The organism is Jejudonia soesokkakensis (assembly GCF_042664795.1).
GTDB lineage: Bacteria > Bacteroidota > Bacteroidia > Flavobacteriales > Flavobacteriaceae > Jejudonia > Jejudonia soesokkakensis.
Map to the genome: position 1 here is coordinate 556,965 of NZ_JBHTBN010000001.1, position 57,671 is coordinate 614,635.

At 37.0% G+C, this 57,671-nt stretch carries 48 protein-coding genes and 2 tRNA genes (2 of these 50 cut by a window edge); 30 read left to right on the top strand and 20 right to left on the bottom strand.

What is annotated here, in order from left to right:
• The 12 genes from ACFQO1_RS02555 to ACFQO1_RS02610 all read left to right on the top strand — a co-directional run.
• Positions 1-352, top strand: partial view of an enoyl-CoA hydratase-related protein gene (locus ACFQO1_RS02555; protein WP_380216403.1) — the end only. The gene continues 431 nt to the left of window position 1, outside the view; only the last 352 of its 783 coding nucleotides appear in the window; the start codon falls outside the window, past its left edge; the stop codon is at positions 350-352.
• A gap of 51 nt (positions 353-403) precedes the next feature.
• Positions 404-754, top strand: a complete 351-nt coding sequence (locus ACFQO1_RS02560) for a four helix bundle protein (RefSeq protein WP_380216404.1) — start codon at positions 404-406, stop codon at positions 752-754.
• A gap of 10 nt (positions 755-764) precedes the next feature.
• On the top strand, positions 765-1,994 hold the full coding sequence (locus ACFQO1_RS02565) for a 3-hydroxyacyl-CoA dehydrogenase NAD-binding domain-containing protein (protein WP_380216405.1): 1,230 nt from the start codon (positions 765-767) through the stop codon (positions 1,992-1,994).
• A gap of 34 nt (positions 1,995-2,028) precedes the next feature.
• On the top strand, positions 2,029-2,409 hold the full coding sequence (locus tag ACFQO1_RS02570; RefSeq protein ID WP_380216406.1) for a four helix bundle protein: 381 nt from the start codon (positions 2,029-2,031) through the stop codon (positions 2,407-2,409).
• Positions 2,409-2,849, top strand: coding sequence for a PaaI family thioesterase (locus tag ACFQO1_RS02575; protein ID WP_380216407.1), 441 nt, complete (start codon positions 2,409-2,411; stop codon positions 2,847-2,849). Before ACFQO1_RS02570 ends, ACFQO1_RS02575 begins: the two co-directional genes overlap by 1 nt.
• An 81-nt stretch (positions 2,850-2,930) precedes the next feature.
• Positions 2,931-4,142, top strand: coding sequence for a 3-oxoadipyl-CoA thiolase (gene pcaF / locus ACFQO1_RS02580; protein ID WP_380216408.1), 1,212 nt, complete (start codon positions 2,931-2,933; stop codon positions 4,140-4,142).
• Between the two features lie 10 nt (positions 4,143-4,152).
• The gene (gene paaZ / locus ACFQO1_RS02585) at positions 4,153-6,678 is read left to right on the top strand and encodes a phenylacetic acid degradation bifunctional protein PaaZ (protein WP_380216409.1); all 2,526 of its coding nucleotides are present in this window, start codon (positions 4,153-4,155) and stop codon (positions 6,676-6,678) included.
• 151 nt (positions 6,679-6,829) lie between these two features.
• Positions 6,830-7,582, top strand: coding sequence for an enoyl-CoA hydratase/isomerase family protein (locus tag ACFQO1_RS02590; RefSeq protein ID WP_380216410.1), 753 nt, complete (start codon positions 6,830-6,832; stop codon positions 7,580-7,582).
• A 2-nt stretch (positions 7,583-7,584) separates the two neighbouring features.
• Positions 7,585-8,193: an acyltransferase gene (locus ACFQO1_RS02595; RefSeq protein WP_380216411.1), complete on the top strand. Its 609-nt coding sequence runs from the start codon at positions 7,585-7,587 to the stop codon at positions 8,191-8,193.
• A gap of 72 nt (positions 8,194-8,265) precedes the next feature.
• Positions 8,266-9,549 carry a dihydrolipoamide acetyltransferase family protein gene (locus ACFQO1_RS02600; protein ID WP_380216412.1) on the top strand — a complete coding sequence of 428 codons (1,284 nt, stop codon included), beginning with the start codon at positions 8,266-8,268 and terminating at the stop codon, positions 9,547-9,549.
• Between the two features lie 6 nt (positions 9,550-9,555).
• The gene (locus ACFQO1_RS02605; RefSeq protein WP_380216413.1) at positions 9,556-10,626 is read left to right on the top strand and encodes a branched-chain amino acid aminotransferase; all 1,071 of its coding nucleotides are present in this window, start codon (positions 9,556-9,558) and stop codon (positions 10,624-10,626) included.
• The gene (locus ACFQO1_RS02610) at positions 10,619-12,703 is read left to right on the top strand and encodes an alpha-ketoacid dehydrogenase subunit alpha/beta (RefSeq protein ID WP_380216414.1); all 2,085 of its coding nucleotides are present in this window, start codon (positions 10,619-10,621) and stop codon (positions 12,701-12,703) included. Before ACFQO1_RS02605 ends, ACFQO1_RS02610 begins: the two co-directional genes overlap by 8 nt.
• 92 nt (positions 12,704-12,795) lie before the next feature.
• Here the strand turns inward: ACFQO1_RS02610 and ACFQO1_RS02615 are convergent, their stop codons facing one another.
• The 9 genes from ACFQO1_RS02615 to ACFQO1_RS02655 form a co-directional block, all read right to left on the bottom strand.
• Positions 12,796-13,923 (bottom strand): outer membrane beta-barrel protein, encoded by a 1,128-nt coding sequence (locus ACFQO1_RS02615; RefSeq protein ID WP_380216415.1) that lies wholly within the window; start codon positions 13,921-13,923, stop codon positions 12,796-12,798.
• A 2-nt stretch (positions 13,924-13,925) separates the two neighbouring features.
• Entirely contained in the window at positions 13,926-14,459 is a 534-nt protein-coding gene (locus tag ACFQO1_RS02620) for a DUF4136 domain-containing protein (RefSeq protein ID WP_380216416.1), read from the bottom strand.
• A 13-nt stretch (positions 14,460-14,472) separates the two neighbouring features.
• Positions 14,473-16,455: a urocanate hydratase gene (locus tag ACFQO1_RS02625; protein WP_380216417.1), complete on the bottom strand. Its 1,983-nt coding sequence runs from the start codon at positions 16,453-16,455 to the stop codon at positions 14,473-14,475.
• The gene (locus ACFQO1_RS02630) at positions 16,455-16,619 is read right to left on the bottom strand and encodes a DUF5522 domain-containing protein (RefSeq protein WP_380216418.1); all 165 of its coding nucleotides are present in this window, start codon (positions 16,617-16,619) and stop codon (positions 16,455-16,457) included. Before ACFQO1_RS02630 ends, ACFQO1_RS02625 begins: the two co-directional genes overlap by 1 nt.
• 390 nt (positions 16,620-17,009) lie before the next feature.
• Positions 17,010-18,455 carry a hypothetical protein gene (locus tag ACFQO1_RS02635; RefSeq protein WP_380216419.1) on the bottom strand — a complete coding sequence of 482 codons (1,446 nt, stop codon included), beginning with the start codon at positions 18,453-18,455 and terminating at the stop codon, positions 17,010-17,012.
• A 204-nt stretch (positions 18,456-18,659) separates the two neighbouring features.
• Complete coding sequence (locus ACFQO1_RS02640) at positions 18,660-21,983, bottom strand: choice-of-anchor B family protein (protein ID WP_380216420.1); 3,324 nt, start codon at positions 21,981-21,983, stop codon at positions 18,660-18,662.
• 43 nt (positions 21,984-22,026) lie between these two features.
• On the bottom strand, positions 22,027-22,863 hold the full coding sequence (locus ACFQO1_RS02645) for a hypothetical protein (protein ID WP_380216421.1): 837 nt from the start codon (positions 22,861-22,863) through the stop codon (positions 22,027-22,029).
• A gap of 26 nt (positions 22,864-22,889) precedes the next feature.
• Positions 22,890-24,242 carry a hypothetical protein gene (locus tag ACFQO1_RS02650; RefSeq protein ID WP_380216422.1) on the bottom strand — a complete coding sequence of 451 codons (1,353 nt, stop codon included), beginning with the start codon at positions 24,240-24,242 and terminating at the stop codon, positions 22,890-22,892.
• A gap of 11 nt (positions 24,243-24,253) precedes the next feature.
• On the bottom strand, positions 24,254-25,057 hold the full coding sequence (locus ACFQO1_RS02655; RefSeq protein ID WP_380216423.1) for a hypothetical protein: 804 nt from the start codon (positions 25,055-25,057) through the stop codon (positions 24,254-24,256).
• Positions 25,058-25,303: 246 nt separating this feature from the next.
• Here ACFQO1_RS02655 and ACFQO1_RS02660 point away from each other — a divergent pair, with 246 nt between their 5' ends.
• From ACFQO1_RS02660 to hemL, 3 genes are read left to right on the top strand one after another with little or no spacing between them, the layout of a single operon-like run.
• Positions 25,304-26,236, top strand: coding sequence for a 1-aminocyclopropane-1-carboxylate deaminase/D-cysteine desulfhydrase (locus tag ACFQO1_RS02660; RefSeq protein ID WP_380216424.1), 933 nt, complete (start codon positions 25,304-25,306; stop codon positions 26,234-26,236).
• A gap of 1 nt (position 26,237) precedes the next feature.
• Positions 26,238-27,083: a glucosaminidase domain-containing protein gene (locus ACFQO1_RS02665; protein WP_380216425.1), complete on the top strand. Its 846-nt coding sequence runs from the start codon at positions 26,238-26,240 to the stop codon at positions 27,081-27,083.
• Positions 27,084-27,090: 7 nt separating this feature from the next.
• Positions 27,091-28,377 carry a glutamate-1-semialdehyde 2,1-aminomutase gene (hemL, locus tag ACFQO1_RS02670; RefSeq protein ID WP_380216426.1) on the top strand — a complete coding sequence of 429 codons (1,287 nt, stop codon included), beginning with the start codon at positions 27,091-27,093 and terminating at the stop codon, positions 28,375-28,377.
• A gap of 57 nt (positions 28,378-28,434) precedes the next feature.
• Here the strand turns inward: hemL and ACFQO1_RS02675 are convergent, their stop codons facing one another.
• The 3 genes from ACFQO1_RS02675 to ACFQO1_RS02685 form a co-directional block, all read right to left on the bottom strand.
• Positions 28,435-28,779: a hypothetical protein gene (locus ACFQO1_RS02675; protein WP_380216427.1), complete on the bottom strand. Its 345-nt coding sequence runs from the start codon at positions 28,777-28,779 to the stop codon at positions 28,435-28,437.
• Between the two features lie 67 nt (positions 28,780-28,846).
• Positions 28,847-29,287, bottom strand: coding sequence for a hypothetical protein (locus tag ACFQO1_RS02680; RefSeq protein ID WP_380216428.1), 441 nt, complete (start codon positions 29,285-29,287; stop codon positions 28,847-28,849).
• A 117-nt stretch (positions 29,288-29,404) separates the two neighbouring features.
• A complete protein-coding gene (locus tag ACFQO1_RS02685; RefSeq protein WP_380216429.1) occupies positions 29,405-30,682 on the bottom strand; it encodes a fibronectin type III domain-containing protein in 1,278 nt (425 codons plus the stop codon).
• A 175-nt stretch (positions 30,683-30,857) separates the two neighbouring features.
• On the opposite strand from ACFQO1_RS02685, the gene ACFQO1_RS02690 reads away from it, so the two are divergent.
• On the top strand, positions 30,858-32,156 hold the full coding sequence (locus ACFQO1_RS02690; protein WP_380216430.1) for a prenyltransferase/squalene oxidase repeat-containing protein: 1,299 nt from the start codon (positions 30,858-30,860) through the stop codon (positions 32,154-32,156).
• Positions 32,157-32,290: 134 nt separating this feature from the next.
• Here ACFQO1_RS02690 and lysS read toward each other — a convergent pair whose 3' ends face one another.
• Complete coding sequence (gene lysS, locus ACFQO1_RS02695; RefSeq protein WP_380216431.1) at positions 32,291-33,979, bottom strand: lysine--tRNA ligase; 1,689 nt, start codon at positions 33,977-33,979, stop codon at positions 32,291-32,293.
• 115 nt (positions 33,980-34,094) lie between these two features.
• Between lysS and ACFQO1_RS02700 the strand changes: the two genes are divergently transcribed.
• Positions 34,095-34,253 (top strand): YqaE/Pmp3 family membrane protein, encoded by a 159-nt coding sequence (locus ACFQO1_RS02700; protein ID WP_380216432.1) that lies wholly within the window; start codon positions 34,095-34,097, stop codon positions 34,251-34,253.
• Between the two features lie 15 nt (positions 34,254-34,268).
• Entirely contained in the window at positions 34,269-34,793 is a 525-nt protein-coding gene (locus ACFQO1_RS02705; protein ID WP_380216433.1) for a hypothetical protein, read from the top strand.
• Between the two features lie 65 nt (positions 34,794-34,858).
• On the opposite strand, the gene ACFQO1_RS02710 is transcribed toward ACFQO1_RS02705, so the two are convergent.
• A complete protein-coding gene (locus ACFQO1_RS02710) occupies positions 34,859-37,132 on the bottom strand; it encodes a zinc-dependent metalloprotease (RefSeq protein ID WP_380216434.1) in 2,274 nt (757 codons plus the stop codon).
• A gap of 156 nt (positions 37,133-37,288) precedes the next feature.
• On the opposite strand from ACFQO1_RS02710, the gene lipB reads away from it, so the two are divergent.
• Positions 37,289-37,993 (top strand): lipoyl(octanoyl) transferase LipB, encoded by a 705-nt coding sequence (gene lipB / locus ACFQO1_RS02715; RefSeq protein ID WP_380216435.1) that lies wholly within the window; start codon positions 37,289-37,291, stop codon positions 37,991-37,993.
• On the opposite strand, the gene ACFQO1_RS02720 is transcribed toward lipB, so the two are convergent.
• Together ACFQO1_RS02720 and ACFQO1_RS02725 are read right to left on the bottom strand one after the other, a co-directional pair.
• Positions 37,990-40,422, bottom strand: a complete 2,433-nt coding sequence (locus tag ACFQO1_RS02720) for a hypothetical protein (RefSeq protein ID WP_380216436.1) — start codon at positions 40,420-40,422, stop codon at positions 37,990-37,992. The two genes, lipB and ACFQO1_RS02720, sit on opposite strands and share 4 nt — an antisense overlap.
• A 129-nt stretch (positions 40,423-40,551) precedes the next feature.
• A complete protein-coding gene (locus ACFQO1_RS02725) occupies positions 40,552-41,151 on the bottom strand; it encodes a ribonuclease HII (protein ID WP_380216437.1) in 600 nt (199 codons plus the stop codon).
• Positions 41,152-41,273: 122 nt separating this feature from the next.
• On the opposite strand from ACFQO1_RS02725, the gene ACFQO1_RS02730 reads away from it, so the two are divergent.
• The gene (locus ACFQO1_RS02730) at positions 41,274-43,244 is read left to right on the top strand and encodes a putative porin (protein WP_380216438.1); all 1,971 of its coding nucleotides are present in this window, start codon (positions 41,274-41,276) and stop codon (positions 43,242-43,244) included.
• A 72-nt stretch (positions 43,245-43,316) separates the two neighbouring features.
• Here ACFQO1_RS02730 and ACFQO1_RS02735 read toward each other — a convergent pair whose 3' ends face one another.
• A complete protein-coding gene (locus ACFQO1_RS02735; protein ID WP_380216439.1) occupies positions 43,317-44,459 on the bottom strand; it encodes an acyl-CoA dehydrogenase in 1,143 nt (380 codons plus the stop codon).
• Between the two features lie 196 nt (positions 44,460-44,655).
• Between ACFQO1_RS02735 and ACFQO1_RS02740 the strand changes: the two genes are divergently transcribed.
• From ACFQO1_RS02740 to ACFQO1_RS02780, 9 genes are all read left to right on the top strand, one after another.
• Positions 44,656-45,714, top strand: coding sequence for an anhydro-N-acetylmuramic acid kinase (locus ACFQO1_RS02740; protein WP_380216440.1), 1,059 nt, complete (start codon positions 44,656-44,658; stop codon positions 45,712-45,714).
• A 32-nt stretch (positions 45,715-45,746) separates the two neighbouring features.
• Complete coding sequence (locus ACFQO1_RS02745) at positions 45,747-46,157, top strand: DUF2452 domain-containing protein (RefSeq protein ID WP_380216441.1); 411 nt, start codon at positions 45,747-45,749, stop codon at positions 46,155-46,157.
• A 105-nt stretch (positions 46,158-46,262) separates the two neighbouring features.
• Positions 46,263-47,489: a Glu/Leu/Phe/Val dehydrogenase dimerization domain-containing protein gene (locus tag ACFQO1_RS02750; RefSeq protein ID WP_380216442.1), complete on the top strand. Its 1,227-nt coding sequence runs from the start codon at positions 46,263-46,265 to the stop codon at positions 47,487-47,489.
• Positions 47,490-47,513: 24 nt separating this feature from the next.
• Positions 47,514-48,896: a sodium:proton antiporter NhaD gene (gene nhaD / locus ACFQO1_RS02755; RefSeq protein ID WP_380216443.1), complete on the top strand. Its 1,383-nt coding sequence runs from the start codon at positions 47,514-47,516 to the stop codon at positions 48,894-48,896.
• 47 nt (positions 48,897-48,943) lie between these two features.
• Complete coding sequence (locus ACFQO1_RS02760) at positions 48,944-49,645, top strand: MotA/TolQ/ExbB proton channel family protein (protein WP_380216444.1); 702 nt, start codon at positions 48,944-48,946, stop codon at positions 49,643-49,645.
• Positions 49,645-50,037 carry an ExbD/TolR family protein gene (locus ACFQO1_RS02765; protein WP_380216445.1) on the top strand — a complete coding sequence of 131 codons (393 nt, stop codon included), beginning with the start codon at positions 49,645-49,647 and terminating at the stop codon, positions 50,035-50,037. Before ACFQO1_RS02760 ends, ACFQO1_RS02765 begins: the two co-directional genes overlap by 1 nt.
• A 167-nt stretch (positions 50,038-50,204) precedes the next feature.
• Positions 50,205-51,023: an energy transducer TonB gene (locus ACFQO1_RS02770; RefSeq protein ID WP_380216446.1), complete on the top strand. Its 819-nt coding sequence runs from the start codon at positions 50,205-50,207 to the stop codon at positions 51,021-51,023.
• A gap of 246 nt (positions 51,024-51,269) precedes the next feature.
• The gene (locus tag ACFQO1_RS02775) at positions 51,270-51,758 is read left to right on the top strand and encodes a hypothetical protein (RefSeq protein WP_380216447.1); all 489 of its coding nucleotides are present in this window, start codon (positions 51,270-51,272) and stop codon (positions 51,756-51,758) included.
• Positions 51,759-51,768: 10 nt separating this feature from the next.
• Positions 51,769-52,986, top strand: a complete 1,218-nt coding sequence (locus ACFQO1_RS02780) for a bifunctional folylpolyglutamate synthase/dihydrofolate synthase (protein ID WP_380216799.1) — start codon at positions 51,769-51,771, stop codon at positions 52,984-52,986.
• A 68-nt stretch (positions 52,987-53,054) separates the two neighbouring features.
• On the opposite strand, the gene ACFQO1_RS02785 is transcribed toward ACFQO1_RS02780, so the two are convergent.
• From ACFQO1_RS02785 to ACFQO1_RS02795, 3 genes are all read right to left on the bottom strand, one after another.
• Positions 53,055-53,129, bottom strand: a tRNA-Val gene (locus tag ACFQO1_RS02785).
• 44 nt (positions 53,130-53,173) lie between these two features.
• Positions 53,174-53,248 (bottom strand) — tRNA-Val (locus ACFQO1_RS02790).
• 73 nt (positions 53,249-53,321) lie between these two features.
• The gene (locus ACFQO1_RS02795) at positions 53,322-56,438 is read right to left on the bottom strand and encodes a CRTAC1 family protein (protein WP_380216448.1); all 3,117 of its coding nucleotides are present in this window, start codon (positions 56,436-56,438) and stop codon (positions 53,322-53,324) included.
• Positions 56,439-56,606: 168 nt separating this feature from the next.
• On the opposite strand from ACFQO1_RS02795, the gene ACFQO1_RS02800 reads away from it, so the two are divergent.
• A protein-coding gene (locus tag ACFQO1_RS02800; RefSeq protein ID WP_380216449.1) for an autotransporter outer membrane beta-barrel domain-containing protein crosses the window boundary here: on the top strand, positions 56,607-57,671 show its 5' end (the start). Its footprint extends 1,152 nt past the window's final position; the window shows 1,065 of its 2,217 coding nt (coding positions 1-1,065); its start codon is at positions 56,607-56,609; its stop codon lies beyond the right edge, outside the window.

A 57,671-nucleotide genomic window follows, 5' to 3' on the forward strand; every position in this document is an offset into this window, starting at 1 on the left:
AGGAACGTTTTTTTTGCCACGATTGATAGGCTTTCAGAAAGCATCTGCATTAATGATGCTGGGTGATAAAGTTTCAGCAATAGAAGCTGAGAAATTAGGAATGGTCTATAAGGTTTGTACTTCGGAAAGTTTTGAGGAAGAAGTCATCAAAACGGCTACAACTTTATCAAAAATGCCAACCAAAGCATTAGGATTGACAAAGAGGTTACTCAACGAATCCATGAGTAATGGTCTTGAAGAACAGTTGGCATTGGAAAGTAAATTGCAAATTGAATCTGCAGGAACTGAAGATTATGCCGAAGGAGTTGCCGCCTTTGTAGAAAAGAGAAGACCAGAATTTAAAGGGAAGTAATGATTAACGATTGGAGAATAACGATTGTTGATTTTTGAAGTTAAAAATAAAATGAAACCTAATCAGTTAGAAGAACGTTTAATCCTATTTGCAGTCGATGTCATATTGCTTTGCAAAAGCATGGACAAATCTTTTGCAGCTGAGCACTTAACAAAACAACTTATTAGATCAAGTACATCAGTGGCATTGAATTATGGAGAAGCAAGAAGTGGGGAGTCAAGCAAAGACTTTTTACATAAAATGAAGATTAGTTTAAAGGAATTACGTGAATCGTATGTAAATATGAAAATCCAAAAGGGTTCGAGGTTAATTACTGATGTTAAAAATTTAGAAAGGTTGTTAGATGAAAATAACCAACTGATTTCTATTTTCGTTGCAAGTATTAAAACAGCTTCTAAATAATCAAAGTTAAATGACTGAAACAAATCAAAAATCAAAAATCAAAAATCCACAATCTTCAATCAACAGAGTAGGAATTATAGGTGCAGGAACCATGGGTAGTGGCATTGCACAAGTAGCTGCGACAGCAGGCTGTGCTGTGAAATTATTTGATTTAAATCAGGAAGCACTTGAGAATGCTAAAGCTTCTTTAGAAAAAATATTGGCTCGTCTTATTGAAAAAGGCAGAATAGATTCCGAAGAAAAAAACAGGATTCAGGATAATATCCAATACGTTTCTACTTTAAAAGACTTGTCAGACAGTGACATGACGATCGAGGCAATTGTAGAAAATCTGGAAATTAAAAAGAAAGTCTTTCAGGAGTTGGAAAGTTATGTTTCTAACGAGTGTATCATTGCAAGTAATACTTCTTCCTTATCAATTGCATCCATTGCTTCTTCCTTAAAAAATCCAGAGCGTTGTGTGGGAATTCATTTTTTTAACCCCGCACCCTTAATGAAATTGGTTGAGGTAATTCCAGCGATACAGACTTCAGAAGAAGTTTTAAAAATTTCAGCAGAAACAATAAGAGACTGGGGTAAAACAGTTGCAATAGCAAAAGACACGCCTGGTTTTATTGTTAATAGAGTGGCGCGCCCTTTCTATGGTGAAGCGTTGCGAATTTACGAAGAAGGAATAGCTGATTTCCATACAATCGATACGGCTATGAAATCCAAAGGCGGATTTAGAATGGGCCCTTTCGAATTGATGGATTTTATAGGGAACGATGTGAATTATACGGTGACCGAAACTGTTTTCGAAGCATTTTACTACGATCCGCGTTATAAACCAGCATTTACCCAAAAACGTTTTGCTGAAGCTGGCTATTTAGGTAGAAAATCAGGAAAAGGCTATTATACCTACGAGAATGGACAGAAGATTGACGGTCATTCTGAACTTGTTTCAGAATCTCACAAGGAAGATTTACAAAACCAGATATTCGACCGTATTTTAGTAATGCTTATCAATGAAGCCGCCGACGCGCTGTTCTGGAATATTGCTTCTGCAGAAGATATAGATAACGCCATGACGAAGGGGGTAAATTATCCTAAAGGTTTACTGGCTTGGGCAGATGAAAAAGGAATCGACTGGTGTGTTAAAAAAATGGATACACTTTATGATGAATATCGAGAAGACAGATATCGTTGCTCACCGTTGCTTCGCAGAATGAACAGGGAAAAGACCCTCTTTTATGGGGATTAGGGATTAGGCAATTGGTATTAGAAAATTGTATAACATGAAAAGTAATTATCATTTTAAGTTTGAAGATTTACAAGTATATCAAAAAGCTATGGACTATGGAGAAACTATAAATGAACAGGTAAAGGGCTTTCCAAATCATGAATTATATGCACTGTCTTCTCAGTTTAGACGAGCGTCAGATTCTATTGCCTTAAATATTTCTGAAGGATATCCTGGCTCAGATAAACAATTTGTAAAACATATAAATTATGCTATTTATAGTGCTAATGAGTGTGTAAGTTGTAGTACAAAATCCAAAAGAAGAGGTTATATAACCTTTGAAGTTGATGAAGAAAATAGAAGGTTAGTTTCAGAACTTACCAAAATGTTATCATCATTAAGAAAGACAATTGTTAAAAGAATAAATAAAAACTAATGCCTAAAACCAAATCCCTAATACCATTGTCTGGAGAAAAAATTCCATATAAAATGCTGAGTCAGGATGCTTATAGTACGTGGCTGGGAATCGAAATTCTAGCATGTGAAATAGGACGAGTTAAGGTGGGAATGACGATACGTAAAGAAATGTTGAATAGTATGAATAAAGCCCATGGCGGAATTAGCTATTCGTTAGCAGACACAGCCTTTGGGTTTACGGCAAATACCCACGGAAAGTATGCCGTTTCTATTGAGACGAGTGTGAATCATATCGAAGCATTGGAAGAAGGAGATTATATTACCGCCGAAGCGACTTTGGATCTACAAAAAACAAAAGTGGGTTTTAATATCGTTGAAGTAAAACGAGGAGAAGATTTAGTAGCGCTTTTTAAAGGAGTGGTCTACAGAACAACTAAAGATTGGGAAGAAGATAATTAACGAATTAAGATTGCCGATTTTAGATTTCAGAACGAATACTTCAAAAATCTAAAATCGTTAATCTACAATCATAAATAGTACATGGAAGCATATATTATAGATGGCGTAAGAACGCCCATAGGAAATTATAAAGGGACACTAAGTGCGGTTCGCACAGACGATTTAGGAGCGCATGTGATCAAAGAAGTAGTGGCTAAAAATCCGAACATCCCAAAAGAAGCCTACGACGATGTAATTATGGGGTGCGCAAATCAGGCAGGGGAGGATAACCGAAATGTTGCTCGTATGTCGCTGCTGCTGGCAGGGCTGCCTTTCACCGTTCCCGGTGAAACAGTCAATAGACTGTGCAGCAGCGGGCTCTCCGCAATTATTCATGCAAATCGTGCGATTAAGGCTGGCGATGGCGACCTTTTTATTGCGGGTGGTGTGGAGAATATGACGCGTGGTCCATGGGTGATTAGTAAAAGTGCTTCTCCCTTCGGAAATGATTCTAAGATGTATGATTCCAGTTTCGGATGGCGATTTATCAATCCGAAAATGCAGGAATTATACGGAACAGAGGGTATGGGAAATACGGCTGAAAATCTGGTGGAGAAATACAATATTTCCCGCGAAGATCAGGATGCATTTGCATATCACAGTCAGATGAAAGCTGCAGCAGCTCAAAAGAGCGGTCGGCTAGCAAAAGAGATCGTTCCAGTGTCTATTCCGCAGCGAAAAAAAGATCCAATCATTTTTTCTGAGGATGAATTCATTCGTCCAGATACGACTAAAGAAATCTTGGCAAAATTACGACCAGCCTTTAAAAAAGAAGGAGGAAGTGTCACGGCAGGGAATGCTTCAGGTTTAAATGACGGAGCCGCTGCTACCATAATAGCTTCCGAAGATGCCGTAAAAAAATACAATTTAAAACCCTTAGCTCGAATCGTAAGTTCAGCCGTAGTGGGAGTGGAGCCCAGAATTATGGGTATCGGTCCCGTAGAAGCTTCCAATAAAGCACTACAAAAAGCTGGATTGACCATGGAAGATATGGATGTAATAGAATTGAATGAAGCTTTTGCTTCGCAAGCCCTGGCATGTATTCGTGAATGGGGATTGGAAGACGATGATCCACGCATCAATCCAAACGGAGGTTCCATTGCCATTGGTCATCCATTGGGTGTTACGGGAGCCAGAATTGCCTATTCGGCAGCATTAGAGCTTCAGGAGCAGAAAAAAAGATACGCATTGATTACCATGTGCATTGGTGTGGGACAAGGATATGCTGCGATTATTGAAAATGTGAATTTATAATTCAGAAAAAATGCAAAAAACACAACATTATTTACAGGGAAACTGGCACGATGGAGAGGGAAAAACCAGAACTATTCACGATTCGGTAACAGGGGAGGCCTTTACTTCTATCGCTATGGGCGGATTGGATATTCCTGCTGCCTTACAATACGGAAGAGAGAAAGGAAATGTGCTTCGTAAAATGACCTTTCAGGAACGTGGTTTAATGCTCAAAAAACTAGCATTCTATCTTGTAAAGAAAAAAGAAGCTTTTTATGAACTAAGTTATCGTTCTGGTGCAACCCGTGTGGATAGCTGGATCGATATTGAAGGAGGCTTCGGAAACTTATTTGCAAACGCCTCGCTTCGGAAACTGTTTCCAAATCAGAGTTACCACGTAGAAGGCGACCCAATCGATTTGTCCCGCGGTGGCCGATTTATGGCGCATCATATCATGGTGCCAAGAAAAGGAGTAGCGGTACATATCAACGCGTTTAATTTTCCAGTTTGGGGAATGCTTGAAAAGTGTGCCGTAAACTGGATGGCAGGAATGCCAGCAGTGGTTTTGCCAGCGCCACAAACTTCTTACCTTACTGAAGCTGTAGTTCGTGAAATCATCGCATCAGGAATTTTACCTGAAGGTGCTTTGCAACTCATTAGTGGTACCGCAAAAAATATATTAGATACCGTAAATTCTCAAGATGTTGTCACTTTTACAGGTTCGGCTCACACGGGTAGAATTTTAAAAAATCACCCAAGATTGACCGAAGAATCAGTACCCTTCACCATGGAAGCCGATTCGTTAAATGCTTCAATTCTTGGAGAAGATGCAACACCCGGCACTCCAGAGTTTGATTTATTTATCAAGGAAGTCCGTAAAGAAATGACGGTAAAAGCTGGTCAGAAATGTACCGCAATTCGTCGTGTGATCGTTCCTGAAAGTTTGATGGAAGACGTTCAAATCTCGTTAGGAAAACAACTTGACAGAGTAACGATTGGAGACCCTCGTTTAAAAGAAGTGCGTATGGGAGCGTTGGTGAGTGATGCGCAACGTACTTCAGTTAAAGAACAAATAGAAAAAATTGCTAAAACTGCCGAAATAGTCTACGGAAACTTTGACAGCTTTGATGCTGTGGGTGCCGATTCAGAAAAAGGAGCTTTTATAAAACCCATATTGTTACGAGAGGACAATCCATTTAAAAATGAAGCCTGTCACACCACTGAAGCTTTTGGACCAGTAAGTACATTAATGCCCTATAAAAACCTGGATGAAGCTATTGAACTTGCCCAGATGGGGAAAGGATCGCTAGTTTCTTCTATCGCAACGAATGACGATACCATTGCCACAAAATATGTGGTGGGAGCGGCATCACATCACGGACGGATTTTAGTATTAAACCGCGAAAGTGCAAAACAAAGTACAGGACATGGCTCCCCATTACCTTCATTGGTTCATGGGGGTCCGGGAAGAGCAGGAGGCGGAGAAGAAATGGGCGGTGTTCGCGGTATTAAACATTATCTACAACGATGTGCCGTACAAGGAAGTCCGACTACCTTAACAGCCGTTACAGGTATTTATCAGCCAAAAACAGATTATACCGAAGCTCCTAACCATCCCTTTACCTACCACTGGGAAGATATTGAACCTGGAATGTCCCTTAAAACGCATAACCGAACCATTACCGATACCGATATTGTCAACTTCGGAAACATTACTTGGGACCATTTTTATGCGCACACAGATATTACGTCCCTCGACGGAAGCATCTTCGAAAAGCGAACTGCTCATGGTTACTTTATTATATCTATGGCTGCCGGATTGTTTGTATATCCAAACAAAGGGCCTGTGGCCGCAAATTACGGATTGGAAGAAATTAGATTCTTACGGCCAATTTATCATAATGACACCTTGCATGTTCGATTAACTTGTAAGCAAAAAATTGACAGAGAACAAAAAGGAACCGAACATCCTAGCGGAATAGTAAAATGGTATGTTGAGGTGTTTGATAGTAATATAGATGCCCAGGATATTGAAAATGGCGAAGACCCATTGGTTGCCATTGCTACTATCCTGACCATGGTAGAAAAAAAGCAGGAGACATTTGTTGAAATGACTTCGGAAAGTATTCAGAAATATTTGAACAATTTAACTGAAGATGCAAAACCACAATGGGGCATTATGACTCCGCAGCATATGGTGGAGCATTTGGAACATACGTATCGAATTGCTTCAGGAGAACTACAGGATTTTGAAGTGGCTACTCCAGAGAAGTATTTAGAGAAGATATATCACAGTTTATACAATTATGAGAAGTTTCCGAAGAATACGAATTTCCCGTTACTAGAAAAAGACACATTAGACCCCTTAAAATACCCTGATCTAGCTACCGCAAAAGAAAAGTTTCTGGAAGCCAGAGCAGCCTATATTCAGTATTTTAAGGAAAACCCTGAAGCAGAATTAAAGAATATTGTCTTCGGAAACTTAAACAGATATGAGTGGTATCTCTTAGAAAGAAAACATTTGAACCATCATTTTGAACAATTTTGTTTGTTGTAAAAACCAAATTGTTCAAAATTCCCGCGAAGGCGTGAATCAGATAAATTAGTAAGAATATTTGAAAATATTTAGTGTATAAATTATAGAATGAGTTTTAAAAAGTAATTTAGTTTAACCCTTAAAAAGATACCCGCCTTCGCGGGTAATAAATATGACAGACCCTTACGTAAAAGAACATATAGAAAACGGAATTTCAACCATCGAATTTTTTCACCCTGCACACAATAGCTTGCCAAGGGATATTTTGGAAGAGTTACGTCAGACCATTGCCAAAGCCGGCGAGAATGATGCTGTAAAGGTGATAATCTTAAAAAGCGGCGGCGATAGAACTTTTTGTGCAGGCGCAAGTTTTAAAGAATTGATTAATATTAATGATGCTGAAACAGGACGGGTTTTCTTTAGCGGATTTGCAAACGTAATCAATGCCATGCGAAAATGCCCAAAGTTTATCATCGGTCGGGTACAAGGGAAAACAGTTGGTGGAGGCGTTGGAGTAGCAAGTGCGACAGATTATTGCATGGCGACAAAATTTGCTTCCATAAAATTAAGTGAATTGAACGTAGGGATTGGTCCTTTTGTAGTGGGACCAGCCGTAGAAAGAAAACTCGGCTTAACCGGAATGTCACAAATTGCCATAGATGCCAATAGTTTTTATGATGCCGAATGGGCGCGTCAAAAAGGACTATATGCGAGTGTTCACGAATCTACCGAAGCTTTAGATGAAGCAGTTCAATCGTTTGCTGAAAATCTTTGCAATTATAATCCAGAGGCGATGAAAGAAATGAAAAAAATTATGTGGGCAGACACCGAAAACTGGGATGAACTATTGGCTGAAAGAGCAGGAATTTCTGGAAGATTAGTACTTTCAGAATTTACAAAAGAGACCTTAAAACGTTTTAAGTAATAATGATATATTCCTTTAAAGGTCACATACCGGTTATACACAAATCAAGCTTTGTGCATCCATTGGCTGCGGTAACAGGCAATGTGATTATTGGAAAGGATTGTTATATAGGTCCGGGAGCTGCCATACGAGGAGATTGGGGAGAGATTATTTTGGAAGACGGAGTCAATGTGCAGGAGAATTGTACAATACATATGTTTCCGGGCAAAAGTATTGTGCTGAAAGAAGGAGCGCATGTGGGACATGGAGCTATCATTCATGGAGCAAATCTTGGGCGCAATTGTTTGATAGGAATGAACAGTGTGATTATGGACGATGCAGAGATTGGAGATGAATGTATTGTAGGTGCCATGGCATTTGTAAAAGCTGAAACCATTTTCCCAAAAAGACAGTTAATCGTTGGTAACCCGGCGAAAGCTATCAAAGAAGTTTCAGAAGAAATGATCGCCTGGAAAACTGCTGGAACTAAATTATATCAGCAATTGCCAGCAGACTGTTTTGAGAGTTTAAAAAAAGTGGAACCACTTCGTGAAATTCCGAAGGACAGACCTGTACAGGAAGACTTTTATAAGACACTTTCTGAAATTAAAAAAAATAAATTCCCCCTTTGAACTGTCTCCGACGATTGAGGCACGAATGAGAGGAAGACAAATAGGGGATGTTAATCCTCAAATTTTGATAAAATGAATAAAACAGAATTTAAAATGCCCAAAATGGGAGAGAGTATCACCGAAGGAACCATCATTAATTGGCTGGTTCAAGAAGGCGAATCTTTTGAAGAAGGTGATATTCTTGTGGAAGTTGCCACCGACAAAGTGGATAATGAGGTGCCAGCCCCTGCTGCAGGGAAAATGATTGCTCATAAAGTTAAGGCGAAAGATGTTGTGCCGGTTGGAGATATAATTGCGGTATTGGAACTTTCAGAAGAAGCTTCAAAGAAAACTCTGGGAAAAGTAGTCGAAAGAACTCCAAAAAAACTGGAAAATGCTTCGAAGAAACCATCGGCTTCAAAAATCACAGCATCTTCAAAATCATTTAAAGTCAACGAAAATCTTTTTATTTCTCCGCTGGTCGATAGCATTGCTAGAAAAAATCATATCAGCTATGAAGAATTAGCGCGTATTACCGGCACGGGTCAAGACGGAAGATTGCGTAAAAGTGATGTGACAAATTATTTGAAGGAAGGTAGGCCGTTTCAATTTGCACAGGTTGTTTCAGAAGACAACGGATTTAAAATTCCGGATTTAAAATTCGATAAAGGTACAGGGAAGATTATCGAAATGGACCGTATGCGCGAAATGATTGCAGATCATATGGTCTACAGCAGCCATACTTCACCTCACGTAACAGCTTATGTGGAAGCAGACATGACCGAGATGGTAAACTGGCGTAACCTAAATAAGGTTTCTTTTCAGAAAAAGTACAATGAAAAACTAACATTCACGCCTTTATTTATCGAGGCGGTAGCCAACGCCATCAAAGAATATCCTATGATTAATTCGTCTCTAGATGGAAAAAATATCATTGTAAAAGAAGAAATTAACATTGGAATGGCAACTGCTTTACCTAGCGGAAACCTGATTGTACCTGTAGTTAAAAATGCAGATAAAAAGAATTTACAGGAGTTAGCAACTGCTACAAATGAGTTGGTTGGAAAAGCCCGCGACGGAAAGTTAAAAGGTGACGACACTAAAGGAAGCACTTTTACCATTAGTAATGTTGGAACCTTTGACAGTCTGATGGGAACTCCTATTATCAATCAGCCAGAAGCTGCCATTCTCGCTACAGGAATTATAAAAAAGAGAGCAGAAGTCATCGAAAAACCAGAAGGCGATACGATTGAAATACGAAGCATGATGTACCTGTCTTTAAGTTTTGATCACCGTATTGTCGACGGATATCTTGCAGGATCTTTCTTAAAGCAGATCGCTGTGAATTTAGAAAATTTTGACACTTCAAGAACTTAATTAAAAATGTTATATTCTGAAACTATAAAAGTCACTAAAACAGGAACTTCAAAATTGAAAAAACTCGATTTTGAAAACATCCCTTTGGGGCGCACCTTTACAGATCATATGTTTATTTGCGATTATCACGATGGCACATGGAACAACCCAAGAGTGCAACCCTTAGAAGCTATTCCTACACATCCAGCTGCCATGGCGTTGCATTACGGACAAGCAATCTTTGAAGGAATGAAGGCGACAATCACAGATCAAAACATTCCGATGCTCTTTCGACCAGACAAAAATGCTGCTCGTCTCAATGAAAGCGCAAGACGAATGGGTATGCCAGATTTCCCTGAAGATCTTTTCGTGGAAGCATTGAAAACATTAGTTGAAGTAGAACATAAATGGATCCCGCCACAGGAGGGGAGTGCGCTCTATTTGCGACCTTTTATGTATGCAGATGAACCCTTTATTGGTATGAGAGCTGCGACAAGTTTCAAATTTATTGTGATCGCATCTCCTGCCGGACCTTTTTTTAGTAAAAGAATTAAACTATTTGCCGAAAAACAATACATCCGCGCGGCAACTGGTGGGACAGGTGAAGCAAAAGCTGCCGGGAACTATGCTGCTGCTATTCGCCCAACCGAAATTGCAAAAGGGAAAGGGTATGATCAAGTGTTGTGGTTAGATGCTGTAGAGCACAAATATATTCAGGAGGTTGGAACGATGAATATTTTCTTTAAGATCGACGGAAAATTTATTACGCCCAAACTAGATGGATCGGTATTGCACGGAATTACAAGAATGAGTGTTATTGAATTATTGAAGCACAAAGGATACGAGGTGACCGAGCGTTTAATTGCACTGGATGAAATTGCTGAAGCTTCAGAAAATGGAACGCTGGAAGAAGCCTTCGGAACCGGAACTGCTGTAGGTATTGCCTATATTCAGGAAATAGGAACCGAAAAGGGAACTATTTATGTAAGTGATGAAAGCCCTGTAGGTCTTGAGATAAACAACACCTTGAGTGCTATCAAAACAGGAAAACAAAAAGATATATTTAATTGGATGGTGAAAGTTGAAAGTAATGAGTAAAGTAAACATTGATAAAGACATTTTAGAAAAGGGCTTCAGGAATCTGGTCACAGCGAAAGCAATGACAGAGATCTATGAAGAGAATTTTAAACTAGTTTCAAAATATGTACACGCAACTTCAAGAGGACATGAAGTAATACAAACCGCTGTTGGGTTGCAAATGCTTCCGCAGGATTATATGTTCCCCTATTACAGGGATGACAGCATGTTACTCGCTATTGGAATGACTCCTTATGAGTTGATGTTGCAAGTGCTCGCTAAAAAAGACGATCCATTTTCGGCAGGAAGAACGTATTATTCACACCCCAGCTTAAAAGATATCGATAAACCTAAAATTCCCCATCAAAGTAGTGCTACAGGCATGCAAGCGATTCCGGCAACCGGAGTTGCTATGGGTTTTTGGTACAAGGAAACTTTATTGAATTCTGATGATGAGATGCTGAAACAAGTTCAGCATGACAGTGACGCTGTGGTTGTATGTTCCTTAGGAGATGCTTCGGTTACCGAAGGAGAAATTGCAGAAGCCTTTCAAATGGCAGCTTTAAAACAATTGCCAATTTTATATCTGGTACAGGATAATGGATGGGATATTTCGGCCAATGAAGCCGAAACCCGCGCCCAGAATGCAGCCGAATATGCCGCAGGATTTCACGGATTGGAAGCTATATCCATTGACGGAACCGATTTTGAAGAGAGTTACAGAACCATTCAGGAGGTAATTCAAAAAATACGAACCGAACGTCGCCCATTTTTGGTACATGCCAAAGTTCCGTTGCTGAATCACCATACTTCTGGAGTTCGCATGGAATTTTACAGGGATGATCTGGAAGAAGCCAGAAGCCGTGATCCGTATCCAAAGATGCTGAAGCTAATGACGGAAAATGGCTTTTCTGAAAAAGCATTAAAAAATATTGAAGCTACAGTTGAAAAAGAAGTGAAAGCAAGTTTGGAAAAAGCTCTTAAAGCAGAAGACCCAAAACCTGAAGACCTCTTTACCCATGATTTTGCGCCTACTCCCATCACTAAAGAAGCTGGAGAACGTGCTCCAAAAGGAGGTGAAAAAGTAGTCATGGTAGACTGTGCTCTATTTGCTATTGAAGAGTTGATGGCAAAACATCCAGAGTGCTTATTGTACGGACAAGATGTAGGAGGAAGACTCGGAGGCGTTTTTAGAGAAGCAGCCACTCTAGCTCAGAAATTTGGAGACAACCGGGTATTCAATACGCCTATACAGGAAGCCTTTATTGTGGGTTCTACGGTGGGAATGAGTGCGGTTGGTTTAAAGCCCATAGTTGAGGTTCAGTTTGCAGATTATATCTGGCCAGGCTTAAATCAGTTGTTTACCGAAGTAAGCCGTAGTTGTTATCTCTCTAATGGAAAATGGCCAGTTTCTATGATCTTACGGGTTCCTATTGGCGCGTATGGCAGCGGTGGGCCGTACCATTCTTCTTCGGTTGAAAGTGTAGTAACGAATATTAGAGGACTTAAAATTGCGTATCCGAGTAATGGAGCCGACCTAAAAGGATTGCTGAAAGCTGCCTATTACGATCCAAATCCTGTGGTCATCTTTGAACACAAAGGATTATATTGGAGTAAAGTAAAAGGAACTAAAGGAGCTACTTCCATCGAGCCTGCTGAAGATTATGTGCTTCCTTTTGGAAAAGCGTGGGTATTACAGGAAATATGGCCTCAGGAAGAAGACGAAACGTTGAGTATTATTACCTACGGAATGGGTGTTCATTGGGCGTATAATGCTTCTAGAGAACTAGAAATGACAGATAGGATAGAGATCGTTGATCTTCGAACGTTACATCCGTTGGATTATGAAACCGTATTTAACTCGGTTAAAAAATGTGGAAAATGTCTGGTGGTGACCGAAGAACCTTCAGAAAACGGATTTTCAAGAGGATTGCAGGGAAGAATTCAGGAAGAGTGCTTTCAGCAGTTGGATGCTCCTGTGATGCTCATAGGTTCAGAAAATATGCCAGCGATACCGTTAAATTCGGTTTTAGAGGAAACGATGATTCCTTCCGTAGAAAAGGTAAAGGAAAAGATTCGACAAATTTTAGATTATTAAAAAAAGCCCTCTTTCGAGGGCTTTAAAGTGAGAAAATTTTACTTTTTCATAGCACTGAATTGCTTCAGCTATATTCTTCCCACATATTTTATTTAGAAATAATAATTAATACCTAAAGTAAAGTTATGAGTGTCAATAATTATTGGGGCAATTGTATTGTTCCTTTCGTAATTTAGTTTGGCTTCATATTCAGTAATATAATTCGCCATCACTCCTATTTTCTTACCATTAGATAAATTAAACAATAGTCCTATCTTAGGTGCTAAGAAAATATGTCCTCCTGTGTCGTCTACGGCAAAACCATCATATTTTCCTTTATATGTATCTGCTCCAACTCCAAAACCAACACCTATAACTGGTTGAATGGTTTTATCAGTATTAAAATGGTACTCAGGGCCAATTATTGCTTTTAAGCTTGATTTTTTTAGACTTGCTGGAACTCCAGCATTTTCATAATCTCTATCTCCAGAGAATGATGCCAAAGCTTCTAGATAGAAAAATAATTTTCCTTGAAGGGAACCAACAAACCCAGGAGTTGCTAAAACACCAATTTGTATTTGAGGCTGTGTAAAGCTCTCATAATCATCAAAATTAAAAAAACTACTTCTATTTAATGTCGCTCCAATCCCTCCATAGAACAAAAATTCATCTCTTTGGTAATCACTAGACATGGAAATTTCTTGTTCCGTTGGGATATAACCAGTGTTGTTGTAATCACAATTATTATACGCTTTTACAGTTTCAACAACTGAATATTGAGTGTATCTCAGACCATTTTTTAGATCTTCTCTAATAGAATTACAATCATTAAAAATTAATGATAGAATTCCTGGAATTTTATTTTTTTCAGGATTGGTGCTATCCATATAAAGTACTTGACTTTCTTCTCCGCTTTTTCTTACTAATAAACGGTCATTTCCTATATCTAAAAGTGTCGCTTTTCCATCAACGAGTTCTTCAGCTAAAATTAGCTTGTTGTCATAGGTGATAGTTACATATTTTGTGTCTTCAATAGAGACTGATTTAATATTGGAATAAGAATAAGTCTGTGGCTCTGACGCACTATTTTCTTTAATTTTTAAAGCTTGCTCAGAGTTAATTAATCTAATTTCACCTGCAAGTGTAACTCCATTTTTTGTAGTTACTTCTCCTGCACCTTTTTTTTGAGCCTCTACTTGTAAGGTAAAACAAAGGGCTATTATTATATATATGTATTTCATGATTATTTAATTAAATTTGGGGGATACTCGGCTAAAATTTCATTTACAATTTCTCGAATGCGTTCGTCACGCTCATCAATATCGCTTCCCGTTACAAGTCTAGCGCTTCCTATTCCCTGCCAAACCAATTCATTTGTTTGTGCATCAATAAGATCTATATAAAGACTTCCTTCGGTACTTCTAGAAACGGTATTTCCAAAGTTTCCATACCACCAGGGATTCCATCCCCAGCCCCAGCCAAAATTATTATTATATACATCTACACGTTCTCGCTCTTTTGTGAAAATGCTTACTAAAAGGGTAGGGTTTTCACTCTTTAGCATACCTTTTGCAGATAGTTCACTATCAATAGCTCTGAGTATTCGTTTTTTATCTAAATCACTAATCTCTGCTTTATCAACGCCTGGTTTATAAAATGCATAAGATGTATAGGTATTAAAATTTGCTTTTCTATCATAATCGGTTGCCACCCTTACCGAAGAGCAGGAGGCAAACACAAAAAGCATGAGGAGAGGTAAAAATTTTACTGCTTTCATTTTGTTTTTCTTTTTAATTGAACAATTTTTCATCAACAAAATTGGGAAGCGTTACTTTAAGATTTGGATAACTATTCATAGCTCTCTTAATAGCAAAAATGGCTTCTTCATTTCGTGCCCAACTACGTCTTGCAATTCCATTATTGACATCCCAGAAAAGCATAGATTCTAATCGTTGTTGCGCTTCAGTACTACCATCAAGAACCATACCGAAACCACCATTAATCACCTCTCCCCAGCCAACACCGCCACCATTATGAATACTCACCCAAGTTGCTCCTCTAAAGCTATCACCAATTACATTGTGAATTGCCATGTCTGCTGTAAACCTACTTCCATCATAGATATTTGAGGTTTCTCTGTAAGGCGAATCGGTTCCTGAAACATCATGATGATCCCGTCCGAGAATTACCGTTCCAATTTTATTTTCTGAAATTGCTTTATTAAATGCTGAAGCAATTTTCATTCTACCTTCTGCATCTGCGTACAATATTCTCGCTTGTGATCCAACGACCAGCTTGTTTTCCTGCGCTCCTTTGATCCAGGTAATATTATCCTGCATCTGTTGTTTAATTTCATCCGGTGAATTTTTCATGATGTCTTCTAAGACATCGCAGGCAATCTGATCTGTTATGGCCAAATCTTCAGGTTTCCCGGAGGCACATACCCAGCGGAAGGGTCCAAAACCGTAATCGAAACACATAGGCCCCATGATATCTTGTACGTAACTAGGGTATTTAAATTCTTTGTTCTTTTCTTCGGAAAGAATATCAGCTCCCGCTCTAGAAGCTTCTAGAAGAAAGGCGTTTCCGTAGTCAAAAAAGTAAGTGCCTTTTGCAGTATGTTTATTGATAGCTTCCGTTTGACGACGAAGACTTTCTTGTACCTTTTGTTTAAATGCTAAAGGATTACTTGCCATTAATTCATTAGCTTCTTCGTAGCTTAAGCCAGCCGGATAATAGCCTCCTGCCCACGGATTATGAAGTGAAGTTTGATCACTTCCCAGATCAATATGTATATTTTCTGTATCAAACTTTTCCCAAACATCTACAATGTTTCCGTCGTAGGCAATTGAAACAGTTTCTTTATTGGCTACTGCTTTTTTAGTTCTTTCTACAAGCTTATCCAAATCACTAATGACTTCGTCCACCCAGCCCTGACTATGGCGAGTATGGGTTGCTTTTTTATTTACTTCGGCACACACCGTGACACATCCAGCAATTGTACCTGCTTTTGGTTGTGCACCGCTCATTCCGCCTAATCCTGAAGTTACAAAAAGCCCTCCTTTAGGTGACTTTTTAATTTTTCTGAAACCATTGAGTACTGTAATTGTCGTGCCATGTACAATTCCTTGTGGACCAATATACATATAGCTTCCTGCGGTCATTTGGCCATATTGAGTGACACCAAGTGCATTAAATCGTTCCCAATCGTCTGGATGTGAGTAATTAGGGATCATCATTCCGTTGGTCACTACCACTCTGGGAGCCTCTTTGTGAGAAGGGAATAATCCTAGGGGATGTCCAGAATACATTACGAGTGTTTGCTCGTCTGTCATTTGAGAAAGATAGTACATGACGAGGCGGTATTGAGCCCAGTTCTGAAAAACGGCACCATTTCCACCGTAGGTAATTAATTCGTGTGGGTGTTGTGCAACTGCATGATCCAGATTATTCTGAATCATTAACATAATGGCTTTGGCTTGTTCGCTTTTTCCAGGATATTCAGAAATAGGACGTGCAAAGATTTTATAATCCGGACGATACCGGTACATATAGATGCGTCCGTAAGTATCTAATTCCTCTTTAAATTCTGGTAGTAAAGTTGCGTGATGTTTTGGATCAAAATAGCGAAGTGCATTTTTTAAGGCGAGTTTGGTTTCTTCAGCAGTTAATATTTTTTTCCGTTTGGGCGCATGATTTACATCTGTGTCGTATGATTTTACTGAAGGTAATTCCGAAGGAATTCCTTGAATAATTTCTTCTTTAAAATTCATTACTTCTTTACTTTTTTGTTAAATCCGTAGGGGCAATGCCTGCATCCGCTTTCACAGCAATACCCTCTTTTTAGGTGATATTGTTCTGTAAAACATTTATACCCTTCTGGTGTGAGGTAAAAATCACCTTCTTCTAGCTCTATTTTTTTCTTCGGAAACAGCATCTTTCAAAAATACAAAATATGAACCTAGAAAGTAACGAACTAAAACGTACTTTTATAACGAATACTAGTTTGAATGATTTTAATAGTTTCTAAATATTTACTTCGGAAAGGCTTTCGGGGAATCACTTTGTGGCCATTTGTGGTACTCCATGATAAAAAACTTAAGAACGATTCTGTTTTTCTAAATCACGAGCGTATTCACTACAAGCAACAATTAGAATTGCTAGTAATTCCTTTTTATATTTGGTATAGTATTGAATTTTTAGTCCGTTGGCTTCAATTGAAAAATAGACACGCCGCTTATAGAAATATTAGTTTTGAACGCGAGGCTTATGCTAACGAAAAAGACCTTAATTATTTAAAATCAAGGTCTTTTTGGAAGTTTTTGCATTACCTGTGAACAATAGCTTGAATAGAATCATATGTTGTATCGCCAAATGTCATTTCGAATCCGAAAGATCCGCCAAAACCACGTGCAGTTAGAGTAAATGTGTGTGTTCCAGCAGGAAGTTCTACATAACCATTTCCGCTTAAGTAATAATAGCCTGATGCATAGGTTCCTCCAGTTGTAGTGGTTTCTGGGTTGTTTGTATAGGTGCCAGTATCATATCCATAATGATTTGTATTGTCACCGTTTACTGTGAACCAGGCTCTAAATAATCTGGATGCGCCATCGGTAATGGGTCCTCCTCCTAGAGCATTGATTGCAACGCTAAATTGATAGCTATAATTAACCAATGAGCGTTGTGTTAATGTGATGGTAGAGGTGTTTAAATTTGTGTCTACTGAAGCTCCTGAATTTGATGTAATTGTCACCGCATTCGTAAAGTTTCTTAAGTTTAGAGGCATAAAATTCTGAATTAAAGGAGGCTGGGTAGTGAGGTCCCCATTATTATCTACATACACAGGAACAGGGTCTGCAGCGATGTTGTTTACATTGTTTGCATTGTTGAGTCCATCAATTCGAATTGTAGAAGTGTTTCCAGCAACCTGAATTTCTTTTTGTGGATTTGTAGTTCCAACACCAGTATTACCATTTGGTTGTACAATAAAATTTCCACCAGTATACGTTCCATCTGTATTAGGTGTAACTCCTAGAACAATTCCACCTTCGGACCAATATTCACTATCTGTGATATCTATCCCCCAAAGAGGAGCTCCTTCATCTATTTTTCTTCCCGAAATCCAGTATTTGTTAGCTCCGGGATCTGTGCCCGAATTTGTAAGTTCTACGAGGCTAAAACCGTCATCACCACTATTAATTGACCCGCTTTTGTGAATTTTGAGAACAGAGCTTCCGTCTTGACCTCCACCTCCTATGTCTGCATCTTCAATGGTAAATACATCTTTTTCTGCAGTTAGATTATTGCCTTGATAAAAACTGAATGCATTTAGGTTAGAGTTGCTTATCGCTTCAAATATGGTATTGTTTGAGTTTGAATTAATTCCGAAGCTACCATTGGAAAAATTTAAAACTTCTCCATTCATATTATAGTTTCTAGTTTCTGAAGTTTGAACGAGGTTGTCTTTACTTAGATTTATGTCGGATAGTTTAACCCATTGTGTATCCTGCCAATAGTGAAAACCTTCACTTAGCAATGCATTGTTTGTCGTATTATATATTAAAGTTCCATTGGTTAGTGGGCCTGGTATTGTTACAATATCTGTAGGAGAAAGCATGGCAATACGTGGAATTAAAATACCGCTGTTAGCGCTATCAATTTCAAGTGCAACACCATTGTCAATACTAGTGGTGCCAATGCCTACCTGTCCGACTAGACAAATAGGGAATACTAAAAATAAACAGGTGAGGGGTCTAAGTAGTTTTAGTATCATAATCTGAGAATTAAAGAAATTTCCTACAAATTATACAAAATAATCGACAAAATACAAATAAAATAGATTAAAAGCAATAAAAATTAACATTACGATGTTCTAATGTTAATTTTATAATTATATAAATAAAAGAGTTTGCTTATTTTAATAAAAAAAGCTTCAACTTTTAAGTTGAAGCTTTTGGTGCAGATTTAAGAATATTAATTATTCTTTTATTATCTTTTTAGTTACAGTTCCGGCTTCTGAAACAATTTTGACAAAATAAATAGAAGTTTCTAATAGTGATATGTCCATGCTATAGCTATTTTGTTCTTCTTCTATATCTTGAGCCATTCTTCTTCCTCTCACATCAAATACCTCAATCTTTTCTAAATAGCCATTTGGAGAATGAATAGTGATAAAATTTTTGGAAGGGTTTGGATAAACTATAATTTCATTTTTAAGAGGGTTTTCGGTTGATAGAATTTGACTTGGTACAAATCGAAGTAAAAATCGATCGTCCAAAGTAGTTTTGCTACTTTGGAATGTATATGATTCATTTTCAGAAAGATTTATAGTTACATTATTATAGGTGTCAATAAGATAAATCGTAGCATCTTCTAATTCCAGGCCGTCAAACTCATCCATAGAAATAGTAAATTCAAGAGTTTCTTCTACTTGACTAGAAAAACCCAGTTTAATTTCGCGACTTTCATTGAATTCTGTAGTGGTTTGAATAGATAACCTATGTTGCTCGTCTTCTGTAAGTGTGTATAAAGAAACAATTGTAGCTAGTCTATTGGTATCATATCCATAATCAATTCCTTCTGTTCCTATAGGGTTAAAAGCTAGTAAAGTAGAGGATCCAATTCCATATCTTGACTCACGAAGGTCTAACCATATTCTATTAACTCCAATTGGTCTTGTCAATGTATTATTCTCACCGGTAATTCGCATGGCATTTGTAAATGATACCTCTGTTGCAGAACCATCTGCAAAAAATGAAAACCCTTGCGATGTGGATATCAAGTCATTTGGTTTTGTGTGGTTTGGGTCTGTAGGAAGTGTGGTGTCACTCGCAGCTTTTAGGCCTCCAGTACTATTGTATATAGAAACATCATCCATGTCAAATCGTAAACCTACATTTCCAGGGATACTAAAATTTGGAGGTGTAATATGTTCCCAAAAGTAAATAGCTTCGATTGAAGGATTTTCTGTTAAAAATGCAGTAGCTGAAATTGCTGAAGCATAAGGATTTGATACAACATTTGGTGTTCCATCAGGATTATTAATAGGTGGAGTATTGAATGCAATAGGTCTGGTGATGGTACCACTATTTAATGTCCCAAGAGAATGGGTCATATCATATGTCTGATTCCCGTCTGTATAACTTGCCTGAGGTCTTACAATAAAACCTTCGGTAGGATTGATAGGTCCGTTTTCATAAATGCTGAAATAATCTCCGTCTGCATCTGCAAAATTAGTCCCTTGAGCACTTAGATCTGGTGCTGGTTCGAAATTTCCAGGGTTAAATTCAAGAACTAAAAACGCATCTGTATAAACACCATCTCTGGTTTCAGCAGTCATAGGGCTACCCATGATCATAAAATCACGAGGTTTTAAAAAAGGTGTCGTATTTTTTACATTAATTACACCACTTGCTCCTTTAATAACTTGAGCACTTGGATCTGTTTGTACTATCGATCCTTCATGTTCTACAATTAAATTTCCATTGATAGTAATATCCTTTTCTGTTTTTAAATATGCATTTGCATTCACAGTTAGTGTTCGAGCATTATCAACGGTACAGGTGCAGGCATCGATACTTGTTGCTGTAGTAAGTGTTGCATCGTTTGTAATTCGTGCTTCAGATCCTAAACTAGGAAAACCATTTGTCCATGAAGCATCGTTCGAAATATCACCACCTGTATATTGAGTTTCTTCAGCTTCAACGGTTATGACTCTAGTGCATGAAGCCTTTAATCCATAATCATCCTCTACTTCTATAGTTACATTAAATGTATTTCCTACATCTGCACAGGTAAATGTTGTTTGACCACTTGTAATTGTTTTTTTAGTAATGCCTTTATTGTCTGTAGCTCCAACCGCAAGGTCATCTGCGGTTATAGTTACACTTCCTGTTGCTTTATTTAGCGTAGCTGTATAGTCTGTACAATTTACTACAGGGGGTTCGTTATCATAGTTCTGTTGTTTCAGAATAAATACACCGCCATCCAAATTAGTTACAAGGAGACTTCCACTTTCAAAGTAAGGATAGAGATTCCATGCACCTCCATTAAATGTATTACCATTGTCCGTAGTGTATGTGTCGAAATAGGATTCTTCTACCATATTGCCATTAATACCACTTCCATTTTCTTGAATAGTTGATCCAGGAGTAATTGGGTCATCGATACTATGGATTCTTTTAATAGTTATTCCGGCTGTATAGTTAGCCATATAGAATCTATTGTCTTTTACATATCCATTGTGATCAATAGCGGGAGTTCTTCCTTGATAATTAAATTGAACAACTGGATTATCAAGATCTTCAAGGTTAAACACAATCGTTTTTGTGTTTCCTACTCCAGAAAATGCCTCGTCATGCTCATCTCCTAAAATAAAGTATTTTTTATCTTTCGTAAACCACCCTTGATGTGTGTAATCAAAATTAGGATAGCTAAGCGTAGAAATAACATCTATTGTTCCTGCGCCATTGTTATTTATTTCATCTGTAAAATCAATAACTATAATTTCATCCTCATTACTTCCAATAAAAATTTCTCTTCCCTGATAATCTGGATCAGGCCCATCATAAATAACGACCTGTGCGTCATGTGTATATCCTCCGGTTGAATAATTGCCTTTAAAACTTAATGTGGGAGGGGAAGTTGAGGTATCTATCCCAATAAGAATTGGACCTCCCGCGCCTATATTGGCTCCTAATATATAAGCTATTCCAGAATCTTCATTTATAATTATGTTATGAGAATCTCCAATTGAAGAACTTGTGCCAGGTATGGTTGTCATTCTAGCGTACCTATTGGCATTTGCTTCTGTAGTAAGATTAAAAACCCGATTTGAATTAGTTGTAAGCGATTGTAAATGATTAAGATCAAATACTTGCATTCCAAAATTTGAAGATTCACTTACTATAAATGCCCAATTTTCATAAATCTTAACATCGCTCCATAAACTATTGCTTATACCTGAGGGTTTTGGAAGCCTGCCAAGTGCTCTAGGATTAATAGGGTCTGAAATATCCAAAAAATATAATCCATTTGTAAGTCCTACCAAGGCATATTCTTTTCCATCTCTTACATCAGTCCAACCCCAAGAATCATTCCCTTGAAATCCGCTAACTACAGCAGCTCCCATACTATTATAAGATACAAATGACAATAAGTCTATTCCTCTACAGTCATACCCTGCAGCAGTGCCCACTCCTCCAGATCCCTGTCCAATTTCTGGTCTTGTACATGGTGTTTGGGCTTCAGAAATAAATGTAGTAAATAAAATAAAAAGGGGGGTAAGTAGTATTTTTTTCATTGGGAATGGGTGTGAGTTGGGTATTGCAATTTAAAATATAAATTTAATTTATAAAAGAAAATTCAACAGAGCAAGGGGTTCCTATGCCTACATAGCCTCTACCGTCACCAGAATTTCCATTATTTTCGAGATGATCTGCAACAAAAACATCAATTTCAAGTGAGAAATTATAGGTCTGTCCTGCTGTTAAATGTACATATTGTATTACAGAAGTATCGTGTTTAAATTGGTCATAAAATACTCCGTTATTGTATAAAGAATAAGCGTGTGTATAAATAATTTGGCTTGTTCCATCAAATGTAAATCTAAAAAGTCCTTCCATAGTTGCCATTGTAATTACTGCAGAAGGAGTTGAGGTAAGATCTGGAAGAATCACTTTCCCAGCACCAAAATTAAAAGCCGTTTTAATTCGGTAAGTGCCAGTATATTTTGGAGTAAATGATGTAGTTTCCAATCCAGGAACAAATGCCCAATCTGAAGTTGGAGAATTATACGTTTCGTCACCTGTAACGGTTCTAAAATTTAAGGTAGACTGCTCAAAAAAAGCAGAATCTTCACGTAAATATTGTGGATTCCACTCGGAACCATCCCATGCGTAGATGCCAGGGGATACGTCATTGGCACCTGTAGTAGTTGTAGCAGTATTAAATACCACAGTTCCTATTTCTAATACACCTCCATTAGGATTTGTTACAGGTGCTGCAACAACGGAAGATGTAAGTGCTGTTTTTGGAAATACAAAACCGTAATTGTCACTATTTTGTAGATCTAGCATTCCTTCTGGTGCACTATGACCAATACTCACTTGTGCTAATCCAACAGTCGTAGACATCACCATTGAAACTAAAATGTAGAAAATTTTATTCTTAAAAGTTTTCATGATTTTTTTATTAAATGAAAATTTAATTAGTTTTCGTCTATATATGAAATTTCTATATAGCAAGGAACGTTGCCGCCTACATATCCTCGTCCTTCTGTTACTGTACTCGGAGGTGTTGTCGTTGTAACTGTCTCGCTGAGTATTAAGTGATCTACAACTCCGATTCCTGCCCCATTGACAGTATTTATATATTCAAATCTAAGTGTATATGTTGTTCCAGGAATCACAGTTGCTGAGCCACTATAAGATGTATTTGTATCAACAGTTCCTGAGTTGTTGATATTTATTAAATTTGGTCCCACCTGAGAGACTCCATTATGTAAATACACTCTAAAGGAGTCGCCCCTTCCTGACACTTCATAGAAGCGATAGTCAAAGTTTATATCTATATTGGTAGTAGTCGGAGTAAAAGCGAAGCGTGCTGTTGCATTTTGTCTACAAGTACTATTTAAAGAACTAAGATACATGACAATACCTGCACAATCTGCGCATCTGTTACCAGTACTGATTGATCGCCATCCATTCGTGAAGCAACTTCCGCTTAAGGTATTTGTTTGCGTTATTGTTGGTGATCCTTCAAAATCCTCATTAATTAATTCTGATGTAGAATCTACTGTAGTAGACTCAACTGCGGTAGAGCCATTTCCAATTAATTGTGCATCTTCATAAGCATCAAACTGAAGATAAAAGTTATAGGTTTGCTGAGCTACGAGATTTACGTAAATAACTTTAAATGTTTCTGCCCATATATTTTCGTAATTAGTTCCTGAACCAATATCTTGATTAAAACTTGATATTGCCTTCACTTTAAAATCATTGTTTGCGCCATTCCAATTAAACCGAAAATCACCTTCAGTCATTACTACATTGACATTATCATTATCACGAACCCTTCCACCACCATGGTTTACTTTTAACTCTATTCTGTATAAGCCAGAGTATTGTGCTGTGAACGATTGAAAATCTAGTTGTCCTAATCCAGGAACATTTTGAAAACCAGCATTAGCTTCAGTTCTTAGAGTACTCGATTGTTCATATAATTCTACCTGCCTTATAAAAAAATGGGTAACCCATTCAGAATTGGTAGCATCCCAAGAGTAAATTCCTGGTTCTACATCATTGGTGCCGGTATTGGTAGTATTTGTGTTATAAATTGTAGTACCATCTACTAATGTATGATCTCCTGTAGCAGGATTAATTACTGGAGCTGCAACCTGTGTAGAGGTTAAAGCAACACTAGGGTAAACAATTCCATAACTAGGGCTAGTAACGTCTAGAATTCCTTTTGGGCTTGTAGTGCCAATCCCAACTTGTGCAAATAATGTACTTATGCTTACGAACATAAATACGATAAAATTTATAAATGTATTTTTTTTCATGATTGTCATGTTTAGTTTCCGATATAGGTAAATTCAACTGAACATGGAACATGGTCTGGAATTCCTATATATCCTAAGCCATCTCCAGAAGCGCCATTGTTTTCAAAACCAGGCGAGTCAAATAAATCGAATGCTAAATTATAAGAGTAATTTGTGCCAGCGGTCAAATCAATATATTCAACTACAGAAAATTGTTCCCAAATAGCATAATATCTGGTGCCACTAGTGTTCAGTGATGCATTTGCTTTGGCAGGGATGTTGTAATCCGTCCCGTTAAACGTGAATCTAAAATTCCCTTCCTGTGCAGCCACATCTGCGTCGTCAGCATTATTATTTGCAACATAACCGCTTCCAAAATTAACACTAACTTCAATTTTATAAGTACCGCTATAGAGTGGTGTAAAGGTTTTTGATGTAAGGTTTGGAACATTTTCATAACCAGCTGTAGAAGAAGGCTGAAAAAATGAAGTTTGTTTCACAATTGTCGCATCTTTTTTGGTGAACTTATTGTACCACTCAGTTCCATTCCAAACATAAATACCTCTATTAACATCATTTGTCCCTGTAGAGGTTGTACTTGTATTATAAACAACTGTTCCTGGAGCTAGGTTTCCACCTTGCGGATTTTGTACAGGTAATGCTACGTTTGTAGCAGTTAAGGCTACTCTTGGTAATACGATTCCTTGGGTACTACTATTGACATCCAAAATACCATTAGGATTTGTTGTATTGATACCCACTTGAGCATTTACTCCCAAGACTACGAGAGAAAATAAAGCACAAAAGGCTAAGGTATTGATTAATAATCGTTTCATGATTATGATAATAATTGATTTGGGACTACAAGTATATTGATTAAATCGGTTTAAAAACAAAATAATTCGATGAAATACAATAAAATTTAAGATATATACGTAAATTCTTACAAAATAGTTTATAATATTAGATAATTGGTCCAAAGTTGAGTCCAATGTTAGTAGTAAGCTATTTATTTTCAATTTGATAAAAAAAGATTTTTTAAAAGTGAATTAGTACTTTTGAACCTGCAAAATATTCATCACATGAGTGTGTTTAAATTCCCCAAAATTCTCGCTACAAACCCTCAAATTGAATTTATTTCAAATGTGAATTTTAATGGTTATTCTCTTTCAGTTTTGAGAGAAGATACTATTCATCCAAAAGTATCTGGAAATAAATACAGGAAGTTAAAGTATAATCTCATCGAAGCCCGAAAACTTGAGCAGGACACGTTACTCACATTTGGAGGAGCCTACTCAAATCATATCGCTGCGGTTGCTTCAGCAGGTAAAATGCATGGATTTAAAACGGTAGGAATCATAAGAGGTGAAGAACTTTCAGAAAAAATAAACGAAAATCCTACACTTACATTTGCAAAATCCTGCGGAATGGAACTTCACTTTATTTCCAGAACTACCTACAAAATGAAAGACTCTCTAGAATTTAAAGCTACATTGAAATCAGATTTTGGTGATTTTTACTTACTGCCTGAAGGCGGCACGAATCAACTGGCAGTAAAAGGATGTGAAGAAATACTTTCCGAAGCAACTAAACGATATGACTATATTTGTGTGCCTGTGGGAACAGGCGGAACGATGGCGGGAATTGTTGAAGGAGCACAGCCACATCAATCAGTCATCGGGTACTCTGCTTTAAAAGGAACCTTTCAGAAAGAATTAGTGCAAAAATTTTCAGAAAAACAAAACTATAGTATCACAGATTCTTATTGTTTTGGAGGGTATGCTAAAATAGATTCGAGCTTAGTGCGTTTTATAAATGAATTCAATGACCAAACTGGTATGATACTGGATCCTGTGTATACTGGGAAAATGATGTACGGCATTGTAGCCATGATGAAAAATAAATATTTTGAAAAGAATAGTCATATTTTAGCCATTCATACTGGAGGCTTACAAGGAATCGAAGGAATGAACCAATATCTAAAAAAGAAAAATGCACCTCAAATTAACCTATAAAATGATTATAAGAATACTCTCAATTTGTATTATTTGTATCTCGCTCACGAGCTGCGGCTCTAAGAGGAAAGTTATTGCGAAAAAGAAACCAAGCACCGAGCGGGTGGTTAATGTAACTCCAGTAAAAGAAAATTCGCCAAGTAATGAAATTAAAAAAGAAGTAGAGCCTACGAAGGTAATTGTGCCAAAAAAGGATGCAACCTATGCAGAAATTGTAAGTGCCTATATAGATAGTTATGCGACTATTGCAAAGGAGGAAATGCTTCAGTACGGTATTCCGGCAAGTATCACATTATCTCAGGGAATTTTGGAAAGTGGAGCAGGACGGGGAGATCTTACTAAAAAAGCACAAAATCACTTCGGAATAAAATGCCATAAGGAATGGACAGGCGAACGGGTATATCATGATGATGATGAGTTACAGGAATGCTTCAGAAAATATAAAGATCCAAAGTATAGTTTTAGAGATCATTCGCTGTTCTTAACTTCCAGAAGCCGCTACCAAAATCTTTTTACATTAAAGAAAGACGACTATAAAGGGTGGGCAAAGGGCTTAAAAAAGGCAGGCTATGCTACAGACCCTAAGTATCCCGATAAGTTAATTAGTATTATTGAGCGATATGATCTTACCAAGTACGATGATGAGGTGTTGGGTAAGGAAATTAAAACTTCGGTGGCAGAGACTTCAGAAAAAATCAATACCTATACCGTTAGGCAAGGCGATACGCTCTATAATATTGGGCGAAGATTCAATGTTAGTGTTGACACCTTGAAGGAATACAATGGATTAAAATCTAACGCGATTTCTATAGGGCAAGTCTTATATTTGCATCCTGTAGAAAAATAAGCATGTTATGATATACAAAAGAAGCAGTCAGCTTTTTTCTGAAGCTCAAAAAGTGATTCCAGGAGGGGTAAATTCGCCCGTAAGAGCCTTTAAGGCAGTAGGGGGTGATCCTATTTTTGTTGAAAAAGCAAAAGGCGCTTATCTTTTTGATGTCGACGGAAACAGGTTAATAGATTATATAAATTCTTGGGGACCTATGATTTTGGGTCACGCACACGAACCAGTTGTTAAAGCAGTCATAGATAAAGCTGAAAAAGGAACCTCTTTTGGAATGCCTACAGCCATTGAAACTGATATTGCAGCGATGGCAGTGCGTATGGTACCTAACATTGATAAAATAAGATTTGTAAATAGTGGTACCGAAGCCTGTATGAGTGCAGTTCGTTTGGCCAGAGGATTTACTAGAAAAGATAAAATTATAAAATTTGCCGGATGTTATCACGGGCATAGTGATTCTTTTTTAATCGAAGCTGGGAGTGGTGCGGTTACCTTTGGGGTGCCAAACAGTCCAGGAGTGACAGAAGGAACTGCCAAAGACACACTGCTTGCAACGTATAATGACTTAAAAAGTGTTGCGCAGTTAATTGCTGAAAATGTTGACGAAATAGCCTGTGTCATTATTGAACCAGTTGCAGGAAATATGGGGTGTATCCCACCTACTGAAGGGTTTCTCGAAGGACTACGCAAATTATGTGACGAGAATGAAATATTACTAATCTTTGACGAAGTAATGACGGGCTTCAGACTTGCAAAAGGGGGTGTTCAAGAATTATACAGAGTAAATGCAGATATTGTTACCTTCGGAAAGGTAATTGGAGGAGGACTCCCAGTTGGAGCCTTTGCTGCTAGAGAAGAAATCATGAATCATTTGGCGCCCTTGGGGCCCGTATATCAGGCAGGGACGTTAAGTGGGAACCCTTTGGCTATGGCGGCTGGTTTAGCAATGCTAACCGAATTAAATGAGAACTCTAAGATTTTTGAGTCATTAGCAGCTAAAACCGAATACTTACATAAAGGGATAACAAAAGTACTTTCTGAAAATAATGTGATTCATACTGTTAATCGTGTAGGATCTATGATTTCTGTACATTTTTCTGAAACTCCTGTCACGGATTTTAAAACTGCAGCTCTTGCAAATAACGATACTTTTAAAAAATTTTTCCACGGAATGCTTGCAGAAGGCGTGTATATTGCTCCAAGTGCATTTGAAACCTGGTTTTTGTGTGACGCTTTAACCTATGATGACTTAGACCAAACTATACTTGCCTGTAAAAAAGTTGCATCAAATTTATAATATAAAAAAAGCCTTTCTTACAAAGAAAGGCTATTTAACTTATCGGTATTTTTGCTGTTATTGCAATTTTAACCAAGCTTTATATTTTTCTTCACCTAGTGCTTTTTTAACGGCTGCTTTATATCCATCTTCAATTTTAGCCTTATTTGTTTTTACTGTAGGATCATTTGCGTCTTTACCATCTACTAATTTACGGTCATTTACAATTTTACTTACAATGGCTCTAAACAATGCTCGCTCCTGATCACCGTTTAGATCTAGCTTTGCGTCTATCTCATTTACTTGGGTTTTAGCAATTACTTCTGGTCTATCCGCATCTTTTTTAAGCTCTTGAGCTTTGATGCCTTGAGTACCAGCAAAAACAACCAAAACAACAGTTATTATTTTTAATAAATTTTTCATGGTTTATAGTTTAAGTTACTAATGTAACAAATTTCTAAAAACTATATTCCAAAAAGCGAGCCAAAAACTATTTACTTCCTTTATTTTTCATCCTTCGCTTTGCCATTCCTCTTCTTTTTTTCATCCTTCCTTTTTCCCAGGTTGAGAATTGGGCTTCAGTAAGAATGGCTTTGAATTTCTTTTTTGTAGCAATTTGTTCATCCAGCATTTGTTCGCGCATTGCCACTCTCTCATCATTTGAAAGTTCTTCCATCTTCTTTCTCTTTTCTGCCATTGCTTTTCTATTTGTAGCTATTTCCAGATTTAGTTTCTCAACTTCTATTTGTTGCTTTTCTGTTAAATCAAGATGCAGTGTCATTTTCTTTGTTTGAAGACTTGCAATTTGTTGTGGAGTTAGGTCTTTTGCTCTTTCACGCATTTCCTTTCTAACTTCTTTCTTACTTTCACGGTCCTGTGCTGTTACCGTAATTCCTACAAGTAGCATGCAAATTATTACTAATTTTTTCATTTTTATTTTTTTAAAGTTATATGTTTCTATGACTTTTAATTTCCATAAAGGTTTAATTCAATAAAGAAAGCCATCTCTAGACAGAGATGGCTTTCTTTACATTCTTTTAAAGACAGTTTACGGTACTGTTACTTGCCCTAGATATTCCATTAGCATGGTAAAAGCTTCTTCATGAACCACAGTTCTCCCTAGTACAGGCATTCTGTATCCTTCGAGTGTGGATCCAAAACGAATTTGAATTCCGTCTCTTTTTTGATAAATATTCGTATCTGGATAGGGTGTTTCTAATCGCAAATCCATTCCTGAGACACCAGCCGAAGCACTGTTAGGGTTATGACAATGTGCACAATTCATATCGAGATAAGCTCTTCCACGATCATTGATATCTAAATTTGTATCGGTCCAATCTGCTAAAGTTCCAATACCGTTTGAACTCGCGAGTCCTTCTAAAAGACCATTTGAAATAAAAAAGTCTAATTGATTTTGTCCCACGTATGAAGGAGTAAAATTCATACTTCTTAATTTCATTCCTATTGGCATTGTAATAGTATTGTTATTATGACAAGTAAAACAGTCTTGTTTTGAAGGGATTAAATATTCAACATCTTGAGTAACACCTTCTGTATCTATATAACTGATATTTATTTCACTACCGTTTTCGGTATAGGTTGCTTCAGTTTGGGATTCGTTCCAGATATAATCTCCTACTTCCCAAATTCCATCAATCTTTAAAAAGATACGTGTTTCGATAATTTTTTTACCTAGACTTGGATCTCTGTCGTCAATATTATAATAAAACGTTTTTGCGATTAAGGTTTCATCTGGATAACTAGGTAGTAAGTCATCACCATTGTATTGTAGTTTCCCGTTTTCAGGCAACTTAATTAGACGCTGCTTTGTAGTGTAATCTGTAAACAATGTAGTATTAAGTTCGTAAAGTTGTACGCCACTTGCTGGTTCTAAATCTGCCATTGTAGTTGTAAATAGATTCATTTCTGAAAGATTCGTTCTAAACCCGAAAGGTTCTTCTATTGTCATGGCATCTATTGAATTACTTGCTTGCGACTGATTTCCAGCAGCATCAAAAGCTATGATATAATAGGTATAATTTGTTTCAGCAGAAAGCTCCGAAACACTATAGGAGGTGCCTGAAACATTTCCGTTGATTTCTAGACCGTCTTGAAAAACCTTATAACCAGTTACACCAACATTATCTGTTGCAGCATCCCAGGAAAGTTCCAGCGAAGTTTCAGTAATATTGGAAGCAATAACATTTATAACCTGTGAGGGTCTTTCTGTGTCTTCATTATCAGAAGGTGAATACTCGTCATCACTTCCGCAGGCAGTTGCTAATAATAGCAGTGTAGCAAATAAAAGGTATTGTGTTTTTTTCATAGCAAATGAAAATTAATGAGTTCAAAAATAGAAAATTCTATTGATTTGTCTCATTTCCAATCGTTAAAACTAAACAGTTTGTGTTGTTCGCTCATTGAGACAGTTCGTTCCCTAATCGAATGTTTTGAAAACTCTTTGTTTACAATAGTTTCACATAGAATTAAAAACACATATTATGAAAACGAAACTATTGCTATTTGCATTTCCAGTGCTCATCTTAGGGGCCTTATCGATTATCTTTTCTGAAAAATCAACTTATCTAGAAACAAAACGAACTTTACAACCTGAAGATGGTTGTGTGTTTATGACTGTAATGGGAGAACAATCATCCAAAGATTTTGATATTTTCAAAAACAATGAAAATTTACAATTATCGGTTCGCGACGGACTTTCATGGCTAGCTGAAGCTCAATTGCCAAATGGAGGGTATGGCGCAGGAAGCCATGCTCGGCAGGATGTTACAGATCCCCACGCTGTCCCAGCAGATCCAGCCACTACCGCTATGGTCGCCATGTCTTTTCTAAGAAGTGGAACAACGCTTACGAAAGGTGCCTATTCAGAAAATTTAAAGAAAACAATCACCTTTCTATTAGAAACAGTTGAGAACAATTCAAAGGACAGTCCATTTATTACGGACGTGCGAGGAACCCAGATTCAGCGTAAATTAGGTGAGAATATCGACGCAGTAATGACTGCGCAATTTCTTTCAAATTTACTGGATAGAAATTTAAAAGGTATCGACAAAAAGCGTGTAACCCGCTGTCTGGATATTTGTGTAACAAAAATTCAGCAGGGAACCGATGCTTCAGGTAAACAAAAAGGTGCTGGCTGGGCAGGTGTGCTGCAAAGTGGCTTGGCAAATAGCGCATTAGAGTCCGCTCAAGCAGTAGGTCTAAATATTAACGAAAAGGTGCTAAAAAGAAGCAGGGATTATCAGAAAGGAAATTTTAACGATAAATCAGGGGCTATAAAAACAGACGACGGAGCAGGCGTAATGCTGTATGCTGTTAGCGGGAGTGTTCGTGCGAGTGCAAAAGAAGCCAGAAAAGCTCAGGAACTTATAAATAAAGCGAAAGATGAAGGAAAGCTGGAAGAGGTTGTGGTGACTGCTCAGAATTTACAAAAAGCAGGGATGAGCGAGGCTGAAGCAATAGATTATGCTGCATCTTACAATGTGTATTCCAGTGCGAAACAAGTTGCACAACGGGAGGATGTTTTAAACGGATTCGGAAATAATGGAGGAGAAGAGTTTCTAAGTTTTTTGCAGACAGGAGAGTCTCTGGTTGTTAACAATGATCAAGACTGGAAAGGTTGGTATGATAATATGAGTGGTAGAATCTTAAAAATTCAGAATGAAGACGGTAGTTGGAATGGCCACCATTGTATTACAAGTCCGGTTTTCTGTACTGCGACAAGCCTTTTACTGCTAACTGTTGAAAACGATATTGAATTTTTAAGCAAAATAGGACAGTAGTCTTGTATTAGAATAATTTTATTTAGGTTGGTGGAACCCACAATTGGTGGGAAAAATGGCACCGTTTACAGTTTTGATAGGGATATCAAACCCCTAACGCCAAATAGGAGGTTAAGCTGTAAACGGTGTTTTATTTAATTTAAACCAACAATTAACCCATCATTGGTCTTCTCAACCTTGGCTAATTTATTTTTAGTAAGTCCTTTTATGGTTTTATCCCACTTTTTGTTACTCAATCCAGATTCCTCTTTCAACGTATTTAATTCTATAGGAGAGTTTTCTTTTAAGAGAGTAAAAACAGCTTTTTCATCCTCTGTTAATGAGATTGCTTTACGTTCAGGTTTCATTTGAGGGAAAAATAAAACCTCTTGAATTGACGGATTGTTAGTTAAAAACATAATAAGTCTGTCCATTCCAATGCCCATTCCGCTGGTTGGAGGCATTCCATATTCTAACGCTCTAATAAAGTCATTGTCAATAAACATGGCCTCATCATCACCTCGGTCTGCTAATTTTAATTGTGCTTCGAAGCGTTCGCGTTGGTCGATGGGATCATTTAATTCGCTATACGCATTTGCAATTTCTTTTCCGCAGACCATTAATTCAAAGCGCTCGGTCAACTCTGGATTATCTCGATGCTCTTTACAAAGTGGGCTCATTTCTTTTGGGTAATCTGTAATGAATGTAGGCTGAATGTAGTTTCCTTCACATTTTTCGCCAAACATTTCATCTATTAATTTTCCTTTGCCCATACTATTATCAACAGCAACTCCCATCTCTTTAGCAGCTGTTCTTAACTCATCTTCAGATTTTCCTGTGATGTCAAAACCTGTAAAATTTTTGATAGCTTCAGCCATGGTAACTCTTGGATACGGGGCCTTAAAGTCAACGGTATGCTCACCAAACGTAGCTTTTGTTGTTCCGTTAACTTCCGTAGCACAGTATTCAAGCAATTGCTCACAGAAATCCATCATCCAGTTGTAATCTTTATAAGCTACATAGATTTCCATAGCTGTAAATTCTGGATTGTGAGTTCTGTCCATTCCCTCATTTCGGAAATTTTTAGAGAACTCATATACGCCGTCAAATCCGCCTACTATTAGTCTTTTTAAGTATAGTTCATTTGCAATCCGCATATATAATGGAATATCCAAGCTATTGTGATGTGTTATAAATGGCTTTGCTGCTGCGCCACCAGGAATAGGTTGAAGAATAGGAGTTTCTACTTCAAAATAGCCACGTTCATTAAAAAATGTTCGCATGGCATTAAATAATTTGGTGCGTTTTACAAATACCTCTTTTACGTGCGGATTGACTACTAGATCTGCATACCGCTGTCTGTAACGTTGCTCGGGATCTGTAAATGCATCATGAACATTTCCATCTGCATCAACGCGGGGCTGTGGAAGTGGCTTTAGAGCTTTTGAAAGGAGTGTAAACTTTTTGACCATTACCGTTTTCTCACCAACTTGTGTGGTAAATAATTCACCTTCGATGCCTATAAAATCACCTATGTCAAGTAGCTTTTTATAGATTTCATTATATTGAGTTTTATCTTCGTTTGTGCAAATTTCATCACGATTAAAATAGACCTGAATACGCCCTTCGGAATCCTGTAATTCTGCAAAACTGGCTTTCCCTTGAATACGGCGAGACATTAATCTACCTGCGATCACAACGTTTTTCCCTTCAGAGAAATTTTCTTTAATTGTTTTTGAAGTGTGGTTTACGGGAAATAAATCTGCAGGATAGGGGTTAATTCCTAAGTTGCGTAATTGGGTTAACTTTTCTCTTCGAATAAGTTCCAGTTCAGAAAGCTGCATAGTGGCTATTTTAAATAAATTGCAAAGATAACAACATTGCGGTTGGTAATCAATAGCTGTAACAAAACGTTAAGAGCAAAGACTATTACTTAAATTATTAGTAAATTTATCTCATATGAGTATATGGCGCGTATTGCTTTCTATTCTTTTTCCACCACTTGCAGTTATCGATAAAGGGTGCGGGTCTATAATAATTGTTACAATTTTGACAGTTTGCGGATGGATTCCTGGTGTGATTGCAGCTTTAATAATTTTAAATAATCCTAATAATTAAATTAAAAACTCAATTATGAAAATAGCACTAGTTTTAGTTTCGGCTTTTATGTTAGCAAATGGATGTAAAACACAACAACAAGTTTCTAATGAAACTTCTGAAACTTCAGAAAATACAGAACAAGAAAATACTATGGAGGATAATGTCATTATTACTTTAAATAAAAATAGTAGTTACGAAATTATGAATGATGAATTTGGAAATTCATATATTAATAAAAAAGAGGGTGATATGTATGTTTTTGAATATAAAATAACTAAATCTGCTCCCGAAGGTGTTGCCGACGGAATTTATTCTGAGAGTATCATGTTTCAATTTAAAGAAGATATGTTGCCATTATCACTTACAAATGAAGACCTGTCAAATGTTAATTTAGTAACCTCAAAATTATGTAAGTGTAGAGATGGAGGATTTTTTAAAGTTACGAATGGAAATCTTTCTGCATCCAAAACAGGAAATGATTTGGTTGTAGCCATAAATTTCAACGTTGAAGGTCTTAATCAAGAATTAAATGTTATCAATACTAGCGTTGAATTCTAAAGAGTATTCATATAAAAAAAGGGCTTCAAATTGAAGCCCTTTTTTTATATGAATATTACTTATAGTTATTGTATAGTAATTTTCTTTGTAGTTTGTTGATCTCCATTTGTAATTGTAACAAAATACATACCTGAGTTCAAGTTACTATAGTCTATTCTTTCATTAAAATTAGAAGATGGATTGGTAAACACTTGCGTGTCGATAAGTCTTCCTCTAACATCGTACATTGAAATATTAACGTCTTTTCCGGTATTTGCAGAAAAAGAAACGTTAAATAATCCATCACTTGGATTAGGGTATATTGCTAAATCAGACATATTGAAATCATCTACTCCTAAAGACCCTGTCACAACAATATCTCTGTTGTTTACATCATAATAAATGTTTTCGCTTGCTCTAATCATAAAACGGCCTGTTGTTGTATTTACAGTAGGGACATTAATTTCTTCAGAACCATCATTTGGAGTTCCAGAAACAATCACCCTATCAAAATTTTGGCCTCCATCTTCAGAAAATAATATATCAACAGTTGAGGTGTTTACAGGTGCAGCATCTGTTCCGGCAACATTCCAAGTTATAGTTTCAGTTGTTTGGGTTGTCCATACTGTACCAGTAGCATTTTGAGAAGTGACAACAAATGGGCCAGAATTTCCATCAACGCTTATTGAATTAATATCGCTAGATAAAGCTCCTCCTCCAACTTCATTATCTCTTACAGTAAGTCTGAACCTCATAATTCGTGTCACAGAAGGTAAACGTTCCCAGGTTGACCCTGAAGAACCATTTAAAACAATATTAAGACTTGGCATATATCTATCTGGGGAGGTTTGAGGATCAAACGATCTAAAGTTAGGTCCTACAGTACTAGTTGATTGTGGTGGTGCTGGAGCTAACTGATTGTCGCGTTGTTCCCAGCAGTAGGTTAATGAGCTACTGTCTGAGTCTGTAGCACTACCTTCAAGAATAAATGGTGTAGAGCTCGGAATAGTATAATTAGGTCCTGCATCTGCAATAGGAGCTTCATTGTTTGTTGCGCTTGTAGTTGGGCATGAACTACTAGGTCCTGAAGAAACGTTGTTAAACATTTCAATCACGCTAATTCCAGTAAAGTAATCGTCACTAAAATTTTGAACATTCTCTGGTGGACAAATTCCTGCATAAGCCATTATGGTTGATCCACTCCCAGGCTCAAAAGCTGTTGATGCATTTCTATTTCCACCACCACAGCTACTTGCGTCTGAATTAAAGGTGTGGTTTGCTCCATATTGATGCCCCATTTCATGAGCAACAAAATCTACATAAAAACCATCATTAACTGGTTGAGGTAATCCTGTAACACCTCTTGCTTTACCAGAAGTACAAGGAGATCTTAACTGAGCTACACCTCCGCCACCAGTACTAAAAACGTGACCAATGTCATAATTTGCAAATCCAATAACAGAATTAATATTATTTTGATTTTCATCAAGCATAGTAAATCCACTGTTATTAGTATAAGGGTCTGTTCCTCCGTTTAAATAGATCAAATCGTCCGTGTTACTTATAAGCACCATGGTTATAGCTACATCTCTTTCAAACAAACCGTTTACACGTGTCATTGCTGTGTTATATTCAGATAATACAGCAGCTCTTTTTTCTGCGTCTGTTGCACTTGAAGGTATCATTTGTCTATTTAAGTGATATTGCGCGTATTCTCCTGTACATGCAAGCGCCAATCTAAACGTACGAAGTTGTCCATCATCTGCATTTCTTAAACTTTCTAATTCATCTAGATCTAATAATGATGTGTCAACAGCTTCAGTTATTTCACAAACAGCTCTATCTTCTGGTTCACCCATTTCTGAACGAGAATACTGAATGTATTGTCTGTTATTTATAGTGTAAGGCTCAACATATACTGTAGGGTGATTACCAGATAGTATCATGGCATGGACACCATTTGTACCTACACTTATGTGTGCGATTGCAGTAGGGTCTTTAATACCTTTTGCAACATAAGAGTTTATACCAGGATATCTAAGGCGTAAACCCTCACTTAATGTAGAAGTTTTAAATACTTTAAAGTCAGCTAAAGTACCATCAACTGAAGGTAAAGATATTGTTACATTTGAAGATCTATTTGTGCTTCGGTCAGGGGCATTTAAAAGAGTACGATTAAAAGCATCATGATTAAGTTCAAAAACATTAAAGTTTGTTGGTTCAGAATTTCGTGAGAGTAATTCTGAAGAAGATACACGGCTTTCAGAAACTTTTTTCCATGCCGTAGATTGTGCTTGTAAAGCAACAGTAGTTAAAAACACCGTAGCTAAAACACTAATTTTTTTTGCAATTGTATTCATATTCAATATTTTTTTGGGTTTAATATTACTATAGTTTTCAAATATAAAGGTTTATAATTATATTTTAATAAAAATTTAAGAAATTAAGTTTCAGAGGTCACATGTCTTCTTTTAAGCTACTTTAATGTAATTTTGCAGGTATTAAAATCATGCCACTTGAATACAAAAATTTTATTTGAAGACCTAGGAAATAAAGACTACAAAGAAACTTGGGACTATCAAGAACAGCTTTTTAAAAATATTCTCGACACCAAAATTAAAAATCGAAGAGAAGAAACGCATCTTGAAACAAAAAACCATTTTCTTTTTGTTGAGCACCCTCATGTTTACACATTAGGAAAAAGTGGTGATTTTAGTAATCTTTTAATTTCTGAAGAATCCCTTGCTTCAATTGGGGCCACATTCTATAAAATTAATCGGGGTGGAGATATAACATATCACGGACCAGGACAAATTGTAGGATATCCTATACTAGATCTAGAGAATTTTTTTACAGACATTCATAAATATCTTAGACTCTTAGAAGAAATGGTCATTCTTACATTAGCCGAATATGGCTTAAATGCAGAACGATCAAAAGGAGAAACGGGAGTTTGGTTAGATGTAGGTACTCCTTTTGCAAGAAAAATATGTGCTTTGGGCGTGCGTGCGAGTAGGTGGGTGACCATGCATGGCTTTGCCTTTAATGTAAATTCAGATTTGGGTTATTTTGATCATATGATTCCCTGCGGAATTAAAGGAAAATCTGTCACTTCTCTAAATGTTGAATTAGGTAAAACAAAAGTTTCAGAAGAGGAAGTAAAAGAAAAATTACTGAAACATTTTGCCAACCTGTTTAATGCTCAATTAGTCTCTGCCTAATTGATGCTATAAAGAATAATCTCTTTTTCACTTCCAGTTGTAAGTAGTAACAACTGCGATTTTTTTGTTCCATTTTCTACACGAGCGCCAGTACTGCCATATACTGGAAAACCTTCTAGAAGTTGGCCGCTTTTATTATATACAAATACTTTGTTTTCCTGAGTTTCAGTAACCGAAATATAACTAGTGCTATTCTCAATAAATATTCGTGGGTTGGTGTAAATTCCAAAAGGTAATTCAATAAGGTTCCCGTTGATACGTAAAAGATTATCATCAAGTGTTACTTTTAAACTTCCAGAGGTGGTAAACCAATAATTTGAGGACACATTCAATTTTTGAGACGCAACTTTTCCATTTTGGGAAATACTCTTCTTGCTGAAACCTTTCGTAATAACCACAAATGTATTACTCTCATTTGTTATAGGAACGTTTGAAAATTCAAATTTTTCAGAAACTGAAACTCTAGATTTTCCAACCCTGCTCAAAATATTTAATGTTCCATTTTCTTCGGGAACAATAATGTAATCCTTATTGCCCATCCTAATATGCTGCGGCGTTGCAACAATGGGAGAAGTTGCTTTTTTAAAGGTGAATCCGCTAACACTTTTTCCTTTACTGTCATACATATAGATTTCCTTGCCTTGAGTAATTACAAAACGATAATTTCGGTTGTTGTCGTAATCGAAAACAGCGAGGGGTTGAGTGACTTTATCCTTAAATTTAATTGGAAAGGGAGTTACTTCTTTTCCATTTCGATCGAGCACATAAAATGTGTTTGAGGTAGTAAAGGCTATTTGTTTTCTGCCATTTCGCAGTAAGTCAATTTCTTGCACAGTACCTAAAATTGGACTTTCAAGTTTCTTGGTCCACAATTTTTTTCCGCTTGCAGTATATAAATGCAAACTATTGGTCACATCTTGGACAATAATATCCTTTTCGTTTGTACGATGATTGCTGAAAAATATGGGTTCTCCTAGAATTTCGTGTTCTAGCTGGATTGTTGCCTTTTCTGAAACGGTTCCCGAAATTTGTTTTTCGCTGGAAGCTTCACCAGCATAGATATTTATATGGGCAAAATCACGGTCATACGTAAATTGAAGTATGCCTAACGGATAATCGGGTAGTGAAACCGAAGCTATTTCTTCTTTAGTAGTAGAATTAAAAAAAGAAGCGATGCCTTTCGATATTTCCCCTTTCATTTTATAAATCTGAAGCGAATACCCACTGCTCAAATTAACAGTAGCTTCATTATAATATGATGTTTTGTGGATGCAATCATTGTTTTTGTACGCAATGATCATTTGATTTGCAATTTCTTCGGAAGTTGTAAAAACAAAGAAATTATCCAGCTGGAAAGTAACAGGTGTTTCGGAAGTAATAAGTGGTGAAAAAATTGTTTTAAAAATACCAGGTTTTTCAAAATCATAGATAGTTGTTTCTCTAAAAGAGGTTCTTTCAGTTAAATACCTATTAACCCATTCCTGAGTCAACATAGGATCTATGCTTCGTAAAACAATAGCATTACCTTCTTTTAAAGAAATGTTTCCAATTTCCGAAATTGATTCAAGATCCAGTCTGGCAGTTTCCGAAGCACCATTAAATTGTTCAAAAGAAGACCGTATTTTTTCCCAATCACTAAACGTAAATGAAACTACACTTTTTGCGTCGGTTGGAATGATATTGGCCAACCCTGACTGTTGCGGATTTTGCCCTTTAAAAACATCAATGAATTGTGAAATTGTATCACTGGCCATAGAAACTCCTGTCGCTCGAATGGCATCGGGAACAATGGTTGCATCTAGCACGGTCCAGGAAGAAAAATTAATTGCTGTCGAATCTGAAAGTGGTACGTGGTTGCTTTTTAATAGTACCGAAACTTCCCCTTCTTTTTTTAAATCGAACGCTTTTTTTAAAGTTTCATCCTTTTCTGTGTTCCCTTTTAATATATCCTGAAGCACTTTCTGAGATGAAGACGCTATAAAAACACTGTCCTTAGTAGCAAAAAAAGCAATCTGATTAGCAGATGTAACCCGCTGAAGAGAAATATCATCGTATGCAAGAGTTTCTACTTTTAGATCCTGAATTGAATCTGCAACAAACATGCCTTCCGTTTCCCGACTTATAAACGTGTATGCAGTGACACTGTCATTTAAGGTATTGATGGCTAGCAAGCTCTTACTGTCTGGATGTAAATTATGTAGTAGAAGTGCATCTTCAGAGAAATACGAGTAAGGATTCGTAGTACTGAATTTAGAAAGTAATCCGTTGTTTTTTATATCAGATTTAAAATTTTCAAAATGGTTGATTCTAAGCACAACCAAGGCGCCCTCTGGGATATAGTCAATTAGTTCTCCTTTTTTAGTTTCCGAAGTACAACTCGAAACTAAAAAACTGATGATTAACAAATAGAGTAGATACACTGTTCTCATTAGAACAAAAATACTAAGGAAGCTTTACAATGTTAGTGCAAAATGTAGAACTTTATTGATAGGTTTTCAACAAAAATCTCCTTTATTTTTTTCCTGAACACTTCTCTTAGAAGGAGAAGAAAAATCTTATTATAAATTGAATTTAAGTTGACCAGGCAGCAGTCTAAAACTTTTTCGATGGTAAGGAGTCGGACCATATTTTTTAATAGCTGCACGATGCTCATGGGTGGGATATCCTTTGTTCTGTTTCCAGTTATATGCTGGAAATTCTTCGTGAAGGGAAGCCATATAGATATCGCGATGGGTTTTGGCAAGTATAGAAGCTGCTGCAATATGTTGGTATTTTCCATCTCCTTTTACCACACATTCGTACGGAATTTTATAGAAGGGTTTAAATCGGTTGCCGTCAATAGCGATAAATTCTGGTTGCGGCTCTAATTGTTCAATAGCACGATGCATCCCGAGGATCGAAGCATTTAAAATATTGATCTGATCAATTTCGTCCATCATAACGTGGACTACGGCAAAGCTCAAGGCTTCAGTCTCTATAATGTCTTTAAGCGCAAGCCGTTTTTTTTCTGAAAGTTGTTTGCTGTCATTGAGCAACGGATGACTAAAACCATCTGGTAAAAGTACCGCAGCAGCAGTGACTGGCCCTGAGAGACAACCGCGCCCGGCTTCGTCCGTTCCACATTCAAGTAAATCTGTATGTATTTTTAATGGAAGCATTTTCAGAAGTAATTGCGGCTAAAGGTACTTTTAAAAATTAGAATATTATGTCTTTAGCAACGTTAGAACTATCTAGTATCTTTAGCTATAAAAAAGTACCTTTGTAGCTACAGTTTGTTTTTATGAAAAAAACGTTTGCCTTATTTCTATTTCTTATTCTGGGAGCTGTTGCATTCGCCCAAGTTCCGTCAACGGTAAAAAAAGGAAATGAAGAATCTACAATAATTACACCCAATGAAAGGCGTGTTGATAGGAATGCGAGCACTTCAGTAACGAATAAAAGTGAAAAACCGCCCATTGAATTGTATAAGATAATATCTGCGGCAAGAGATACTACCTATCTGGATACAACGCTTTCAGTACAAAAAGAATACAAATTTAATTATCTTAGAAAAGATAATTTTGAACTACTCACCTTTAATAATGTTGGACATACGTACAACACACTCGCGTATACTTTTGATACTCATAATCTGATGCCACTATTTGGAGCACGAGCAAAGCATTTTAATTATGCGGAAGCAGAGGACATGCAGTATTTTAATGTGCCTACACCTCTTACCGAATTGTATTTTAAAACTGCATTTGAACAGGGGCAACAATTGGATGCTTTTTTTACAATCAACACTTCAGAGCGATTTAATTTTTCTCTGGCTTACAAAGGAGTTCGTTCGCTGGGTAACTACCAGAATAATTTGACGAGTTCTGGAAACCTTCGGTTTACAACAAATTACAACACCTTAAATAAAAGATATCGATTACGAGCACACCTTGCCGCACAGGATATGAGCAATGAAGAATATGGTGGTCTACAGGATAGTTCCATTCCATTATTTATCAGTGACAATACAGACTTTGAAGACAGAGGACGCCTGGAAGTCAACTTTGAAGATGCCGATAATAGATTGGAGGGCATACGATACTATCTGGATCAGGAGTATGATTTAATTTCAGCAATTAAAGATAGTACAAGCTATAATGTAGTAACCCTTGGAGCCGAATTGAGCTACCAGACGAAATTTTACGAGTACAACCAGACTAGTCCATTTGAAGGTTTTGGTGAATCGTATCAGGTTACGGGATTAAAAGATAAAGTGGAGCTCGATGATTTTGAGACTAAAGCCTATGCGCGCTTTAGCAATAATATTCTTGGAAGCATTTCTGGGTTTATAGGATATACCAATTATAATTATGGGTATAATTCGGTTTTAATTCTAGATGAAGGCAGAATAAATAATCGTTTAAAGGGTAGCCAGGTGCAGGCAGGAGCTACCTATCAAAAAAATTACAAAGGTTTTGAGCTTTTGGGCAAAGGAGCGATCAATGTTTCTGGTGATTTTGACGGCACCTATCTAAATGGTGCAGCATCTTATGCACTGGATGCCAATAACAGCGCTGAAGCTTCTATCACGGTACATTCTGTAGCGCCTCATTTCAATTTCTTACTCTACCAAAGTGATTATGTAAATTATAACTGGCAAAACAATCTCGACAATGTCAAAACTCAGGAGCTAAAATTTAAGCTCACTTCAAAGAAATTACTAAATGCCACGGTAAGTTATACAGGAATTGATGATTATGTTTTTTTTGGACTTGCAGAAAACGATTCGACCCCATCACCACAACAGTCTCGTGAGCGCGTAGACTATTTAAAAGTCAAGGCTGAAAAAGAATTTACCTACGGAAAGTTCTCGTTAGCTAATACAGTTCTGTTTCAGCAGGCTTTGAGTGGAGAGGATGTGTTTAAAGTACCTCAAATTATAACGAGAAACACTTTGTATTATACCGATGAGTTGTTTGACAAGGCGTTGTTTTTGCAGGCTGGGGTTAACTTTAAATATTTTACAAAATATGAAATGAATGCTTACGATCCTGTGTTGGCAGAGTTCTTTGTGCAGAATGAAACGGAGCTAGGCGGATTCCCTTTAGTAGATATTTTTCTTAATGCAAAAATCAAGCAAACCCGTATTTTCATAAAATACGAGCATATCAATTCGTTATTTGGGAATAGCAATCAATACTTTTCGGCTCCTGGCTATGCCTATAGAGATCCTGTGATACGCTTCGGGTTGGTTTGGAATTTCTTCCTATAAGATATAAGGTACCCACTAACAAAAAAACCGACCCTAAGGTCGGTTGCTATATTTGTATAATTTCGTATGCTCTTAGTCTCTTAATAAGCCTCTGGAAATAACGATTTTCTGAATTTCACTGGTTCCCTCATAAATCTGAGTAATCTTAGCATCACGCATTAAGCGTTCTACATGATATTCCTTAACAAAACCGTTGCCTCCATGCACTTGTACGGCTTCAACACTTACTTCCATAGCTACTTTTGAAGCATACAATTTTGCCATAGCACCGCTCATATCGTAATTATTCCCTTGGTCTTTATCCCATGCTGCTTTATGCACTAAATGACGTGCTGCTTCTATTTCAGTATGCATATCGGCTAATTTAAATGCAATGGCCTGGTGATTGCATATTTCTGTGCCAAATGCCTTCCGTACTTTAGAATACTCCCGTGCTAAATCATATGCTCCCGCTGCGATTCCTAGTGCTTGTGCAGCAATTCCAATACGACCACCAGCAAGGGTTTTCATAGCGAACTTAAAACCAAATCCGTCTTCACCAATTCTGTTTTCCTTGGGAACTTTTACATCATTAAAGATAAGTGAGTGAGTGTCACTTCCTCTAATCCCGAGTTTATCTTCTTTTGGACCAATTTCAAAACCTTCCCAGCCTTTTTCAACGATAAATGCATTGATTCCTTTGTGTTTTTTTTCACGATCTGTTTGAGCAATGACTAAATAATAGTCTGCTGTACCTCCGTTGGTGATCCAGTTTTTGGTTCCGTTGAGAACGTAGTGATCCCCTTTGTCAATTGCTGTTGTTTTTTGTGAAGTTGCATCACTACCAGCTTCGGGCTCACTCAAACAAAAGGCTCCTATAGATTGTCCGGTTGCTAATTTAGTTAAGTATTTTTCTTTTTGATCTTCGGTACCATACGCTTCAAGTCCATAACAAACTAAAGAGTTATTTACAGAGACAATCACCGAAGCTGATGCGTCAATTTTACTAAGCTCCTCCATTACGATTACATAAGACAACGTGTCCATGCCACTCCCGCCATATTTGGGGTCAACCATAAGTCCCATAAACCCAAGTTCTCCCATTTTTTTAACCTGTTCTGTTGGGAACTCTTGTTTATTATCGCGTTCTATCACTCCTGGAAGTAATTCGGTTTTCGCAAAATCACGAGCTGCATCGCGTATCATTAGGTGTTCTTCAGAAAGGCTAAAATCCATCGTCTTGTTGGGTGTTAATTTGATTTTAATAAGTGGTGCAAAGATACCGTAATAAAAATAAATCTCAAATTTGAAAAGCCAAATCTGAAAGCAAATCGAACAATTTTATTAATAACTATCTTTGATTATTCTAGAAAAGAAAATTAACGCTCCCCTTGAGGGGAGATTAAAGAGGGGTGTTTTAATGAATTTAGAGATGTCACAAAAAAACTATCACGTAATTGGCGTTATGTCTGGCACTTCACTGGATGGTATTGACATTGCAGAATGTTTTTTTAGTGTTTCTGAAAATTCCGAATGGACATTTAAAATTGGAAGTGCTACGACAATTCCTTATTCGGAAAGTTGGAAAACCAGACTTCAACACGCAATTACTTTTTCTGAAGCAGAATTAGAAAGCTTAAACAATGAATATACCCTATATCTTTCCGAAGTATTGAAAAAATTTATGGACACTCACTCCATGAAGCAACTGGACGCTATTTGTAGTCATGGGCATACCATTTTACATCAACCTCAAAAAGGAATTACATGGCAGATTGGAAACCTGCCACAGTTAGCAGAAAATGTACAGCAAACCCTAGTGTGTGATTTTAGAGTGCAGGATGTACAGTTGGGAGGGCAGGGTGCCCCTTTAGTTCCTGTTGGAGATAAACTGTTATTTGGCACGTATGATTATTGCCTTAATCTTGGCGGATTTGCAAACTGCTCTTTTGAAAAAAGCGGTATCCGAATTGCCTACGATATTTGTCCAGTCAATATTGTGTTGAACTTTTATGCTGAAAAATTAGGGGTGCCATACGATGATGGTGGTAATATTGCCAGAAAAGCTTCCGTTGATAAGAAATTGCTTCAGCAGTTAAACAAGTTGCAATTTTATAAAAAATCAGCTCCCAAGTCACTTGGATTGGAATGGGTAAGGACACATATTTTTTCAACACTGGAGGCTTCCTCTATTTCTTCCGAAGAAAAAATTGCGACGTTTACAGAGCATATTGCGATGCAGTTAGCCATGCAATTTGAAGAGCAATCTTCAGTGTTTATTACTGGAGGTGGGGCATATAATAATTTTTTAATAGAAAGACTTCAGTTTTACAAGGATGTGGATATAGTGATTCCTAGTTCAGAAATTATAGAATATAAGGAGGCGCTTATTTTTGGTTTGTTGGGTGTTTTAAAATTACGAAACGAAATCAATTGTCTTGCGAGTGTTACGGGAGCGCAAAGAGATCATAGTAGCGGTGTAATTTTCTAAGAAGCTAAAGTTGTTCGTATCTTTGTGTAGCTATGAAAAAAGAGAAATCAAAAAAACCAGATCAGGTCGTTTATAATGAAGAGACAAAAAAATATGATGCCTCTTTAAAACCGTATGCGACAAATTTAGGGGCACCTGCTATTGTGATGGAAGATCTTTCGAGTTGGAAAAAAACAAGTGTCACAAAGGCGAACCATCATTTTAAAACAAAGTTTGAAGCGATTAAAAAAGAATATGATGAAATGCTGGAAGCTTTTGAATACAATAATCTAATTTATCGGGCAACCTACAGCTTTGAGCCCATTCTTGGTCAGGTTTATCATTTATATCGAGATAAAAATGAACTTCTATTTTTATCTATTATTTCTCCTTTAGAGTGTTCGTGGGATTTTGTAGGGAGTTTTAGATTGAATAGTGATAAATTATGGGAGAAGGTGTATTAAAATTTACTCTAAATTAAACTTAAAATGTTACCTACACCTACTAAGTTTTTTATATTTGTCTTCGCACTACAAATCTTTTCAGTACGTGTAAAAATCAACTAATTAATGAAAGAATTACTCTCGAAGTACGAAAACAAGGAACCTGAAATAGTTTTTCACTGGAATGATCCCGAAACTGAAGCCGAAGGCTGGACCGTAATTAATTCACTACGTGGCGGTGCTGCGGGTGGAGGAACACGTATGCGGATTGGACTTAATGAAAATGAAGTGTTATCTCTGGCAAAAACCATGGAAGTGAAGTTTACAGTCTCTGGTCCTGCCATTGGAGGTGCTAAATCTGGAATTAATTTTGACCCACACGACCCTCGTAAAAAAGGGGTATTAGAGCGTTGGTATAAAGCAGTTTCACCTCTTTTAAAAGCTTATTATGGCACAGGAGGTGATCTCAATGTAGATGAAATCCATGAAGTAATTCCAATAACCGAAGAAAGCGGGGTGTGGCATCCACAGGAAGGTGTTTTTAACGGACACTTCACACCTACTGAAGCAGATAAGATTAATCGTATTGGGCAATTACGTCAGGGAGTTATTAAAGTGCTTGAAAATGCTACCTATTCGCCAGATGTAAACAGAAAATATACAGTGGCAGATATGATTACAGGCTATGGAGTTGCGGAAGCTGCACGTCATTTTTATGATATTTATGGCGGCAGTATCAAAGGAAAAAAGGTAGTAGTTCAAGGCTTCGGAAACGTAGGTGCTGCTGCTGCTTTTTACTTTGCACAAATGGAAGCAAAAGTAGTGGGGATCATCGATAGAGTAGGAGGCGTAATTAACAAGGATGGATTTTCTTTTGACTACATTAAAAACCTATACTTAACCAAGGATGGAAACACCTTAGTGGCAGAAGATATGATCCCTTTTGACGAGATCAATAATAAAATATGGGAACTGGATTGTGAAGTATTTGCACCATGCGCTGCTTCACGCCTAATCACTAAAGAGCAGATCTCATCTATGATGAATACAGGTTTAGAGGTGATAAGCTGTGGTGCTAACGTGCCTTTTGCAGATAAAGAAATCTTCTTTGGACCCATTATGGAATATACAGATGAACGTGTAAGTTTAATTCCCGATTTTATAAGTAACTGCGGAATGGCACGTGTGTTTGCTTATTTTATGGAACGTAAAGTTCAGATGACAGATGAAGCTATTTTTAATGACACTTCAATGACCATTAAAAATGCCATTCAAAATACGTTTGATAATAATAGTACCAAAACAAATATTAGTAAAACAGCTTTTGAAATTGCCTTAAAACAATTAGTATAAAAAACATAAATTAACCTCATTGCTATGGAATCGATTATCATATTAATTTTTATCATCGGGTATTTATCAATTACCTTAGAACACCCTCTTAAGTTAGACAAAACGGTGCCAGCACTTATCATGGCAGCACTTATTTGGGCGGTATTGGCAGTTGGATTCCATGCAGGTTGGTTTGATGTGATTGATACGCACGAAAGAGCCTTTAACTTTTTGAGCGGAGGCGAAGCGGCCGAAGAAGGCTTTGAAAATACACTCTTACATCATTTAGGCAAAACAGCAGAGATACTTATCTTCTTAATCGGTGCCATGACTATTGTAGAAATTATTGATTTGCATCGTGGTTTTGAAATTTTAAAAGGGGCTGTTAGAACGAAGAGTAAGAAAAAACTACTTTGGATTATCGGTATTCTCGCTTTTATATTATCAGCAATTATCGATAACCTAACAGCAACCATTGTACTGGTAACCTTGCTACGTAAATTAATTACAGTAAGAGAAGAACGTCTTTGGTACGCTGCAATGGTTGTTATTGCAGCCAATGCTGGAGGTGCTTGGTCTCCAATTGGAGATGTAACTACTACCATGCTTTGGATAGCTGATAATGTAACTGCTGCTGGATTGATAGAATATGTAGTCATTCCATCGATTGTATGTTTTGTAATACCCTTTATTATTGCTACGTATTTACCTGCCTTTAGAGGAGAAATAGAAGTTGATACGACCGAAGATGTAGTTGCCGAACGTTTATTGAGCAGTAAAACTATGTTATTCTTAGGGTTAGGAATGATCGTTTCAGTACCCATCTTTAAAACAGTAACACACTTACCTCCGTATATCGGAATGATGCTGGCGCTAGGAGTTGTATGGTTGGTTTCAGAATATATTCATCCTGAAGAAGATTTCAGTAAAGAACGAAGACATTTGTATTCTGCTCATAAAGCCTTATCACGTATTGAAATTTCTAGTATTCTTTTCTTCCTCGGGATCTTAATGGCAGTAGGAGGATTAGAAAGTTTAGTCTTTGGTGTTGCCGAAAATGGGGATCCAGTAGGAACATTAAGATACCTCGCTGAAGTGCTTCAGGAAGCAATTCCTAATCAAGATGTTGTGGTGATCCTATTGGGTGTGTTGTCTGCAATCATTGACAATGTACCATTAGTAGCTGCCTCAATGGGAATGTACGACTCACCAACCGATTCGGTATTGTGGCATTTTATTGCTTACTCTGCCGGAACTGGTGGAAGTATGTTAATCATTGGTTCTGCAGCAGGGGTTGCAGCCATGGGAATGGAGCGTATCGATTTTATCTGGTACTTAAAGAAAATAACCTGGCTAGCATTTATAGGATTTATAGCCGGGGCAGGAGTCTTCTTGCTAATTGAAAGAGTTATTTTCCAACATACCTAACAATTTCTTATTACAATCGCCGTTAACAACTAAAACCAGATACATATATGCTTACCCTTTTAATTCAGGATGGTGCAGAAGAGATTGTACAAAATCTTGACGATGAACCTGTAGAAAAAACACTTTCTGTAATGGAACTCTTGATGAGTGGCGGACTTGCTGCTCAAATAATAATCGGAGTGTTATTTGTTTTACTTTTTGTAGCTGTCTATATTTATTTTGAACGTCTATTTGCTGTTAAGGCAGCTTCAAAAATGGACAGTAATTTTATGAATCAGATTCGAGATAATGTTGCTTCTGGAAATGTACAGGCAGCAAAAGTGTTATGTGCGCAACAAAATTCTCCAGTATCACGCCTTACCGAAAAAGGAATCTCCCGAATTGGGAGTCCTTTAGAAGATATTAATACTGCCATAGAAAATGCAGGAAGACTGGAAGTCTATAAACTCGAAAAAAACGTAAGTGTATTGGCAACTATTGCAGGTGCAGCTCCTATGATTGGTTTCTTAGGTACGGTAATAGGAATGGTTTTGGCATTTCACCAGTTGGCTACCAGCAGTGGGCAGGCAGAAATGGGAACTCTTGCCGAAGGTATCTACACAGCCATGACGACTACAGTTGCAGGTCTTATCGTTGGTATTATTGCATATATGGGGTACAACCATATTGTAGTTAAAACCGATAAAGTAGTGCATCAAATGGAAGCTACGGCAGTAGACTTTTTAGACATTTTAAACGAGCCTGCTTAATGAATTTAAGAGGACGAAATAAAGTAAGTGCAGAATTCAGTATGAGTTCAATGACAGACATTGTGTTTCTGTTATTGGTATTCTTTCTGTTAACCTCACCTGCCATTACACCCGATGCTTTGGACCTTATTTTGCCAAAAGCAAAAGGAAAAAGCACCAATACGCAAAAAGCTTCCGTAAGCATAACAAAAGACGGAGCGTATTATGTAAACAAAGAACGGGTAAGTGAATACGGAGTTGAGAAGGAATTAAAAAGTATTCTCGCTGGACAGGAAGAACCAACCATTATTTTACGAGCCGAAGAAGGTGTGCCTATCGAAGATGCTGTATTTGTAATGGATATCGCCAATAAAAATAACTTTAAAGTAGTGTTGGCCGTACGTCCTAATTAGTTGTTGGGCGTTCCCAAGACGGTCATTACATTTAGTCTTGGTCAGGCTTTCGCTGCTACACGCTTGCCCGCCGAAGCGAGCGAAGGCGGGGTAGCATAGCTCAATCCTTAACGCAGATACATGAAAGACTTTGGCATATTTTTAGTTTCAGAAAATAAAAAGATACAATGAGCCTGTTAGACACAGAACATAAAAAAAAGAGCATGACGATCACAGTGGTATTACACGTGATCATCCTCATTTTATTGTTTTATATAGGCTTTACCTATCTGGATCCGCCACCCGAAAACGGCATTGCAGTCAACTTCGGAACTACTGAAACAGGGAGTGGAAACATTCAGCCGCTCGAAAAAATTAAATCAGCACCCAAACAGGAAACACCGCCACCCGTTGAACAACCCAAATCTGAAATTAAAGAAGAGGTTGTGACACAGGATATGGAAGATGCTCCCATATTAAAAAAAGAAGAAACTAAAAAAGAACAGGTCACTCCACCTAAAAAAGTGGAGCCAAAAAAACCTGTTAAAAAACCAGATCCCACACCCGATAAATCGACTAGTGATGCGCTGTCGAGTTTGATCAACGGCCCAAAAAGTGACGGAACTTCAAAAGGTAGTGAAGGAAACGACAAGACAGGAGGAGACAAAGGAGATCCTAATGGAGACCCCAATGCAAACAGTTACTACGGTACTGGAAAAGGATTGGATGGAGACGGAAATTATTTATTGGGAGGACGTAAGGCTTTAAACAAAGAAAAGTTTTTGCAAGATTGTAATGAAGCTGGGATTGTTGTTGTTAGTATTGAAGTAGACCGTAATGGAAGTGTAATTAAAGCGACCCCAGGTGTCCGTGGTACAACAAATAACTCCCGCTGTTTACTGGAACCTGCAAAGAGAGCAGCCATGGCTACCCGATTTAATAGCGACTCAAAAGCTCCTGCTAAACAAATAGGAAAAATTATCTATAAGTTTAGCCTTTCAGAATAAATTTTATTTTTTTTTCTTACATTACAGGCTAAGATAGTAGCCTTGATCCCCAACCTTTTTAAATATCTGGCAATTTTAGCAGGACTAACGTCTGTCTCAGTTTCTATGATCTATGGAAATGAGGACACACTTTTTATTAAACCCATATTTCACCTATTCTTATTTCTGTTTTTTATAACAACAACAAAGAAAATGAATTGGTTGCTGTTACTTTTTTTGTGTAGTGCATTAACAGGGGAGGCATTCATGTCCCAAGGTTTTGAAGAAAATTATGCAGCAGTGATGGTGCTTTTTGCTTTGGTTTTTTTTACAGGTTCATTGTTGTTGGCTCCAGTAATGATGCGTACAAAATCAACTATTCAACTTAAAGAAATAATTACGCCTATTATCTTTATGATAGGGGTGATTTATATTATTACTTCCATATTTGCAAGTGTTCTAGAATATATACCAGATCTGGTGTTTTATGTGCTGTCTATTTTAATGTTTTTATTATTTGTATTTATGTGCTTCTACATCGCATTTATAAATAAACATCCTAAAAATATCTATGTGTTTATTGTAGGCATTGGATATACCCTTGTTTGTAGTGGGGCAGTACTTTATGAGATGTTTTACCCTTCGGTTATTCTTATCGGGGCTGTAAATTTATTTGAAATTATTGCTCAGTTTTATTTTGTACTTTACATTACTCATATAGCAGAAATTGCTAAAGAGAAAAAATGGTTTATCTAATTTCTTAGCTATTACATATCCTGAAACAATTGCGTGGCTTTTTGAGCAATTACCTATGTATCAACGTGTGGGTAACATTGCCTATAAAGCCGATCTAAATAACACATTACAACTTTCGGCATATTTACAACACCCTGAAAAGGCTTTTAAAAGTATTCATGTTGCTGGAACCAATGGAAAGGGGTCTACCTCTCATATGTTAGCTTCTATCTTACAAGAAGCCGGCTATAAGGTTGGTTTGTATACTTCGCCCCATCTAAAGGATTTTAGAGAGCGTATCAAAATTAACGGAGCAGTGATTCCGAAGCGAACGGTAAGCTCGTTTGTAGCCAAACACAAATCATTTTTTGAGGAAAATCAGCTGTCCTTTTTCGAAATGACCGTAGGTTTGGCGTTTGAGTATTTCAGAAAAGAAAACGTCGATATTGCTGTTATAGAAGTAGGAATGGGAGGTAGGCTGGATAGCACTAATATTATTACACCCGAAGTTTCAGTTATTACAAACATTGGATATGACCACACGCAGTTCTTAGGTGAAACCATTTCAGAAATAGCTTCGGAAAAAGCAGGAATTATAAAAGAAGGAATTCCTGTAGTCATCGGAGAATTTCAGGAAGAAACATTTCAAGTATTTTCAGAAATTTCAGAAAAAAGAAAGGCTCCTTTGCATACAGCCTTTGATTTTGATACTGTTGCATTAGCTTCAGATCTAAAAGGTAACTATCAGAAGCACAATATAAAAACAGTTCAGAAAACCATTTGGGTTTTGCAAAATTTGGGGTATGCGATTGGCATTCAGCATTTAGGGAAAGGATTACAAAATGTGGTAAAAAATACAGGTTTGATGGGCAGGTATCAAACACTTCAAAAAAAACCTAAAGTGATTTGTGACACAGCACATAATGCCGAAGGGTTACTATATGTGATGGAACAACTTCAAAAAGAAAACGTTGACAAGTTACACATCGTTCTGGGGGTGGTAAGTGATAAAAATTTGGATGCTGTCTTGCCATTATTTCCAAAGAATGCATCCTATTATTTTTGTAAACCGAATGTTCCAAGGGGAATGGAGGTGATAAAATTGGTTGAAAAGGCAACCAAATATAACCTTGATGGGAAATCTTACAGTTCTGTAAATGAAGCCTATCAAAGTGCATTAGAAAAAGCTAAGGATGACGATCTAATTTTTGTAGGTGGCAGTACGTTTGTGGTTTCCGAAGTGGTTTAGGGATCAAGCTCCATTTCTTCATAAAACAACATAACCACATCTAGCGATGTGGCTTGTGTATTTAATCGTGGGCCATGTTGGATTCGAACCAACGACTTCCACGTTGTCGACGTGACACTCTAAACCAACTGAGTTAATGGCCCCTTTAGAAATGGTATAAAAAAAGCTTCCATTTCTGGAAGCTTTGTGGGCGCGAAGGGATTCGAACCCCTGACCCCTTGGGTGTAAACCAAGTGCTCTGAACCAACTGAGCTACGCGCCCTAACAGTTGCGGGTGCAAATATAAGTTAGTTTTTAATTCCCACAAACATTCTGAATAAAAATTTCAATGAAAATTACTGTTTTAATAGTATATCTGGGTATTGAATGATATAGCTAGCATTTGCTTCTATATTTTCAAAATGGACTACGGTTCCATTGCTCCATTTAACTGTTGCGTCGGTTTGTGAATCAGATCCGAGTCCGAAGTGTTGTTGTTTTGGGTGCACCGAAAGATAGCCAGTGGTACTGTGGATTTCCCTCCAGATATTTTTAAAGTTTTCACTGGATAGAAGGATTGTAGAGCCTATAGCATCTCTATTAATATTTTGATCTGGTGCGCCTACAAGTTTTATTTTAATCCAGTGGTTGTTGTTTTCTGTAAGATTTTCATACAATACTGCTTTTTCATGGTAATTATTTAGAATGATATCGAGATCACCATCGTTATCAATATCGAAGTAACTGGCACTTCTTGAATTACTGTTAAGGTCGGTTCCTAATTCTTTGGCTTTGTTCAAAAGTTGACCGTTTTCATTTACAAAAAATACATTTCGTTCTTTATTACTTTGTGCATATTCTATATTATTTGCATTTGCAGTATTATTTTCAAAATAGAATGGATTTTCAGAAGAATACACACTAAAATCATTCATTCCATTCAAGCAATACAGGTCTTCGTCTCCGTCATTGTCAAAATCAAAAAAATCGGCATCCCATGACCAGCCTGTGGCATCATACCCACGACCTATTTGTTGTGATATTGAATACGCTTTCAAAGTAGCATTTTCAGTAGTAGAAATAAATAAATCATTCGCTTCAACGGTTCGGATATTGGCCATTTTCTTTGGATCAAATTTCATGGTTGTTTCTTCGGAAGGCAACACGTACTTTTCATCTTTTTGCATGACGACAATGTTCGATATATAAAAATCTGGAAATTGATCACGATTTAAGTCTGTAATGCCTACGTTCATGGTATAAGAAGGTTTATCTGTGCCTAACTTTTTCCCTGCTTCGGTAAAGGTTCCGTCACCGGTATTCAAATAATATTTATTGATTCCAAAATCGTTGCCCTCAATGATATCCTGCCAACCATCCTGATTGATATCTGCGTGTCCTAAAGCTTGTGTCCAGCCATTATTCCCTTTGGAATTATCTGTAAACATAACTTCTTGAAAATTGAAATTGCCCATATTTTTAAAGAGACGATTGGGTGATCCGTTTTGATTGTCCCTACTTAATGTGGGCAAATCTCCTTTTACATAGTTGCCAAAATACCCAATCATGATATCTAGAAGACCGTCATTGTCGTAATCTAATGCAGTGGCGGGACCTGCAACCAGATCTTTTCCTCCTAAATTTGAAGTAGCAGTAACATCTTTAAATGTAGTACCAGGTGTGTTTTGATACATTCGGTGTAGGTCATTTACATAGGTTATAAATATATCCTGAAGGCCGTCATTATTAAAATCGGCGATAATAGGTTGTCTGGGCTCTCCGTACGACTGTAATGAGTCGTTCCAGATATTGAGATTGCTTTCTTGAGTAACATCTGTAAAAGTTTTATCTCCATTGCCAAAATATAGTTTGTTGCCAAATCCGCCAAGAAGTAGTATATCCATTATTCCATCATTATTGATGTCCTCACAAGCTACCCCAGAACCTCCAAATGCAGGAGGAATTGCTAGTTTTATGGTGCCTTCTTCATGGGCAGTGGTATAGCTTCGAATATGGCGATTAAGCCAATCTGAAGATTTGTGTTCAAAATCTATTAAAGCCGTATTTGTAATTTCTATAAACGGAGTCATTAGAGTACTTGTTTTTGCTGAAGCGATTGTAGTTGTATCTGTTTCTACTGCATCAAAATTATAAGTTGAAATAAGATCTTGTATTTTCTGAAGTCCTTGCGTAAGGCTTTGATTACTGAGGGTAATTTCATTTTGACTTTTGGAGATTGTTCCGGCAACCCTAAGTGCTAGAACGCCTAGTTGTGCAATACCTTCTACTATAATTTCAGCGGCATTAGGGTCAAGATCAGCTACGTTTTCGGCATTTAAATCATCAAGGGCATATCCTAAAATTCTCCAATGAAATCCGCTATCTCTAAAAGAGTCCAAATCATACGACTCCAATGTTATATTTTCTGAAAGTTGATTAGGAAAAAAAGTAACATCTTCAAAAGAATTTGTGATACTAGGCAAAAACCTTTTTAAGGAAGCTTCCACGTCTTCAGGACGAATGATTGGGTGATTTTTAGTTTCTGAAACAGCAGTAGCATCTATGAGTAATCCTTTTGCAAATTGGATTAGGGATTCCAAATAATATGCTCTTAACTCCTCTGAAACTTTTTGGTCTGTTGGCCATTTCTGTTTTGCAAAATAGACTTGAATATTCCGAAGAAAAAGCGCTTCATTTACGTTATTATAATTTTTATAAGAGGCTAATTTTTGAGAAATGATTGACTTTATAAGCGAATTATTAGTTTTTGGTTTATTGCTTTCAGATAACGTAGGATAGGAAATAGTTGCGGGAGTTTCACTATTTTGAGATTCCTGAAGTATGAGTACCCAGCTGTTAATGAGTTGCGCTTCTGAAATTGTTTTGTCATTTGACTTTCTGGCTTTTAGATCTGCAACTTTTAAAACCACTAACGTCATTAGGTTGACATAGTCATTTACAATTTGTAAGGCTTCAGGAGCTAATGATAAGGTTTCTTTTTCAGGAATATAAAATAAATCCTGTTCGACTGAAAGTATAGAGCGATACCCATAAGAAACCGAACTATATTGATCATAATCTATTTTTTTAATGAGTACATTACCAGTGGTGAGATAATAGGTGTAGTTGCCATTACTATTAGTTTCAATTCTGGAAATTTTATCAATTAGTGAAGTAACTATTTCTGAAGATATTTTAGTTTGTTGTTTTTTTCTTGCTAACTCACTACCCTTTTCTTTAAAGTAAAAAACTATTTTTTTCTGAATGTCAATTTTTGCATTCCGAGCATTTTCAGTCAATGGGGTACCATACATAAAATCCTCAAGCCGGTTTGCTGTTGCATAACACTTGGCATCTTTGTCTTTTTCGAGTTCGTAAATTTTATCGATAATTTCAGAAATGGCATCGTTTGTTTGAGCAAATGATATTGTTGAAAACCCTAAGAGTATGATGCTGTAGAAAAGATGTTTCAAAATCTGGTTAATTTTTCTGAAAGATATATAAATAAATTTTTAATACCATTTTTAAATAGATATTAGGTTTTTTGGTATTTCATCGAATATTTTGGGTCTTTAACTAATAATGAATTGGCATAATAAATTTTGCAGTACATTTAATAAATAACCAAATAATAAAACATCATGAAAAAAATTACACAAATTCTCATTTTTTGTTTTTCCTTTTTAGCACTATATAGTTATGGACAACGAGGAAATACTTTTACTCAAATACAAAATAGCAATGCGTATAGAAGTATAGTGACCGATTTGGATATACAGCCAGAAGATCAAGTTATTGCAGACGATTTAATTGTTGATGGGAGTATTTGTGCAGGTTTTGACTGTGTCGATGGAGAGAACTTTGGTTTTGATACTTTTAGAATAAAAGAAAATAATCTACGCATCCATTTTGATGATACAAGTAATTCTGCATCTTTTCCAAACAACGATTGGCGGATATCTATAAATGATACGAGTAATGGGGGTGCAAATTATTTTGCCATAGATGATGCCACAGCAGGAACTAATCCCTTTAGGATAGAAGCTAGTGCTCCATCAAATTCTTTGTATGTAGATGATAGTGGTAGAGTGGGTTTTGGTACTGATGCGCCCGTAGTAGAAATGCATTCTAGAAATGGAGACTCACCAACGCTTCGGCTTGATCAAGATGGTTCAAGTGGATTTACACCTCAAGTTTGGGATGTTGCAGGAAATGAAACAAACTTTTTTGTACGGGATGCAACAAATGGTAGTACATTACCTTTTAAAATAATCCCAAATTCTTCGGAGAATGCGTTAGTTATTCGCGGGGATGCAATTGGTATTGGGGGAGCTAGTAATGCTGTAAATGCGAATGCTTCAATTGACCTTAAGTCAACTGCAAAAGGGTTATTGTTAAATAGAATGACAACAACAGATAGAACAGCATTAGCAAATGTAGAAGGAATGATTGTATACGATACTGACCTTAATCAATTATTTTCAAATGATGGCACACAATGGCAAAGTGGGGGAGTCGATACAGATGATCAAGGAGTCGATGTCTTTCAGTTAAATGCAAGTAACGAATTAGAATTGTCTTTAGATAATGATGGTGTAGCTACACAAACGGTAGATTTAAGTTCTTTTTTAGACAATACCGATGATCAGGGGGCTGATGTGTTTCAGTTAAATGCCAGCAATCAACTGGAACTATCCTTAGAAGAT

Bases quoted from the DNA above. Each gene is read 5' to 3' on its own strand.
- ACFQO1_RS02560 (WP_380216404.1), top strand. From the start codon at position 404: ATGAAACCTAATCAGTTAGAAGAACGTTTAATCCTATTTGCAGTCGAT.
- ACFQO1_RS02565 (WP_380216405.1), top strand. From the start codon at position 765: ATGACTGAAACAAATCAAAAATCAAAAATCAAAAATCCACAATCTTCA.
- ACFQO1_RS02570 (WP_380216406.1), top strand. From the start codon at position 2,029: ATGAAAAGTAATTATCATTTTAAGTTTGAAGATTTACAAGTATATCAA.
- ACFQO1_RS02575 (WP_380216407.1), top strand. From the start codon at position 2,409: ATGCCTAAAACCAAATCCCTAATACCATTGTCTGGAGAAAAAATTCCA.
- pcaF (WP_380216408.1), top strand. From the start codon at position 2,931: ATGGAAGCATATATTATAGATGGCGTAAGAACGCCCATAGGAAATTAT.
- paaZ (WP_380216409.1), top strand. From the start codon at position 4,153: ATGCAAAAAACACAACATTATTTACAGGGAAACTGGCACGATGGAGAG.
- ACFQO1_RS02590 (WP_380216410.1), top strand. From the start codon at position 6,830: ATGACAGACCCTTACGTAAAAGAACATATAGAAAACGGAATTTCAACC.
- ACFQO1_RS02595 (WP_380216411.1), top strand. From the start codon at position 7,585: ATGATATATTCCTTTAAAGGTCACATACCGGTTATACACAAATCAAGC.
- ACFQO1_RS02600 (WP_380216412.1), top strand. From the start codon at position 8,266: ATGAATAAAACAGAATTTAAAATGCCCAAAATGGGAGAGAGTATCACC.
- ACFQO1_RS02605 (WP_380216413.1), top strand. From the start codon at position 9,556: ATGTTATATTCTGAAACTATAAAAGTCACTAAAACAGGAACTTCAAAA.
- ACFQO1_RS02610 (WP_380216414.1), top strand. From the start codon at position 10,619: ATGAGTAAAGTAAACATTGATAAAGACATTTTAGAAAAGGGCTTCAGG.
- ACFQO1_RS02615 (WP_380216415.1), bottom strand. From the start codon at position 13,923: ATGAAATACATATATATAATAATAGCCCTTTGTTTTACCTTACAAGTA.
- ACFQO1_RS02620 (WP_380216416.1), bottom strand. From the start codon at position 14,459: ATGAAAGCAGTAAAATTTTTACCTCTCCTCATGCTTTTTGTGTTTGCC.
- ACFQO1_RS02625 (WP_380216417.1), bottom strand. From the start codon at position 16,455: ATGAATTTTAAAGAAGAAATTATTCAAGGAATTCCTTCGGAATTACCT.
- ACFQO1_RS02630 (WP_380216418.1), bottom strand. From the start codon at position 16,619: ATGCTGTTTCCGAAGAAAAAAATAGAGCTAGAAGAAGGTGATTTTTAC.
- ACFQO1_RS02635 (WP_380216419.1), bottom strand. From the start codon at position 18,455: ATGATACTAAAACTACTTAGACCCCTCACCTGTTTATTTTTAGTATTC.
- ACFQO1_RS02640 (WP_380216420.1), bottom strand. From the start codon at position 21,983: ATGAAAAAAATACTACTTACCCCCCTTTTTATTTTATTTACTACATTT.
- ACFQO1_RS02645 (WP_380216421.1), bottom strand. From the start codon at position 22,863: ATGAAAACTTTTAAGAATAAAATTTTCTACATTTTAGTTTCAATGGTG.
- ACFQO1_RS02650 (WP_380216422.1), bottom strand. From the start codon at position 24,242: ATGAAAAAAAATACATTTATAAATTTTATCGTATTTATGTTCGTAAGC.
- ACFQO1_RS02655 (WP_380216423.1), bottom strand. From the start codon at position 25,057: ATGAAACGATTATTAATCAATACCTTAGCCTTTTGTGCTTTATTTTCT.
- ACFQO1_RS02660 (WP_380216424.1), top strand. From the start codon at position 25,304: ATGAGTGTGTTTAAATTCCCCAAAATTCTCGCTACAAACCCTCAAATT.
- ACFQO1_RS02665 (WP_380216425.1), top strand. From the start codon at position 26,238: ATGATTATAAGAATACTCTCAATTTGTATTATTTGTATCTCGCTCACG.
- hemL (WP_380216426.1), top strand. From the start codon at position 27,091: ATGATATACAAAAGAAGCAGTCAGCTTTTTTCTGAAGCTCAAAAAGTG.
- ACFQO1_RS02675 (WP_380216427.1), bottom strand. From the start codon at position 28,779: ATGAAAAATTTATTAAAAATAATAACTGTTGTTTTGGTTGTTTTTGCT.
- ACFQO1_RS02680 (WP_380216428.1), bottom strand. From the start codon at position 29,287: ATGAAAAAATTAGTAATAATTTGCATGCTACTTGTAGGAATTACGGTA.
- ACFQO1_RS02685 (WP_380216429.1), bottom strand. From the start codon at position 30,682: ATGAAAAAAACACAATACCTTTTATTTGCTACACTGCTATTATTAGCA.
- ACFQO1_RS02690 (WP_380216430.1), top strand. From the start codon at position 30,858: ATGAAAACGAAACTATTGCTATTTGCATTTCCAGTGCTCATCTTAGGG.
- lysS (WP_380216431.1), bottom strand. From the start codon at position 33,979: ATGCAGCTTTCTGAACTGGAACTTATTCGAAGAGAAAAGTTAACCCAA.
- ACFQO1_RS02700 (WP_380216432.1), top strand. From the start codon at position 34,095: ATGAGTATATGGCGCGTATTGCTTTCTATTCTTTTTCCACCACTTGCA.
- ACFQO1_RS02705 (WP_380216433.1), top strand. From the start codon at position 34,269: ATGAAAATAGCACTAGTTTTAGTTTCGGCTTTTATGTTAGCAAATGGA.
- ACFQO1_RS02710 (WP_380216434.1), bottom strand. From the start codon at position 37,132: ATGAATACAATTGCAAAAAAAATTAGTGTTTTAGCTACGGTGTTTTTA.
- ACFQO1_RS02720 (WP_380216436.1), bottom strand. From the start codon at position 40,422: ATGAGAACAGTGTATCTACTCTATTTGTTAATCATCAGTTTTTTAGTT.
- ACFQO1_RS02725 (WP_380216437.1), bottom strand. From the start codon at position 41,151: ATGCTTCCATTAAAAATACATACAGATTTACTTGAATGTGGAACGGAC.
- ACFQO1_RS02730 (WP_380216438.1), top strand. From the start codon at position 41,274: ATGAAAAAAACGTTTGCCTTATTTCTATTTCTTATTCTGGGAGCTGTT.
- ACFQO1_RS02735 (WP_380216439.1), bottom strand. From the start codon at position 44,459: ATGGATTTTAGCCTTTCTGAAGAACACCTAATGATACGCGATGCAGCT.
- ACFQO1_RS02740 (WP_380216440.1), top strand. From the start codon at position 44,656: ATGTCACAAAAAAACTATCACGTAATTGGCGTTATGTCTGGCACTTCA.
- ACFQO1_RS02745 (WP_380216441.1), top strand. From the start codon at position 45,747: ATGAAAAAAGAGAAATCAAAAAAACCAGATCAGGTCGTTTATAATGAA.
- ACFQO1_RS02750 (WP_380216442.1), top strand. From the start codon at position 46,263: ATGAAAGAATTACTCTCGAAGTACGAAAACAAGGAACCTGAAATAGTT.
- nhaD (WP_380216443.1), top strand. From the start codon at position 47,514: ATGGAATCGATTATCATATTAATTTTTATCATCGGGTATTTATCAATT.
- ACFQO1_RS02760 (WP_380216444.1), top strand. From the start codon at position 48,944: ATGCTTACCCTTTTAATTCAGGATGGTGCAGAAGAGATTGTACAAAAT.
- ACFQO1_RS02765 (WP_380216445.1), top strand. From the start codon at position 49,645: ATGAATTTAAGAGGACGAAATAAAGTAAGTGCAGAATTCAGTATGAGT.
- ACFQO1_RS02770 (WP_380216446.1), top strand. From the start codon at position 50,205: ATGAGCCTGTTAGACACAGAACATAAAAAAAAGAGCATGACGATCACA.
- ACFQO1_RS02775 (WP_380216447.1), top strand. From the start codon at position 51,270: ATGTCCCAAGGTTTTGAAGAAAATTATGCAGCAGTGATGGTGCTTTTT.